Here is a 56886-nt window from a genome sequence, read left to right as displayed (position 1 = left end):
CGAACCGAAAACCGACCGGAAGAATGGCAAAACCCAGTGGTTCGGTACCGGCGACTCGCCGAATTCGGCCGCCGGTCAAGGTAACGGCGGCGCGGCAGTCCCGAGGTGCGCATTCTGGGCTGGCGGGTGCGGGCACAGGTGTGGGCGCGGGCTCGCCTAGCCGCCAAGATCGCCGCCGCCGGATGACAGACAGACCTGACCACCAAGATGACTGCCGCCGGATGACAGATAGGCCTCACACCGCACACCGCACCCGGGCATGTTCCCGACCAACCGACCACCGACCCGCCGCCACGCACTCACCGGCAGCGGCATCAACCAACCGGTGTCCTCGTTCCCTGCGTTTTGTATTTCTCCGGCCGGTTTTCGGTTCGTTCCCCTCGGTCGCGTCGGCAGGGCTTCGCCTACAGTGCCGGTGGCCGGGGGTCAAGTTCGCGCTGAACAAAACCGCAGCTCACACGCCCAACCGCAGCGCGCGGACTTTACCCCCGGACACCGGTGCTGTACCCCCCGGGCTGACGACGCGACCGAGGGGAACGGACCGTAGCCACCTCACAAACCGCCGCCGCTGAGACTAGATCAGCCACCCGAGGGAACCGCGCAAGTTTCCCTGAGGTTGCCGAGGCCCGCCGGAGGCCCGGCCCTTCACCACAGCCCTTGACCTTGACCTTGACCTTCAGCTCTTGATCTTCACCTGGTTGCCCCCGCCGCCGCTTCCGGAGGACGAGGCGCTGCTCTTGCCGCAGGCGGCCAGGGCCGGGGCGGCGAGCAGCAGACCGGCGCCGCCGAGCGAGGCCCGCAGCAGGGTGCGGCGGTCGGTGACGGGCCCTGGTCCGTCACCGGATATCGGGGTGATACGTGATTCACGGGACATGTCGTCCTCCTGAATACGGAATGGGGGATGGCGAGATCGCCTGCTCGCGCGCGAGCAGGTATCCGTGGTGCGTGTGCAGCTATCGGCGAGCCGGGGCGAACAGGGTCTGGATGCCGACCGCGGCGGCCCCGCGGGCCCATTCCTCGAACGGCAGTGGCCTGATGGTGAGCGGACAGCGGGCCGCCGCGCCGAAGGCGTGGGTGGCGTAGGCCTGACGGATCTCGGTCTCGAACAGGTCGTGGGAGTCCAGACCCTCGCCGGAGACGACGATCCGCTCCGGGCCGACCAGGTTGACGATGGCGGTGATGCCGAGCCCGATCGCGGTCCCGGCCTCGGAGAACAGGGCCCGCACCGGGGCCGATCCGGACCGCGCGAGCTCGGCGGCCTGGCTCAGGGTGAGGTCGTCGCGCCCGGTGACCTCCCGGGCCCGGCCGAGGATCGCCTCGGTGGCGGCGAACGCCTCCACGCAGCCCCGGGCCCCGCAGTGGCACACCGGTCCGGACGCGTCGACACACACGTGGCCGACCTCGCCGGCCACCCCGTACGCGCCGGAGAGCAACCGGCCGCCGGTGACGATGCCGCAGCCGATGCCGGCGCCGACGGTGACCAGCGTGAAGTCGTCGGTGCCGACGCCCTCGCCGAACCAGTGCTCGGCGACCGTGAGGGCTTTGACATCGTTCTCGACCACCACGGCCAGACCGGTCGCCGCCCCGACCGGACCGGCCAGGTCGACCCGCTCCCAGCCGAGCAGCGGGGACAACCGGACCAGGCCGCCGGCCCGGTCCACGTCGCCGGACACCGCCAGCCCCATCAGGCGGGTCTTGGCCCGCATGCCGGGATCGGCGTCCAACAGTTCGTCGACCAGGGCCGCGAGCGTGGTCACGACCGTGGCCGGATCGCAGTCCGGCAGCGACCGGTGCGCCGAGGCCCGGATCCGGGCTTTGAGATCGCAGACCACGCCGATCACCTCGTCGGCGGTCGCCTTCATCCCGACGACGAACTCCCGGTCCGGGGTGATCGCCAGCGGGCTCACCGGGCGGCCGGCGCCCGGCGCCGTCCGTTCGGAGTCCAGTTCGTGCAGGTAGCCGTCGTCCAGGAAAGGCCGGGCGGCCTTGGTGACGGCGGCCGAGGAGATGCCCAGCCGCCGGGCCAGATCGACCCGGCTGAGCGGGCCCTCGGTCAGGACCATGGCCAGCACGGCGGTCGCGGCCGGGGTGGCAGCCAGCGGCCTGGGTGATCTGGGGTTCAGCGGCATGGCGGAAACGTAGGCTTAATAATTTCTTTCGTCAAGTATTGATTTCGTTCCGGCCGCCGCCCTACGCTCGCGCCTTGCGGCTCCCCCCGCCTTTGATCGTCTTCGGTGAGGTTGACCTGTGCGTGCTCTCCCGCCATCCGTCGTCTACGACCCCGCACGCCGTCTCTGGCTGCTGACCACACCCGCCTCGCGCTACCTGCTCCGTGAGGATCCCGACGGCAGTCCCCGGCACGTCGCATGGGGCTCGCACGAAGCCACTGAAGCCGTCGCTGCCGCCGAGGCCGTCGCGGCGCCCACGATCGCCAGCAGCTTCGACGGCGACGGCGCGGCCGACGAGCTCGGCATCGAGACCGGCGCCCGGTTCGGCCCGGCGGGCCTGCAGATCAGATTCGCCGACGGCACCCGCGGCGCGCAGTGGGCCGGCGCCGGCCACGAGATCGACGGCGGGCACCTGGTGATCCGCTTGCGGGACCGCCGGTATCCGCTGCGTGCGGAACTGCACTATCGGGTGCGCCCTGACACCGACGTCATCGAACGCTGGACGGTACTCGCCAACGACGGCCAGGAACCGATCACCGTGGGCCGCGCGGACTCGGCCGCGTGGAGCGTCCCGCTGCTCACCGACTACCGGATGAGCCACCTGGTCGGCGGCTGGAACCACGAGTTCCAGCTGCGCCGCTCACAGGTCCCGGTCGCCGAGACCGGTTTCACCAGCCGCCGCGGACTGACCAGCCACCACGCGAACCCGTGGCTGGCCATCGACGACGGCACCGCCGAGGAGGACCGCGGCCCGGTCTGGAGCACGGCGCTGGCCTGGAGCGGAAGCTGGCGGATCACGCTGCACCGGGACCCGGCCGACCGCCTCACCTGGACCGGCGGCCTCGGGCACGAAGGGCTCAGCTGGACCCTGGGACCGGGTCAGACCTTCGACACGCCGGTCTTCGCCGGGCTGCACACCGGCGACGGGTTCGGTGGCGCGTCCCGGGCCTGGCACGACTACCTGCGCCGGCATGTCATACCGACGCCGCAGGAAGACCGGCCGGTCGTCTACAACTCCTGGGAGGCGACCGGCTTCACCGTGGACGAGGCCGGACAGCTGCGCCTGGCCGAGGCCGCGGCCCGGCTCGGCGTCGAACTGTTCGTGCTCGACGACGGCTGGTTCGGCGGGCGCCGCGACGACACCGCCGGGCTCGGCGACTGGCGCCCCTACCCGGGGGCGTTCCCGCGGGGACTCGGGCCGCTCGTGCAGAAGGTGCACCAGCTCGGCATGCGCTTCGGGCTCTGGGTCGAACCGGAGATGGTCAACGCCGACAGCGACCTGTACCGCGAACACCCCGACTGGGTGGTGCACACCCCGAACCGCGACCCCACCGAGCTACGGCACCAGCTGATGCTCGACTACGGCCGCGAGGACGTGGCGCGCTGGGCCCACCGGTGGCTGGACCAGCTGGTCCGCGAACACGGCATCGACTTCCTGAAATGGGACGCCAACCGGGCCGTCACCGACGCCGGCCGGCCCGGCCACCCCGACCCGGACCGGCTGTGGATCGACCACACCCGGGCGGTCTACCGAATCATGGACCAACTCCGCGCCGACCACCCGCGACTGCGGATCGAGGCCTGCGCCGGCGGCGGCGGCCGGGCCGACGCCGGCATCCTGGCCCGCACCGACCAGGTCTGGACCTCGGACAACACCGACCCGGTGGACCGGCTGGCGATCCAGCACGGCTTCGGCATGTTCTTCCCACCCGAGGTCATGGCCGCCTGGGTCACCGACAGCCCGAACATCGCGACCGGCCGCTCCACGCCGCTGCGGTTCCGCTTCCACGTCTCCATGGCCGGCGCGTTCGGCCTCGGCGGGAAGCTGACCGAGTGGACGCCGGAGGAGCTTGCCGAGGCTGCCGAACTCATCGCCGTCTACAAGCGGATTCGTCCCGTTGTGCAGCACGGTGTGCTGTATCGGCCCGCGACGGACGGCTGCACGGCGGCGGTGCACTACGCGTCGGCCGATGGCGATGAGCACGTCATCATCGCCTGGCGGGTGGAGACGGGATTCGGACAGCGGCGTCCGGTGGCCCGGTTGACGGCGCTCGACCCCGCCGCCGAGTACCACGACATCGACCGCGATGCGCGGCTCAGCGGGGCGGTGGCCCGAACCGGGCTCGCGCTGGACCTGCCGGCCGGGGATTACGCCAGCACACTGGTTCACCTGCGGCGGGTGTAGCGGACCGAGCGAGTACGACTCCGCATCACAGAGACCGAGGCTGGCCCCAGTTCGGGCCGACCCCGGCTCAGGCCGCCGCCATCACGCGGATGGGGCTCCCCGCCTGGAACGCGGCGATGTCCTCCACAGCGTCCCCGTAGAACGTCTCGTAGAGCTCGCGGGCCACGTACCCGATGTGGGGGGTGAGCAGAGCGTTCGGCAGGGCCCTGAGCGGGTGGTCGGCGGGGAGGGGTTCGGTGTCGTAGACGTCGAGCGCGGCTTTGCCGATGCGGTTCTCGCGCAGGGCTTCGATCAGGGCCGGCTCGTCGATGATGGGGCCGCGGGAGGTGTTGACCAGGATCGCGGTGTTCTTCATCGCGGCCAGTTCGGGGGCGCCGACCAGGCCTCGGCTGCGCCGGCTGAGGACGAGGTGGATGCTCAGGACGTCGCTGTCGGCGAACAGTTCTTCCTTCGTCACGGCCCGGACGCCTTGCTCGGCGGCCTTCTCGGCGGTCAGGTTCTGGCTCCAGGCGATGGTCGTCATGCCGAAGGCCTGGCCGATGCGGGCGACCGTGGAGCCGATGCGGCCCAGGCCCAGCAGGCCGAGGGTCTTGCCGTGCAGACCGGCGCCGAGGGTGAGCTGCCAGCCGCCGGCCCGGACCGAGGCCGCCTCCTCGGGCAGGTTCCGGGCCGCGGCCAGGATCAGGGCCCAGGTGAGCTCCACGGTCGGGGCCGCCGAGTAGCCCGTGCCGCAGACCGTGATGCCCAGGCGCTGGGCGGCGGCCAGGTCGATGGCGGCGTTGCGCGGACCGGTGCTGACCAGCAGACGCAGGTCGCCGAGCTGTTCCAGGACCTCCGCCGGGAAGCGGGTGCGCTCGCGCATGGCGACGATGACGTCGAAGCCCGCCAGCGCCCGGACCACGGCGCCGGAGTCGGCGCCGGAGTCGGAGTCGGAGCCGGAGCCGGCCAACGGTTCGGTGAACACCGTGGTCTCGGCGTCCAGCGACGCCCAGTCGGCCAGGCTCAGGGCCACGCCCTGGTAGTCGTCGAGGATCGCGATCTTCATGCGGGTAGCCACACCTTTACCTTCTCATGCGGACCCGGCGATGGCCGCGCCGCGAGCCCGGAGTCTCAGTGCTCGATGCCGCTGAAGAACGCCAAGACCTGCGGGGTGGCCAGTTCGGCCGACGTGTTGTGATCCACGTCGCCGACGTCCACCAGCTTGACCTGGACGCCGTGCGCGGCCAGCTGCGCCTGGCACTGCTGCGCGTTGGCGAAGGCGACGTCCTTGTCCCCGTCGGCGGCGTAGATCTGGGCCGGTACGTTCGGGTGCCAGTCGCACGAGACGTCGTTCTGCTTCATGGCGTTCAGCAAGGCGCCCGAGGGATGCTGAAGGCGCGCGATGTACTGCGGCGTCAGGAGCGCGGCGGGGCTGCCCGGCAGGGCCGAGAGGATGTCCTGCTCCCTGTGGCTGCCGTCGTAGAGGCCTTCGACGATCGAGGCGTAGGGCTGTTGGAAGACCTCGGCCGGGTTGTCGTAGAGGTGGTAGAGGCGGTTCATCGCGACGGTCCAGTACGAGATGTAGAGGACTTCGCTCTCCGGGTCGAGCGTGTTCTGCAGGAGCGCGGGGATCTCGGCGGTGCGCACGGCGTACGGTCCGCTCATCGGCGCGACCGCCCCGAGGCGCCAGTACCTGCCGGCCTGGCCCTGCTGGATCGCGTGCGCGAAGCCCATCGCCGCGGCGCCGCCCTGCGAGAAGCCGGTGACCAGGACCCGCGGGTTCAGCCGCACGTCATGCTGTCCGGCCAGGTCGCGGCTCGCGGTGAGCATGTCCTCCGAAGCGGTGACCTCCGAGGCCAGGTCCATATACGGGTGCTCCCCCGGGCCGGTGCCCAGCCCCAGGTAGTCCGGGGCGACGCCGGCGTAACCGGCCGAGGCGAACAGCTCGACGGCCTCGCGGTCGCCGTCGCCCGCGGTCACGGAGGCGACGGCGTCGCGGGTCGGGTTGGTGCCGTGGTCGTAGGAGATCACGTTCAGCCGGCTTCCGGCGCCGGCGGGCAGCACGACCAGCCCGCTGGCGGTCGTCGGCCGGCCGTGCGGATCGATCGTGCTGTAGGTGATCCGGTAGTCGGTGACGGCGTAGTGGACCCGCTTGGTGTCTCCGAAGAACGGGACGACCGCCGCCTGCACCTGGGCCGGGGACAGCGCCGCGACCTCCGTGACCGACAGCAGCCGGCCGCGTTCCTGGTGGTGCCGGCCCAGTTCCATGGCGCCGGGGCCGGATCCCGCGGACGCGGCACCGGAAGCGGCGCTGGCCACGCCGGCCGACGTGGCGGTCAGGAGCAACGCGCCGACCGCGCCGACGGCTACGGACTTCGAACGCATCATGACTCTTTTCATGCCTCAAAGTCTGCGGGGCAGGACACGCTCGCACGATGGCCCTACGTGGCGTCTGTGGGGTGTATGTAGTGCCACTGTCGGGGGTGTATGTAATGACACCCCATGGATACCTGGACGATCAGGAAGGCCACAACCGTGATCGAAGAGGCCGACGCCATCGCCGCCCGCTACGGCCTGGAGCCACTTCCGGCCGAGGGCGGGCGTTTCCGCCAGACCTGGGCCGGGCCGCAGGACGCGAGCGGGAGGCCGGGCGGGACGGCGATCCTGATGCTGCTGACGTCCGAGCCCGGCGACTTCTCGGCCATGCATCGGCTGCCGACCGACGAGGTCTGGCACTTCTATCGCGGCGACGTGCTGGACCTGCTGCTGTTGCATCCGGATGGCCGCGCCGAGGTGCGGCACCTGGGAGACGGGCAGCTGGTGCAGACCGTGGTGCCGGCCGGATGCTGGATGGGTGGGCGGGTCGCGCCCGGCGGGGTCTGGTCGCTGTTCGGGACGACTATGGCTCCCGGGTTCGTTCCAGCTGACTTCGAGGGCGGCGATGCTGATGAGTTGGCCCGGCGCTACCCGCGGGAGGCAGAGCTGATCAGGGCACTGTCCCGGGCTGATGCTCCGACCCGCATGCCCGAGGATCTGCCCGGCCCCGGAAACCGGCGTGGCGACACCGGCGACGGACCGACGGCGACCTCAGCTTCAGCCGCCGCGCCGTGACCGATGCCGTCTGTGTCTTCGATGCCTTCGACGCCTTATACGGCGAGGAAACGCCGGCCCCGGTCCCCGACAATGACACGTCCGAAGCGCATGTCCGGGAAGTGGGAGGCGACGAGCAAGTCGCCGGTCTCGGCGGCCTCGTCGGCGATGCGGTTGCGGACGGCGGAGGCCGCGGCGGGGTCGAAGTCCCAGATGACCTGCCAGTCGCGCTCGCTGAACTGGACGACCGAGTGGGCCACGTCGCCCAGCAACAGTGCGCGACGGCCGCCGGAGGACACGACGTACACCGTGGTGCCCGGCGTGTGACCGGGCAGGTGGAGCGCGTCGACGCCGGGGGCGAGGGTGAAGTCGCCGTCGAACAGCTCCAGTTGGTCGCCGAGCGGCGTCAGCTTCGCGACGGCGCCGGGGTCGGCGCGCTCGCCGGTGACGAAGTGCTGCCAGTCGGCGCGGTGGGCGCGGTAGGTGGCGCGCGGGAAGACCGGCTTGTCGTCGACGGTGGCCCAGCCGATGTGGTCGAAGTGCAGGTGCGTGAAGACCACGTCGGTCACGTCCGCGGGGGCGACGCCCTGCTCAGCGAGCGAGTCCAGCAGCTGGCCGCCGCGGTATCGGCCGTCGTCGAAGGGCCCGACTCCGGCGTCGACCAGGACGGTCCGCTCCCCGCTGCGCACCAGGAACCCGCCCAGCGGCAGACCGATGCTGCCGTCGGCCTCGTGGTGCTCCGCGTGGCAGGCCCACGGATCCCCGATGCCGGGACGGGTCAGGATCTCGGCGGCGATCTCCACGCCGACCCCGTCCCGGATCGCCGAGACCTCGATGTCGCCGACCTTCATGCGTAGCCTCCCAAAGCCGCTGCCAGTCCAGATCCTGATTCCGGTCCGGATCCCGGTCCACGCCGAACCCGATGGCGGCTTGTGGACCCGGCAGCAGGAACCGCGGGCATTGGCAGGGAATTCCGCTACGGGACGACTTTCATCCCGGCGCGAACAGGCTGCTACGCACCGTCCCCGTAGTACGCCTGGGCGACGGCGTAGGTGTCCTCATACAGGTGGTAGCGCGTGATCTGACCGTCCTGAACCGTGGTGTGCAGGGCGAACGCGGTGTCGATGTCCCGGCCCGTCTTCTTCACCTCGGAAAGCATGCGGCCGAACAGCACCACGTCATCGCCATCGGTGATGACCTGACGCAGATCGAACTCCTTGCCCTGGACGTGGGTCCCCAGCAGTTCGAAGAACGTCTGCATGCCGCGCGCCGAGTCGACCTCGGGCACCCACGGGATGCCGGGCGGGTGCGGGATGGAGAAGGAGACCGAGTCAGCGAACAGGGCCGCGGCCTCCTCGGCCTTTCCGGCCGCCAGGAGCGGGAACAGGCGTTGGACTGTCTGCGCGGGAGACTCAGGAGCCATGCGGCGATGCTACTGGCATCACCCGATTCCCGCCGCCGTGGCAACTGCGGCATCTGCGGCGGCTGCGGGATCTGCGAGGTCCAAAGGCGCGGGATCGTGCCCGGCCCAGATCTCGCGAGACCGGGCTTCCGGATACGGCGAGGTCACCGATGCGATGTCCACGACGCGAGTCAGCTGCCGCCCGGGCTCGGGCTCGTAGGCGGGCCACCCGGGGTCGCCGGAGGTGGTGAAGCGGGCCCAGCCCTGTTGGAGTTCGCGGGACACGGCGACGATCTCAGGCCCCGGTTGGTCGCCGAAGAGTTGGCGGCCGGAGGGGCTGTCCAACGTGCCGAACGCCAGGGGCACGTCAAGGCTGTGACAGGCGCCCAGGATCCCGCCGGCGGCCGGGGCCGTCAGTTGTAGCTCGAAGAGGAATGATGTGCCTCCGGCTGCTTGGTTCGCCTGGGCGAGTCGCAGTGAGGGCATCCGGAAGAGGGCGTCGGAGTACACGGCCTCAACCAGTTCTTCCGGAGTGGCATGGGGATAGGCGGCGCGGTAGGCGTCGGCTCCGTCCCCCTCCGGGGCGAACAGGTCCAGGGCCAGACGAGCGTCGTCCTCGGTGAAGGTGCCCAGCCGGCCCATCATGACGCTGAACAGCCGGAACTCGTCGCGGGTGTGGCCGACGATCAGCTCTATGCCTTCTGCGCGTCCACCGGCCAAAGCCCGCCAAGGCGTTTCGGTGAGCACCACGCCATCGAGGACCGGGCACACGGCGACCCCGATCTGCGACAGTCGGCCCCAGCTCCGGCGGCGGCCGGGAAGCTCGGCGCCGAGGGCGGTGAGCTCGTCGGCCAGACGCCGGGGGTCGATGCGGGACAGGGCTTCGGCGTCAGGCGCCGCCCCGACCCGGTCCGCGAGCGCCGCTGCGACGTCTTTCGCCAGCGCGGGAGTGGCCAGCAGTCCCGGCACCGAGTGTGCGATGGCCCGGTGGAACAGTCCGCGCGCCTGCCTCATCGCCAGCAGGGCGGCGATCGATCCCGCGCCGGCGGACTGGCCCGCCACCGTGACCCGGTCGGGGTCTCCGCCGAACGCGGCGATGTTGCGCCGCACCCATTCCAGGGCCGCGATCTGGTCGAGGAATCCGCGGTTGGCCGGGGCGCCGTCGAGCTGGACGAAGCCCTCGGCCGCCATCCGGTAGTTGATGCTGACTACGACCAGGCCCGCGCTGGTCAGGCCTGCGGGGTCGTACATCGGATCGCTGGAGGCGCCGGCGATGTAGGCGCCGCCGTGAATCCACACCAGGACGGGCAGACCGGCTGCGCCGATGGCCGGAGTGCTGACGTTCAGCGTGAGCCAGTCGTCGCCGGCCGAGCTCTCGGCCGTCGGCCCCGCTTGCGGAACCACGGGACCGAACTCGACTGCCTGCCTCGTTCCACTCCATCCGTCCATCGGTACGGGTGCCTGGAAACGCAGCGGCCCGACCGGTGGCTGGGCGTACGGGATGCCGCGGAACACCGTGTGATCGCCGTGCCGGCGTCCTTCGACGAGGCCTTCCGCTGTTCGTGCCCTGGGTTGTTCGGACATGCCCACACCTTCCTGCACGCTTTCGCCTCCAGTGCTTTGGCGAACCGGCTTCCAACTTTTATCGGTCAGATGTAATATGTCAAGTGTATGGAAAAGGAGGGCCGACGATGCCCAAGCAGGTGGACCACCGCGAGCGCCGCGAGACCATCGCCCGCGCGCTGTGGCGGGTCGTGGAACAGCGCGGCATCGCGCACGCCAGCGTCCGCGAGGTGGCGCAGGAGGCGGGCATCTCGCACGGCGCGGTGCAGCACTACTTCGCCACGCGGGAGGAGATGTTGGTCTTCGCCATGGACTTCGCCTCCGAGCAGACCGCGGGGCGGGTCGCTGACAGCCTGCGCGCGTTCGGCGACCGGCCCCACCCGCGCGACCTGCTGCGCGTGATGCTCACGGAGATGCTCCCGCTGCACCCCGACGCCCGCGCGACCAGCCGGATGAGCGCCGCCTACGTCCTGGAGGCGCTGCACGACGCGAACATCCACACCCGCGCCCGCGACGGGCTGACGCACGGCCGCGAGCTCGTGGAGCAGATCGTCCGGCAGGCGATCGCGGACGGCCGGATCGGCGCCGACCGCGACCCGGCCACGGAGACCAACCTGCTGTTGGCGCTCACCGGGTTGACGCCGCTCATCGAGCTGGGCGTGATCGAGCCCGAGGCCGCCCTGACCGCGGTCGACCAGCATCTTGAGCGGTTGTTCAGCGGCGAGGCCTGAGCGGTATTCGCCAGCCGCATTCCCAAGCCGCATTCCCTGCTCCGCGCGTCCTCGTCGTTCCAGGGCGGCGTTGCCGGCCGGATCGAGCAGACCTCGCAGACCTCGCAGCCTCCAAATGTCTGACATTCGGCTATCATAGAGATCATGGACGAGATCAAACCGCCCCAGCGCGTGGCCAGCCTGGCATCGCAGCTGGTGGACAGCCTGCGATCACTGATCGAGAGCGGCGAGTGGCCGGTCGGGACGCGCATCCCGCCCGAACAGGTCCTCGTCGAGCAGTTGGGCGTCGGCCGCTCCACCCTGCGCGAGGCGCTGGGGGCGCTGTCGCATCTGGGGCTGCTGGAAGCCCGGGTCGGCGACGGGACCTACGTGCGCGCATCGAGCGAGCTCCAGTCGGTGATGGTGCGACGGGCCAGCGCAAGCCGGCGGGACGAAGTACTCGAACTGCGGGCCGTCCTGGAGCAGTACGCCTCCGGCATCGCGGCGCTCCGGCGCAGCGAGGACGACGTCCGGCAGCTGCGGGAGCTCTCGGACTTCATGGCGAAGGTGAGCACCCCGGAGGACATGGCCGCGCTGGCCGGGGCGGACGGCACCTTCCACCGCACCGTGGTCCAGGCCAGCCGGAACAGCCTGCTCATCGAGGTCTACGACTACCTCGGCACGGCCCTGGCCTCAGCACTCGGCGGCCTTCCGTGGTCCGACACCGCCGCCGCGGAGCACGCCGAGCTACACGGCCGCCTCGTCGACGCCATCGAGGCCCGCGACGAGGACGGGGCGCGCCGCGTCGCCGCGACGATCGTCGGCCTCACGCGGAACCACGCCGTCGAGCCCGGACACGATGCCGAGCACGAACACGGCGTCGAGCCCGAACACGGCGCCGAGCACGCGAGCCGGAAAACCAAAGGCCAGTAAGGGGAGGCAGAACAATGGACACGGAACTCTCAACCACAGCCGGGATATCCCCGACCGCCGCCACCCACCCCGGTCCCGCCGGACACCATGACAGCCACGGCGCCGGCCACCACGCCCGCCACGCGGTGTCGCCGGCCCTGCTGATCGGCATCCTGCTCGTCGCGGCGAACCTGCGCACCCCGCTCACCGGCGTCGGTGCGCTGCTGCCGACGATCCAGCACGGCAGCGGCCTGACCGAGGGCTGGAGCGGCCTGCTCACCACGCTGCCGCTGCTGACGTTCGCGGTGACCTCTCCCCTGGTGGCCCGCGCCTCGCACCGCTTCGGCACGGCGCGGCTGCTGGTCGCGGCGCTCGCCGCACTGATCGCCGGCACGGTCGTGCGGTCATTGCCCTCGCTGGCCTGCCTGTTCATCGGCACCGTCATCCTGTCGGCGGCGATCGCGTTCGGGAACGTCGTCCTACCGGCACTGATCCGACGAAGCGTGCCACCACAACGGATCCACTCGATCAGCGCCCTGTATGTCACGGTCATGGGCCTGACCGCCGCGGTCTCCTCCGGCATCTCCCTGCCGCTGGCCCACGTCCTGCCGGGATCCTGGCGCACCTCGCTCGCCTGGGGTGTCGTGTTCACGATCGTGGCGCTCGCCGTGTGGCTGCCACGCGTCCGGAATGACAGGCACGAAGCAAGCGCCGGAGCCACCCGCAGCCCGATCCCATGGAAGTCCCGGGTGGCCTGGCAGGTCACGTTCTTCATGGGCCTGCAATCCCTGGGCTTCTACACGGCCGTCGCCTGGCTGCCGAGCATCCTGGCCCGCCACGGCCTGTCCGGCACGGCAGCGGGCTGGGTGCTGTTCTACTACCAGCTCATCGCCCTGATCGCCAGCAGCCTGCTGCCCTTCCTCACCCGCGGCCGCGCCGACCAGCGATGGATCGCGCTCGGCAGCTCCCTCATCGTCGCCAGCGGCTTCGCCCTCCTCGCCGCCACCCCGTCGGCCTACCTGGTGGCCTGCACACTGCTGGGCCTCGGCGGCGGCACCACCCTGGTGCTCGCCCTGACCTTCCAGAGCCAACGCGCCCGCAGCGCCGGAGACGCGGCGGCGCTGGCAGGCATGGCGCAGTCGATCGGCTACCTCATCGCCGCGACCGGACCCCTGCTGCTCGGCGTCCTCCACCACGGCGGCCAAGGCTGGACCCTGCCGCTGTCGCTGCTGGTGGTGCTGAGCGTCATCATGGCCGGCGCCGGGTATGGGGCGGGGCGCGATCGGCTGGCGCATCACTGAGAGCAGCACCACTGAGAGCATTCTCACGCCGCGGTATCGCGATTACCCGCCCTGCCTGGATGCATCAGGCGGCGCATACCAGCACACTGTTGGGTTGTGGCAAGGTCAAAGCGCTCGGGCTCGGGTTCCGGCTCGGGCTCGGGCTCGGGGGTCGAGAGAGTAAGCGGCCTCGGCGCGGCCTGGTACCGCTCGGTCAAGATGGCCTCGCGGTCCGGGATGCGGGTCGAGCGGGCCTTCAACGATCCCGCGGCAGCGGCGCGCTCCGGGCTCGGGGTGGCGATCGCATTGTTCGGGGCGCTGGCCTGGCTTGGTCCGACCCACGCGGTGCTCCCCGCGCTGGGGGCGCAGCTGACCGGTATGACCAGTGTGCTGCCCGGGTATCGCCGCGGACCCGGGCTGACCGTCGCGACCGCGCTCGGGCTGTTCGCCAGTGCGTTCGTGGGCAATGCGGTGGCGCCCTGGCCTGCGTTGTTCGTCCTGGTGCTCGCGGTGTGGGCGTTCGGGGCCGCGATGTTCTGGGCGTTGGGGAGCGCGCAGGGGATCGCCGCGGCGATGACCGTGCCGGTGATGCTCACTATCGTGCGCGCGCCCCGGGATGTCGCCGACGCCGTGCAGTTCGCGCTGCTCATCGGGGCCGGCGGGGCCGTGCAGGTCGCGCTGGTGCTGGTGTGGCCGGACCGCTCCTGGAACGCGCAGCGGTCCGCGCTGGCCGACGCGTGCGCCTCGGTGGCCGACTACGCGCGCCGGCTCAGCCGCAGCCGGGACGCGGTCTTCGACCCGAACGCGCTGGCGCAGGCGCGGGCGGCCGCCACGCTCACCCCGCGCCAGGCCCGGCGCCGGCCGTCCGAGCTGTCGGGCATCCGGGTGCTGATGGACGAGGTGCGGGCCGTCCTGCTCGCGCTCGCCGACGCCGGCAAGGCGATGCCCGACGCCGAACGCGCACAGGTCCGGGACCTGCTCGACGCCGCGGCCGGTGTCCTGGACACCGCCGCCCGCTCCATCCGCACCGGGGCCGTCGTGCCGCCGTCGACCGCGCTGCTCACGGCGATGGAGCAGGCGGCGCGCAACAGCTTGGTCGGGGAGCCGGCCGGGGACGCCGCCGAGAAGCTCATCGACCTGCTCGGCCAGGTCGACGCGGTCCTGCGGGAGACCGAGGAAAGCGATCCCAGCCCCAGCCCCAGCCCCAACGGTAACGCCGGCCCGAACCCCAATCGCCCCGGCATCCTCCACCGCCCAGACCTCCGCCAGCGCCTGGCCCAAGCCCGCCGCACCGTCCGCCACGAACTCCGCCGCGACTCCCCGATCCTCCGTCACGCCCTGCGCGTGGCCGTGGTGGTCGCGGTGACCGACGGAATCAGCAAGCTGTTGAACGTGCAGCACGGCTACTGGGCCGCGCTGACCGTCATGATGGTCATGCGGCCGGACTTCTCCCAGACCTTCAGCCGCGGCGTGGCCCGCTTCGCCGGCACCCTGGTCGGCGTCGCCCTGGCCTCGACCGTCGTGCTGCTCTCCCACCCCGACCCGTGGGTGGCCGCGGCGCTGGCCGCCGCCTGCACCGGCGCGCTCTACCTGGTGATGCAGTCCGGCTACCTGGTCGCCAGCACCCTGATCACCGCCTACATCGTCTTCCTGCTCTCCATGGACGGACTCGCCCTGGCCAGCACCGTGCGCGAGCGCGTCGCGCTGACGCTGCTCGGCGGACTGATCATCTTCAGCTCCTACGCGCTGTGGCCGTCCTGGCAGACCGTCACCCTCGCCGGCCGCCTGGCCGACCTGGTCGAGGCCACCGGCAGGTACGCCGCCGCCACGATCGAGGCGGTCGCCGAGCCGGGGCCGGCACGCCGCAGGCGGGCCCGCGAAGCGCTGCTGGACTCGCGCGAGGCGTACCTGGCGCTGGAGTCGGCGGCGCTGGCGGCCGCGCAGGAACCGGTCCGCGACCGCGGGCCCAGCCGCGAAGGCCTCACCCGCGCCCACCGGGCCCTGGCCCGCCTGTTCGAGGCGGCCGTCATCGTGCAGGCGCACCAACCGCCCGGCGACGAACCGCCCCGGCCCGCCGGCTCGGCGTTCGCCCACACACTGCGCGACGCGCTCCTGGCCACCGCCACGCAGGTCCGCCACGGCCAGACGGTCACCACGACGGACTTCGACGGCGCGGCGGCGACGTGGAAGGGCGCGAACGACGGCACCTCGGCGGCGATCCTGCGGGACGCTTCACGCCTCGCGGCCGAGGCCACCCGGCTGCAGGAGTTGTTGACGGCGCTCGACCCGGTGCCCCCGGCCGCCACTGCTCCCCCGGCTCAGAATCGAGCGACCCGGCACGAGCCTCCAATGCCATAGTTGGCGCCATGCTGACCCGGCTACGCCGTCGCTCGTCCGTCATCGCCATCGCGGTCACCGTGCTGGTGCTGGTCGCGGTCGGCGTCGCCAACGTCGTGATCAAGCACGTCGCCGAGGGGCGGATAGCGCGGCTGGCGGGCTGCCGGCTGAGCGCCGGCGGGCCGGTCGGCGACTCGCTGCCCGGGACGTTCGCCGGGCTCGGGGCGGTGTTCGGCGACGTGGGTGACGTGCACGTCTGGGCCGACGGCGTCCAGCGCGACGGCGTCTCGGCGCACGTCGACGCGGTGCTGCACGACGTCACCACGGGCGGCGCGACCAGCGGCGGCACGGCCGTCGCGTCCGCCCCCTACAGCGCCATGACGCAGCAGCTGGCGCAGATGTCCGGGCTGACCGATCCGTCGATGGCGGCCGACGGCGCCGGGCTGGTCATCACCGGCAGCACGTCCGGATTCCCGGTCACCGTCCACACTTCGATCAGCAGCAGCGCGGACGGGTTCACCATCACGCCGACCACGGTCGCGGTCTTCGGCAAGGAGATCTCGGTGGCGTCGCTGCGGTCATTGCCGTTGCTCAAGGACCTGGCTCGGCAGCTGGACCCGAAGGTGTTCGCGCTGCCCGACCTGCCCGACGGCGCGGCGCTCACGGCGGTGCGGCCCAGCCCTTCCGGGCTGAGTCTGGACTTCTCGATCCCGAAAAGGGGCGCGAGCAAGGCTGAGACCACGTGCCACGCGGCGGCCGGGTGAGCGGAGAGCGCTACCCGCTAGCCGATAGCCGCTACCCGGTAGCCGGTAGCCGGTAGCCGGTAACCGGTAACCGGTAACCATTGGCCTCTCGCGTCTAGCCACCGATCCTCGGCAGAGCGGGCAGCACCTTCCCGGCCCTGACCGGAAGCGCGGCGAGCGCCCGCTGCCGGTGGCCCGACCGCCAGACCAGCGCTTCCGGAGCCGCCGCCAAAGACAGCTCGGGCAGCCTGTTCAGCAGCGTCCACAGCGCAATGCGCACCTCAAGCCGGGCAAGGGGCGCGCCCAAGCAGTAGTGCACGCCGTGGCCGAACGTGACGTGCCCGGTGCCCGGAGCGGCGCCCGAGTCCGCGGCCACCGGCAAGTCCCGATTCGCCGAACTGACCGAGAGCAACACGGTGTCCCCGGCCGGGATCACGACACCTTCGTCGAGTGCCACGTCCTGCGTCGGGAAGCGGCGGATCGCCGTCGTCCCGGGCTGGTCCCGCCGCAGCACCTCCTCAACCAGCGCGGTCATGCCCGGCGTGTGCGGATCCGGCTCCGCGCGCACCGCGTCCGCGGCGGCCGGGTCCGCGAGCAGCCGGGCGGCCGCCGCGCTGATCACGTGCACCGAGTTCTCGTAGCCGGCGAACAGGATCAGGAATGCCAGCGAGAGCAGTTCCTCCTCGGACAGCCGGTCGGCCCCGTCCCGGGCCGCGATCATCGCCGAGAGCAAGTCGTCGGCGGGCGCGTCCCGCTTGGCCGCGAGCAGCCCGACGAGGAGCCCGATGATGCCGCGGAGCGTTCCGGCCATCGCCGTCGGCGGATACTCGCCCGGGGCGAGGAGTACCTGGGTGTACCCGCGCAGTGTCGCGCCCTGCTCTTCGGGCACGCCGAGCAGGTCGCAGATCACTGCGATAGGCAGCGGTGCGGCGTAGGCGGCGACGAGGTCCGCCGTGCCCGGGTCAGTGGTACCCAGCACGTCGGTCAACCCGTCCACCAGCGCATCCGCCCGCGCCTGGATCCGCTCGCGAAGCCCCTCCACCCGCCGCGTGGTGAACGCCGAGGACACCAGGCGCCGCAACCGCGCGTGGTCCTCGCCGTCCAGGTTCAGCAGGTTCGCCTCCAGCGCGGGCGGCAGGCCGAAGCCCTCGTACCCGGCCAGCGAGGCCTTCTTGTTCAGGGCCAGCCGCGGGTCGGCGAGCAGGTTCCGCACGTCGTCATAGCGGCTGACGACCCAGATCCGCTCCCCGCCCGCGAGCTGCGTGCAGTGCACACCACCGGGTTCGGCGTGCAGCCGGGCGGCCACCGCCTCGTGGTCGGCGCCCAGTACGGGGTTGAGCGCGCGGGCGATGTCCGCGTCCTTGACAGTCACCGGACCAGCCTAGTGGATCGTAGAACCCTGATTCCCGCTCCGTGTTGCACAGAGCCGCACGGACTGGCCAGGCTGAACCCATGGACGACGAACAATCATCACACGACGCCCTGGAACGGGTGCCCGCCGCGGACGTCAAGGTCTCGCACGCCGACCGGGACGAGGTCGTGGACATCATCCGCGACGCGGCGGCCGAGGGCCGGCTGACCCCCGAAGAACTCGACCACCGGGTGGAGGCGGCGCTGGCCGCGCGGACGCTGCGCGACCTGGCCGCGCTGACCAGGGATCTGCCGGAGCAGCCGCGGCGCGCGGAGCCGGCGGTCCCGGCCAAGGACGTGGTGAAGATCGAGAAGCGCATCGGCCGGGTCGAGTGGAACGGGACCTGGGTGGTCCCGCGCCGGATGGAGATCAAGCTGACGGTCGGCAACGCCAAGCTCGACTTCACCGACGCGATAATGGCCCACGACCGGCTGGTGATCGACGTCGACCTCGGCATCGGCGGCGATCTGCTGCTGATCACCCGGCCCGGCATCGTGGTGACGGCCGACGACGTGATCGTGCGGATGGGCGAGTTGAAGGTCCGCCCGCCGCAGCAGGACCCGAACCACCCGGTGGAGCTGCGGATCGAGGTCACGGGCCGGTTGCGCGGCGGCGACCTCGTCGTGCGCTATCCCCGCAGATTGCGCTGACGGCGCGCCGGATCTCCGGATCTCCGGATCTCCGGATCCGCCACACCGCCCGTTCAACAAGGGTCGTTGAACGGGCGGTCGTCCGACTTGACGCATGCCGATAAGGGAATATGATTGCGTCCATGGCACGAGCAGCGACGACGTCGGACGTCTTCAACGCGATCGCCGAGCCGCAGCGCCGGGACATTTTGGTCCTGCTGCGGACCGGCGAGCGGCCGGTCACCGAGTTGGCCAGGGAGCTGGGGATGACCCAGCCCGGCGCTTCCAAGCATCTGCGGGTACTCCGGGAGGTCGGGCTGGTGCGGGACCGCAAAGCGGGCAAACAACGCCTCTACGGTCTCGACGCCCGCGGGCTGCGGCCGGTCCACGAGTGGGCCGGCGGGTTCGAGCGGTTCTGGAACGAGAGCTTCGACCGGCTGGACGCATATGTACAGGAGCTCAAGCAAGCACGGCAGGAGGAGTAGCTGATGAGCGCGACGGGACGAGGAGCGCCGGCGCAGTTCGCCGCGACGGGACAGAAGACGTCCGCGCGGTCCGCGACGGCCGACCGTGAGATCGTGATCTCCCGGGTCATCAGCGCCCCGCGGGAGCTGGTCTTCGAGGCGTTCACCCAGGTGCGGCACCTGTCCCGATGGTGGGGACCGGACGGATTCACCACCACCACGCGGACCTTCGAGTTCCGCGTCGGCGGGGCGTGGGACTTCGTGATGCACGGCCCGGACGGGACGGACTACCAGGAGTGGATCGCCTGGACCGAGATCGCCGCACCGGAGCGGATCGCGCTGCGGCACGGCGAATCCCGGGACGACCCGAACGCCTTCGAGTCCGTCCTGACCTTCGCCTCCGACGGCACGGCCACCCGGATCGAGATGCACACGCTGTTCCCCACCAAGGAACTGCGCGACGAGGCCGTGGAGAAGTACCACGCCGTCGAAGGCGGCCGGCAGACCCTGAACAACCTGGCCGAATACATCGCCGAGATCGTTCGCAAGGAAGAGGAAGGTGGGAACTGATGGCCGGGAAGGTGTTCTTCAGCGTGTCGATGTCGCTGGACGGGTTCGTCGCGCCGGAGGAGCGCGAGGACGACCCGGATCAGCAGCGCTGGACGGCGCAGTGGATGGAACTCCAGCAGTGGCTCTTCCCGCTGCGCTTCTTCCGGGAGAACCTGAAGTTCGGCGAGGGCGGTGAAGAAGGGCGCGCCAACGACATCGCGCGGGAGACGTTCGAGCGGACCGGCGCGAGCGTGATGGGCAAGCGCATGTTCGACCTCGGCGAGAAGGCGTGGCCGCCGGAGGCACCGTTCCACACTCCGGTCTTCGTCGTGACGCACGAGAAGCGCGACCCCTGGGAACGGCCCGGCGGGACCGTCTTCCACTTCGTCAACGACGGCATCGAGTCCGCGCTCGACCAGGCCCGGGCCGCCGCCGGCGACCGGGACGTGCGCATCGCGGGCGGCGGCACGACGATCCTGGAGTACGTGAACGCCGGCCTGGTCGACGAGTTCACGGTCGCACTGGCCCCGGTGCTGTTCGGCACGGGGACCAGCCTGTTCGCGGGCGTGGACGCCGACCGCGTGGCGCTGGAGCAGGTCCGCTCGGAGCCGACGCAGCGGGTGACCCACGTGACCTACGCCGTCCGCACGCGATGACTGCCTTGGCGTGGGAGGGATGACTGCTTGGGCTAGAGCGGTGTGATGGCCGCCTGGGCCTAGAGCGGCGTGACGACCGCCTGGGCCTAGAGCGATGCGATGGCCGCTTGGGTCTGAGAACGAGCCAGCGGCTCATACAGCGCCGAGCGCGGGTCGTAGAGTCCGGCCCGGTGGTAGTACACGTTGGTGACCACCTGGAGCAGGACGAACAGCACGCCCCACTGGACGCCGTTGAGCGCGGGCACCTGGTTGACCGGCAGCGTGTAGGCCATGGCGAAGCGCACCACGGCGTCGGCGATGGTGGCCGTACCCCAGATCACCGCGGCCACCCGCCAGATCCTGCGGAATCCCGGCAGCCGTTCCCACAGCACGTCCCAGGACTCGCCGTGCGGACCGACCCGGCCTTCCAGGAGCACGCGGGCGAACATGAACACCACCGGCCGCTCGGCCCGTGCGGTGACCAGCAGCCAGGCTCCGGCGAACGCGGTCAGGTAGCCGTCCTTGGCCAGCAGGAACCTCGGCGAGCCGGAGATCAGCGAGGCCAGGGCCGACAGCACCGTGACGGACACCATGAACAGGCTGAGTCCGTCCAACTTCCGCGAGCGGACCACCTGGTAGACCGAAGTAAGGCCGGGCAGCACGGCGGAGAGCAGCAGCGCCAGGAAGGTGCTCAGGCCCAGGCCGTGCAGCAGGTAGTACATGCCGATCGGCGCGCCGACGTCCCACACGAGGGCGAGCGCGGCTCTCCCCCGGCTGGTGGGTGGCGCTTCGGGTGCGCTCATGTCTGTCCCCTTACAGCTTCGGTCCGTCGGCCCTTCAAGCCCTCGGCCCTTCAAGCCCTCGGTCCTTCAGTCCTTGCGAGTGGCCAGGTCGAAAAGGGTGCACAGCTCGGCGGCACACCCCTCCAGATCCAGTCCCGGGTACGTCTCCAGCAGCATCGGAACGCCGTCGACACTGCGTTGCACGCTGGCCGCGACCACCCGCGGATCGAAGTCGCGGAACTCGCCGGTCTCCTGGCCCCGGCGCAGAATCCGCTCGACCGGGTCGAGCACCACCAGCTCCGACGTCTCCGGGTCGTAATCCAGGGCCCCGGCCAGGAAGATCCCCAGCAGCGCCTTCATCTGGACCCGGTGCTCGGCGATGAACTCCAGGTAGCCCCGGATGTAGCCGAGCAGCAGCTCCCGGCCGCCGGTGAGCCCGGCCATCCGGACCGCCATGAACTGCCCGATCTCGGTGTAGACCGCGGTGACCACCGCCTCCATCAGCTCGCTCTTGCCGGCGAAGTGGTAGGAGATCAGCCGGGTGCTGGACAGATCGGCCCGCTCGGCGATGCGGGCGAACGAGGCCTGCGGGTAGCCGAGGTCGGCGATGGTCTCGATGGTCGCGGCCACGATCTGCGCCCGGCGGGCGGTGGCCGTGAACGATCGGTCTGTCTCGCCGTCGTTTACTCGCATGAGTAAAGATTACATCACGCAAGTAAAACCGGCACCACGGGGGGCGCCGTACTGGTCTGCACTGGTATGCACTTACCTGCACTGGTCTGCACCGCCCCGCACAGGCCCGCAGAAGTGCCGCCTGATCACAGCCGGTCGGGCCGTGTCGGGACCGGCCGGGACCGGTCCCGACACGACTATGTTCAGCTGTTGTGGGAGCTGTGTTCAGCTGTTGTCGGAACGAAAGGACAAGGCCATGGGGCTGTTCCGGAAGAAGAGGTCTGAGACCGCGGCAGCAGGGCGACCGGCGACAGGGCAACCGGCCGCCAGACAGACCGAAATCGGGGTCCTGTTCGACATCGACGCACTCGGCGGCGGGTTCTACGGCCCGAAGGCGTACCAGGTCCTCTTCCAGACCCTGGACCCACAGCGCCTGAAGCGCTGCTCCTTCCACGACGGCGACACCAACGCGACGATCTTCCAGGGCGCGCGCCTCTACTGCATCGCCATCCGCTCCCCCGCCCCGCAGACCGTCGACTACGTTCGCGAACTGATCAGCGCCCGCACCGACCCGGGCCTGCTGCCGCCCAGCGAGCGCTTCGTCGACGGCGACGTCACGGAGTGGGAGCCGCTCGTTCCGGCCGGTTTCGTCAACGATGCGGCGCAGCTGGTCGTCAAGGAGAACGACATGATCCACCCCTCGGTGGCGGAGGGGACCGCGTGGCGGGTCGTGATCGGTTAGGGGCGGTCCTCGCCGTATCTTGATTGCGTGACCGCCAGTCAGCCGTTCTCCGAGCCGATCGAGATGGCGCCGCATCTGTCCGGATGCCCGTATGAGGCGTACGCACGGCTACGGGAGACCGGTGGCGTCCACCAGGCGGTCAAGCCCAGCGGCGGGCGAGTCTGGGTGATCAGCCGCCACGCCGATGTCAAGGCATTGTTATCCGACCCGCGGATGTCCATCGAAGCGCGCAACTCCCATCACGGGTACCAGGGCTTCGGTCTGCCACCGGCTCTCGACGAGCACCTGATGAACGTGGATGACCGGGCGCACGCAAGGCTTCGTCGCCTGGTCTCCTCCGCGTTCACCCCGCGCCGCGTCGAAGCCCAGCGCGAGCGCGTCCAAGCAGCCGTCGACCGCCTCATCGGCACGATCGCCCCGAACGGCCACGCCGACCTGGTCACCGAACTCGCCGCCCCGACTCCCGTGGCCGTCATCTGCGACCTGCTCGGGATCCCGGAGTCAGACGGCGCCGCCTTCCAGGCCTACACCCGCTCGCTGATGACGCCGAACGATCCGAATCGGCCCGCCACCGGCGACCTCGTCGCCGGCCTGCACACCTGCCTGGTGGACCTGGTCGAGCGCAAGCGCGCCGAGCCGGCCGACGATCTGCTCACCGCGATGATCACCGCACGCGACGGGGACGACCGGCTGTCAGAGAACGAGCTGACGTCGCTGGCCTTCCTCATCCTGTGGGCCGGCTTCGAGACTACGGTGCACCTGATCGCCAACGGCATCGCCACGCTGCTCAGCGAACCGCGGCTCGCAGACCTCGTCCGCAAGGAGCCTGATCCACACACGCCGCGCATGGCCGCGCTCGTCGAGGAACTGCTTCGGCGGGACGGACCCATGCTCACCGCGATCCGACGCTTCCCCCTCGAAGACCTCCGCATCGGCGAACGAGTCGTGCCCGCGGGCGAGACCGTCCTGCTGGCGATCGGCTCAGCCAACCGCGACCCGCAGTACATCACCGACCCCGACGCCATCGAGCCCGACCGCGACCGCGCCGCCAGCGGCCACCTCGGCTTCGGCCACGGCCCGCACTACTGCCTCGGCGCCCCACTGGCACGCATGGAGGTGCGAACCGCCTTGTGGACCGCGGTGCACCGGCTGCCGAACCTCACGCTCGCCCTCCCCGAGCAGGACCTGCCCTGGAAACTCGACCACCGCCAGCACGCCCTGACCGCGTTGCCCGTCACGTTCATGGCACAGGTGGTCAACGCCAACCACAGCGCGTTCCCCGACTCCTAGACCGATACCGATACCGATACCGACGCCGACGCCGACGCCGACGCCGACGCCAGATAGCAGAATGCCGCGTCAGGCCCACCTGCACATCGACGACCCGCTAGTCCGGACCATGCCCTTTCTACGACTTCTACGGCCGGGGCAAGACGGCCAAGGCGGTCTCGGCGATGGCGCGCAGCGAATCGGGACTGGTGTCCGCCTTGCCCAGGGCTTCGATGCCACGCAACACGGCCAGCAGGAGTCCGGCGAGGCGGTCCGGGTCGGCGTCCCGGTCGATCTCGCCTGCCCGCTGCGCGCCGGCGACGCAGGAAGCCAGCAGCCCCTGGATGGCCGCGAAAGTCCGGCGGGCCGTGGCCGCGACGGCCGGATCCTGCCCCGAGAGTTCGGCGGTGCCCTTGGCGAGCAGGCAGCCGCGCAGGCACACGTCTGAGGCGGTGGCGTCCGCGACCGCCAGTATGTGTGCGCGCAATCGCTCATACGCCCCGGCATCCGGGCCGTCCAGGGCCCGGCGCACGCCTTCGACCAGTGCGGCGCAGTGGTCGTCGAAGGCGCGCAGGAACAGATGGCGCTTGTCGCCGAAGGCGCCGTAGAGGCTGCCCTTCCCCAGGCCGGTGGCCGCCGCGATGTCGTCAACCCTGGCCGCCGCGTAGCCGGTCGTCCAGAACTGGTCCCTGGCGACGCGCAAAACCTCGTCTTCGTCAAAGCTCCGGGGGCGCGCCATGGCCCAAGGCTACAGGTTCTTGACCACCTCGTCCAGAATGGGTTAGGTTCTGGACTAGACAGTCAAGAACAGCGAGAGGATCAGCGTCATGAGCCCCATGGACGGAAAGACAGCCCTGGTCACCGGAGCCTCCGCCGGCATCGGACGGGCGATCGCCAAGCGCTTCGCCGACGACGGCGCCCGCGTCTACATCACCGGCCGGCGCGCGGACGAACTCGAAGCCGCGGCAAAGGACATCGGCCCCAACGCGGTCCCCGTGCCCTCCGACGTCTCCCGCGCCGCCGACCTCGATCGCGTCATCGACGTCATCCGCGGCGACGGCCGGCGGCTCGACGTCGTGGTGGCCAACGCCGGGCTGGGCGACGGATCCAGCCTCACCGACGTCACCGAGGAGCAGTTCGACCACGTCTTCGGCGTGAACACCAAGGGCAGCCTGCTGACGGTGCAGAAGGCCCTGCCCCTGCTCGCGGAGACGGCCTCGGTGATCCTGCTGGGCTCCACCACCATCCACCAAGGCGTCGACCGCATGGGCGTCTACGCCGCGTCCAAGGCCGCCGTGCGCAGCCTCGGGCGGACCTGGGCCGCCGAACTGGCCCCGCGCGGCGTACGGGTCAACGTCATCACACCCGGCCCCATCGCCACCCCCGCGATCGAAGGCCTGGCCGACAAGTTCGGCATGGGCACCGAAGACCTGCACGGCGCGCTGGCCGCGCAGGTCCCACTGCGGCGCATGGGCCGCCCCGAAGAGGTCGCAGCGCTGGCCGCTTTCCTTGCCGGGCCGGAGAGCTCATTCATCACCGGCGCCGAGCACTTCGTCGACGGCGGGCAGGTCCAGGTCTGACCGGGTCCGCCGAACCCGGTGTCACATCGACCCCGGTGTCGTATCCGCACGATCACTTGTCGAGATCGAATGCGTACCCTGCGTTGCGCCCCTTAGCCTGTCCTCATACCTGGGAGCAAGGGCAGCAGCGGAGAAGGACGTGCAGTGATGGTGAAGCCCGCGGCACGTGACCGCCTGGCTGCGGTCCTCACCAGGGAGTTCGGCGAGCCGCCGTTCGCCGTCGTCGAGCAGGCCGATCCGGCGCTGCTCGACGTCGAGGTCGACGGTGCGGGGCGTTTGAAGTACCCGGTGACGGCGGCGCAGGCACGCAAGCTGTGCGCTTTGGGCACTCCGGCACGCTACGGGCGCGGCGAGCGGACGCTCACCGACGCGTCGGTCCGCGACACCTGGGAGGTGCCGCGGACCGCGGTCCACCTGTCATGGTCGCCGCTGTTCGACAAGGTGTTGGACCGGATGCGAAAAGGACTCGGGCTGCCAGGCTCGGCAAGGCTCCGGGCAGAGCTGCATTCGCTGCTGGTCTACGAGCCGGGCCAGTTCTTCCTGCCGCATCAAGACTCTGAGAAGCACGACGCGATGGTCGGCACGCTGGCCGTGACGCTGCCATCCCGGCACAGCGGCGGCGAGCTCGTCATCACGCAGGGCGGGCGGAGCGAGACCTGCTCCGGCTCGGCGTCCCGGCTGGCGCTCTGCGCGTTCTACGCGGACTGCCGCCACGAGGTGCGGCCGGTGAAATCCGGATACCGGATCGCCGTCACGTTCAACCTGCTGCTGGACGGCGGCGCGCCGCAGGCGTCGGGTGCCGACACGGTGAACGAGGCGGCACGGCTTCTGGGCACCCACTTCGCGACCCCGTCTTCGGCGTACTCGTGGGGGAAGGCGTCGCCACCCAAGCGGCTGGTGTATCTGCTGGACCACGAGTACACCGAGCGGGGACTGAGCTGGAACCGGCTCAAGGGCGCAGACGCCGACCGGGCGGCACTGCTGCGGACGGCGGCCGAACAGGCCGGCTGCCAGGTCATGCTGGCGGGCACCAAGATCAAGGAGACCTGGGACACCTATCCGGAGGACTCGGACTACGAGGATTGGGACGACGAGGGCTGGGAGGACGGCGAGGACGACGACCGCGACAGCGACGGCGACGGCGACGGCGACGGCGACGGCGACGGCGACGGCGACGGCGACGGCGACCACGAGCTCAACGATCTGATCGAGCGCACCACGACGCTGTCCTGTTGGGTCGACCCGGAGACCGGGAAGCGCGAGTCGATCAGCCTCGAAGTGGGCGAGGACGAGGTCTGTTCCAGGACCTCGACCGCCGACTTCGAGCCGTATGAGCAGCAGTACGAGGGCTACATGGGCAACTACGGCAACACCCTGGACCGCTGGTACCGGCGAGCGGCGGTAGTGGTGTTCCCCGACAGCCTGGCCTTCGCCAATCGGGCCGAGGCCGCCCCGGCCTGGGCGATGCGCCAGGTGGCCGAGCGGGCGCGGTCCGGGAACGTCGCCGGGGCCCGCGCTGACGCTGCTTCGCTCGAACCGTTCTGGACCGCGACGGTGAGCCCGGACCTTCGCGGCGGTGTCTTCGGCCCGGCGTTGAAAGCCGCGCACGCTGTGGACGATCCGACGGTCGCGGCCATGCTGCTGGCCCCATTCCGGTCGGAGGACCTGCTCGCCAAGCACGCGGCACCGTTGAGCCGCCTTGCGAAACGCTACGGCGGCGCCTGGCTGGGCCGGATCCTGGGCACTTGGTGCGCCGGCAGCCAAGGCGAGGTCTATGGCTACACATCCGAGAGCCGTGACTGGTATTCGGCGCTGCCGGTGCTGTGCACGAGCTTGACGGCTTCCGGCCGCGACGGCACCGCCGCGTCCCGTGCGCTGCTACAAGCGGCGTGGCAGCGGCTGGCGGCGACAGCAGCACCGCGGCTCGCGTCTCCTCCCAGCCGCCGCGCCGCCGGTCTGGAGGACCTCGGCGCGCCGCTGGCCGCGGTGATCGCCGCCGCGGCCAACATGGCGGCGACCACGACGGGCGACGTGATCGCGGCCCACCTGGCCGGGCTCGGCGACGAGGCGCTGCCCTGGCTGCTCTCGGGGCTCCGCTCATTCTCAACGGTGCACAGCGACTCAACGGTGCACGGCGAGGCGCCAGGCGACCGGCTGTCGGCGGACGTGGCGGCAGACTGCGGCCGCCGACTCACCAGGCGGCTGGCGCGGCCGGCGCGCGCCGCGAACGACTGGTCGATCACGCTGCCCGAGGGCTGCTCATGTCCGTTGTGCGAGGTCCTGGCGGATTTTCTCGCCGATCCGACCCTGCGGATCCGGGAGTGGCCGCTGGCCAAGGAGAACCGTCGGCACGTCCACTCCCGCATCGAGGCGGCCGAGCTTCCAGTCGACCACCAGACACGGAGGGAGGGTCGCCCTTACACCCTGATACTGGCGAAGAAGGACACGTTGTTCAGCGGAGAGCGGGCACAGCGCGCCGAGGATGAGGCGGACCTGCGATGGATCCTCGCCGTCTGGCCCTCCGCGGCCGTGGCCTCAACCTCAGCCACCTGACATAGCGGCGCTGGGCGGAACCCGCTACCGGTACGATCTCGGCCGTGGCTGTTGAGAGGATGAACCGGGAAGACTTCTACGCACGGCTGGCCGCTTTGGACCAGGACGGGTTGAAGAAAGCCCTGTGGAACCTGTACTGGCGCGGCGCCGCAACGCTTCGGGAACGGATCGAGGAAGAGATCAACCCGGCCCCGAAAACCTCGCGCGCCAAGGCCCGGGGCGAGGTACGCAGCCCGGTCGCGGTACTCGGCGCAGTCGAACGCTTCGTCAGGATGGTCGAAAGCGGGTCCTATATGGCGGGTATGGCGGGCGATCGGAGCGTGTCGCGCACGGAGCGTTCGAAGTGGCGGCTCACCTTCGGCGCTCTGGCCGCTGAGGCCCGGACCTGCCTGGCCGCACCCGATCCGAGACCGGCCGAGGAGGCTCTGGAGCTGCTCATCGGCCTGGCCCGCGCCATGAAGGACAGCGAGTACGTCCATTCCGACGACCCGGTGGCCGCGGCACGGTTCGTCGTCTCCGACGCGGCCGCCGAGTTGTGGGCGTCGATGTTGCGTCGCGGCGGCATCACCGAACTCATCACCCGAGCGATGCCCCAGCTGGTCCGCTGGGAAAGCCAGTACGGCTGGACCCGCCGTGGCTACGGCGCGACCGCCGAGCGTGAGCGACCACTGGCCCGGGTCGTCGCCGAGCTGCTCCCGGACCCCGACGCGTGGATCGCCTGCGCCGACGCCTACCTGGCCGAGTTGGACCGTTTCGCCGACCCCGCTCCCAGTCCGCGATGGGGCAGTCCCGGCTACCTCTCCGTCAGCCACGGCGGTTTCGACCACGCCGCGTTCGTCCGCGAACAACGCGGCAACGACCTCGCAGCCTGGCACGAGCTGCTTCTTGAACGGCTCCCCGACTACGACGCCGCCGATCGCTTGGCGCGCATCGCGGAGCACCCCGCACTGGCCTCGACCCGCTCGAAGATCGTCATCCTGAAGACCAGACTGGCGTTGGCCGACGGCAACGTCGAGCAGGCGCACACCCTGATCAGCGCAGGGCTTGAGAAACTACCCGGCCATCAAGGATTTTATAACCTGGCCGTCGAGATCGGGGCCGAGCTGCCAGAGGCGGCTCGCCGGGTATTCGCCGAGCGCGGATTCGCCGCCCCCTGACAGCGGCCATACAGTTCAGCCACGCCCACGCATCCGGAAAGTCAGCACCAGGGCTTTCGTCCCTGGTAGCAGGGCCAGGGCCTGGACTGGCCGGCCTCCCGCCCGGTCCGGCCCGGTCCGAGGCGGCTTCGGCGCCCGTTCGGCCCAGCGCACCGCGCGCCATCCTCGAACCCGAGCAGCGTCATGGCATGACTGTGATCATGAAGCTCTCCCGCAAGCTCGCCTCCGTCTCCCTGACCGCCATCACCTTGGCCGTCCCGACGGCCACCGCGGCCCACGCCGACCCGAGCGGCCTGGCGATCACCGCCCCGGTGCAACTCGTCCAGTGCCAGCAGGCCCAGCTCGCCATCAGCGGTGGGACGGGGCCCTATGACCTGCGGATCCTCGATCCGAAGTCGTCGTCGTCGAGAGTCTCCCGACGGTGCAGGGGGCGTCCTCCCTATGGGTGGTAGACCTCCCGGCCGGGATGGAGATCTCGATCTCCGTCACCGACTCCACCGGAGCCGTCGCCTCCACGCCGGCCATGCTGGTTCAGCCCGGCTCCGACACCAGCTGCCTGTCGGCGTCACATTGATCGACCTGGTAGAGGCCGGTGTGGCACAAGCACCGCACCGGCTTCTCACTCTGAACGGCCACCCAGAGGTAGACCGGCCCGGCTAATTGACTACCGGCACAAAATGTTCGACACTCTAACCATGAGTGAGTCGAACCAACTGTCCGGGCTGCCCGCGGAGCGGGTGGTCGACGCCGTGCAGGTGCTGGTGCGCCTGCGGCGGTCGTTGGAGCGGGTGGACACCGGTTTGAGCCTGCCTCAGTACCAGTTGCTGTCCATGGTGCGGGGCGGCGGTGAGCGGTCGGCTCGTTTAGCCGACAAGCTCGCGGTGCGTAAGCCGACGTTGACGGCTGCCGCGGATGCGTTGGTGGCCGCTGGGTTTTTGGAGCGGGAGGCCGATCCCGGGGATCGGCGGGTGGTGCGGGTGCGGATCACTGAGGCCGGGTTGGCCGCGGTGCGCAGTGCCGAGGAGCAGTTGGCTGCCGCGTTGGCGCCGCTGTTCGGTGACGCCGCCGGGGAGCTCGCCGGTGGCGGTGAGGCCTTGCTGGATTGCTTCGATGCTCTGGGCGGGGCGCTGGACCGGCGGTTGAGCGAGCATCGGGCGCGGCAGATGGCGGCCCGCGCTGAGTGACGAACGACGACAAGGGGTGGATGTGACGAACGCCGAGCGCGCGGGCGCGCCCGAGAGCAGGACCGGGATATCCGGTGACACTACGGACGATTCAAGCTTCACGAGCAACGACAAGAGCAACAAGAACAACGGCAAGAACAAGTACCAGGGCGAGAACCAGAGCAACCTGAACAACCGGGGCGACCAGGGCGACCTGGGCGGGGACAGCGGTACCGACGGCATCGAGCGGACCGGCAAGGGTGGCGACACCGCCGGCAGTACCTGGATCCGGCGGCTGGCCTCGGTCAGCTGGGTGTACCGCCGCAGCGTTCTGATCGCCTTCGGCGGCTCGCTGCTGGCGATGCTCGCCAACGCCGCCATGCCGCTGATCCAGCGGCACATCATCGACGACGTCATCATCACCCGCCGCTCGTCGCTGGCGCCGTGGGTGATCATGGCGCTGTGCCTGTCGCTGGCGAACTTCGTCGGGACCCGGCTGCGCCGTTATGTCGGCGGCAAGCTGTCCCTGGACGTGCAGTTCGATCTGCGGAACCGGATCTTCGGGGCGTTGTCGCGGCTGGACGGCGCGCGGCAGGACGAGTTGGCCACCGGCCAGCTGATTTCGCGGGCCACCTCCGATGTCACGATGGTGCAGGGCCTGCTGGGCATGCTGCCGATGCTGACCGGCAACGCCCTGCTGTTCGTGGTCGCGCTGGCGGTGATGGCGTTCCTGTCGCCGATGCTGACGCTGGTCGCGTTGGCGACCGGGCCGTTGCTGTGGCTGGTGGCGGTGGCCGCGCGCAAGCGGCTGTATCCGGCCACGTGGGAGGCCCAGCAGCAGGCCTCGGCGCTGGCCGGGGTAGTGGACGCCGCGGTCGGCGGGGTGCGCGTGGTGAAGGGGTTCGGGCAGGAGGAGCAGGAGCTCGCCAAGCTGGAGGCGGCCGGCGAGCGGCTGTTCGCCTCACGGCTGCGGGCGGTGCGGTTCTCGGCCCGGTACAACCCGGCGATCATGGCGATCCCGGCGCTGGGGCAGGTCGGAGTGCTGTTCCTCGGCGGCTGGCTGGCGCTGCGCGGGACGATCACGCTGGGCACGTTCCTGGCGTTCTCCACCTACCTGGCGCAGATGCTCGGGCCGGTGCGGATGCTGTCCTCGCTGGTCACCATCGGGCAGCAGGCGCGGGCCAGTGTGGAGCGCATCTTCGAGATCATCGACTCCCAGCCGAAGGTCACCGAGAAGCCGGACGCCGCGCTGCTGCCGAAGCAGGCCGCCGGCGTGGAGTTCGACGGCGCCGTGTTCGGCTACGTCGCCTCCCGTCCGGTGCTGCGCGGCCTGGACCTGGCGGTGCACCCCGGGGAGACGGTGGCGCTGGTCGGCACGTCCGGCTCCGGCAAGTCCACGGTGTCGATGCTGCTCCCCCGCTTCTACGACGTGCAGGGCGGTTCGGTGCGGGTCGGCGGCGCGGATGTGCGCGACGTGACCATGGACTCCCTGCGCGAGGCGATCGGCCTGGTGATGGAGGACAGCTTCCTGTTCTCCGACTCGGTCCGCGCCAACATCGCCTACGGGCGCCCGGACGCCACCGACGAGCAGGTCCGGCTGGCCGCGGGGATGGCCGAGGCCGACGAGTTCATCGAGCAGCTGCCGAAGGGCTACGACACCGTGGTCGGCGAGCAGGGCCTGACCCTGTCCGGCGGCCAGCGCCAGCGCATAGCCCTGGCCCGGGCGCTGATCACCGATCCCCGGGTGCTGATCCTGGACGACGCCACCTCCGCGGTGGACGCCCGGGTGGAGGCGGAGATCCACGACACGCTGCGCCGGGTGATGGCCGGGCGCACCACGCTGCTGATCGCGCACCGGCGCTCCACGCTGGCGCTGGCCGACCGGATCGCGGTGCTGGACCGCGGCCGGGTGGTGGACATCGGCACGCACGAGGAGCTGACCGAGCGCTGCCCGCTGTACCGGCTGCTGCTGTCCGGGCCGGGCGAAGACGCCGAGGGCATCGACGCCGGGGATCTGACGGCGGCGGCGAACGCCGGATCGGCGAAGGCCGGAGCGGCGAAGGCGCTTCCGGCTCAGGGCACGAACGGCCACGCTCTCGCCGCGAACACGGCAACTACTACCACCGCTTCCGGAGGCGGCGAAGCCCCCGAACCCGCCGAAGCCGCCGAAGCCCGGATCGACGGCATCACCCCGAGCCTGTGGCCGCAGACCGAGGACGACACCAACCCGCTGGCCAACGCCAACGGCACCGCCACCAGGGCGATGCCCGGCATGGGCGGCGGAGGCGGCGGCCGGGGCGGCGTGGGAGGTGGCGGCGGTGGCGGCGGTGGCTTCGGCGGCTTCCTGGCCTCGATGCCGCCGACCCCGGAGCTGCTGGCCAAGGTCGAGGCGCTGCCCCCGGCCACCGACGTCCCGAACGTGGACCAGGCCGAGGCCCGGGCCGCCGACCCGGTGTTCTCGCTGGCCAAGCTGCTGCGGCCGTTCCGCTTCGCGCTGCTGCTGGGCCTGCTGCTGGTCGCCGCGGACGCCGCGGCCAGCCTGGCGCTGCCGGCGCTGATCCGCGGCGGCGTGGACAAGGGCATCCTGGCGCACTCGCTGTCGGCGATCGTCGGGGTGTCGGTGGCCGCGCTGGTGGTCGTGGTGATCGACGCCGTGGTGAACGTCTGCCAGGCCCGGGTCACCGGCCGCACCGGCGAGCGCCTGCTCTACGCGCTGCGGGTGAAGGTGTTCGCGCAGTTGCAGCGGCTGGGGCTGGACTACTACGAACGCGAGCTGTCGGGCCGGATCATGACCCGCATGACCACCGACGTGGACGCGTTGTCCTCGTTCCTGCAGACCGGGTTGCAGCAGGCGGTCGTCAGTGTGCTGTCGTTCGTCGGGATCGTGGTGGCGCTGGTCATCATCGACTGGAAGATGGCGCTGATCGCGCTCAGTGTGCTGCCACCGCTGCTGGTCGCGACCGCGATATTCCGCGCGAAGTCCAGCAAGGCCTACACCGAGGCGCGGGAGAAGGTTTCCGCGGTCAACGCCGACCTGCAGGAGAACGTCGCGGGCATGCGCGTGACGCAGGCCTTCCGGCGGGAGGGGACGAACGCCGCGCGCTTCGCCGGGCTGTCCGACGAGTTCCGCGTGTCGCGGCTGCGCGCGCAGAAGTACATCGCCACGTACTTCCCGTTCGTGCAGGCGCTGGCCGACGTCGCCGGGCTGCTGGTGCTGGCCAACGGCGCGTCCCGGGTGCACTCCGGGGAGCTGACCGCCGGTGCGCTGATCGCGTACCTGCTCTACATCGACATGGTGTTCTCGCCGGTGCAGCAGCTCTCGCAGGTGTTCGACGGGTACCAGCAGGCCGCGGTCGGTCTGCGGCGGATCGGCGATCTGCTGCGGACCACGCCGTCCACGCCGGAGCCGGCCCGTCCGGTGCCGGTGCCGGCGGCGCTCGGCGAGATCGTGTTCGACGACGTCACGTTCGCCTACGGCAAGGAGACGCGCCCGGCGCTGGACAGGGTCAGCGTGCGGATCCCGGCCGGCCAGACGGTGGCGCTGGTCGGGCAGACCGGCGCGGGCAAGTCCACCTTCGTGAAGATGGTCGCCCGCTTCTACGACCCGACCGGCGGCGCGGTCACCGCCGGCGGCCGCGACCTGCGCGAGTTCGAGCTGGAGGACTGGCGGCACCGGCTGGGTGTGGTGCCGCAGGAGGCGTACTTGTTCGACGGGACGGTCGCCGAGGCCATCGCCTACGCCCGGCCGGACGCCCCGCGCCGGGACATCGAGGCGGCGGCCCGCGCGGTCGGCGCCGAGGAGATGATCGCGGCGCTGCCCGAGGGCTTCCACTCCCGGGTGGCCGAGCGCGGCCGGAACCTGTCGGCCGGGCAGCGGCAGCTGCTCGCGCTGGCCCGGGCCGAGCTGGCGGACCCGGACGTGCTGATCCTGGACGAGGCCACCTCCTCCCTGGACCTGGCCACCGAGGCCGCGGTCACCCACGCCGAGCTGGCCCGCTCCGCCGACCACGGCGCCGACGGCCGGACCCGCACCACGCTGGTGGTGGCGCACCGGCTGACCACGGCGGCGCGCGCCGACCGGATCCTGGTGCTGGACGGCGGCCGGGTGGTGGAGGACGGCACGCACGCGGCGCTGGTCGACGCGGGCGGGACGTACGCGGCGCTGTGGGAGGCGTTCATCGCCGGGCATGAGGACGGTGAGCGGGAGACCGAGACTGCGGGTGCTGTTATATAGGGGCCCGTGGTATGCGGCACGTGGTCCGTGGTACGTCAGGTTCGATACGCGCCCTGGTGGGACGGGATACCCGTTCTACCGGGGCGCGCCCAGGTCCGGCGCGGCCACGGCGGTCACGGCTGTCACAGCGGCCCGGGTGAGGGCCGCGACGGCCGGGGAGGTGCGGTGTGCAGGCCAGGCGAGCACGAGCGGGTGGGGTGGTGGGGCATCCGTGTTGCTGAGCAACGCGTCGCTGACCGACGTTTCGCTGGCCGACGTTTCGCTGGCCAACGTTTCGCTGTCCAGCCCGCGCAGGTCGGCGGGCGGCAGGTACAGCAGGGCCGCGTCGGCTTTCCCTTCGCGCAGCAGGCGGGCCTGGTCGGCGGCGAACACCACTTCGATCGGCGGCACGTCCGGTTCGCGGTCGTAGGCCGCGAGGATGGCGGGGAGCAGTCCGGCGTCGCCACCGGGTCTCATGGCCAGGACCAGGCGCCGATGCCCTGCGTCGGTCCGCTGCGTCCGCGCGGTCGCGGCGGACAGTGCCGCCAGCACCGCGCGGGCGTCACGGGCGAGTACCTGACCGGCTGCTGTGAGCGTGACCGTGCGGCTGGTCCGTACGAACAGGCTGGCGTCCAGGCGGCGCTCCAGGCGCTGGATCGTCTTCGACAGGGCCGGCTGCGCGATGCCCAGTCGGGCCGCGGCACGCCCGAAGTGCAACTCGTCGGCCACCGCCAGGAAGTACGCCAGTTCCCGGGTCTCCAGTCGATCCACTCCCCCAGGTTATCGATCGCGGCCTAGCAGTCGGCCCGGCGGAGATCCGCCGGGCCGGCCCGCATAGCACGTACCGCGTACGAACGCGATGAACGCACTACCGCACTACCGCACTACCGCGAGAACTCTCAGACGTTCTCGGGCAGCCGCCAGTCGATCGGCTCCTGCCCGAACCCGGCCAGCGCCTCGTTCACCGCGGAGAACGGCTTGGAGCCGAAGAACAGCTTCGCGGACAGCGGCGAGGGGTGCGCGCCCTGCACGATCGCGTGCCGGGTGGCGTCGATCAGCTTAGCCTTCTTCTTCGCGTGCGCGCCCCAGAGCACGAACACCACCGGCTTCTCGCGCGCCGAGACGTCCTTGATGACGGCGTCGGTGAACTTCTCCCAGCCGCGGTCCTTGTGCGAGGCCGGCTCGTGCGCGCGCACGGTGAGCACCGTGTTGAGCAGCAGCACGCCCTGGTCGGCCCAGGCCTTCAGGTAGCCGTGCTTGACCGGCGCGATGCCCAGGTCCGTGTCCATCTCCTTGTACATGTTCCGCAGCGAGGGCGGGATGCGCACGCCGGGGCGGACCGAGAAGCACATGCCGTGGGCCTGGCCGTCGTCGTGGTACGGATCCTGCCCGATGAGCACGACCTTGACGTCCTGGTACGGCGTCGCCTCCAACGCGGCGAACACCTCGTCCTCAGGCGGGAACACCTGGTGCTCGGCACGCTCGGTCTTAAGGAAGGCCTCCAGGTCGGCGAAGTACGGCTGCTCGGTCTCGGCGGCCAATACCGGCGCCCAGGAGGCGGGGATGAGTTCACGCATGAGACGAACCTATCCGCAGGCTGTGACAGGGCTGAGCGGCAGTGGAAAAACTTCCCAGAAAAACTTTGGCCGTCATGTATCAGGGGCCCACCACGCTGCTCTTGTAAGTGAGCGGGTCGGGGGGCCCGCGGGCGTGGACCAGTCGGTGTGTGTCTCTAGGGGGGACTCGCCGCCGGCCAGGCCGGGTGAGAAGGGTGGTGTGCCGTGACGCCGGGGGGTGGGTACGGCACACCACTCCAACCCCAGGGGGGACGCTGGGGAACACGGGGGAAAACCCGGGGGATGCAGGACCGGCGGTAGCGGATCTGTGGGGGAACGCTACCGCCAGGGGGGGTGCCGAAGGCGGAACTGGGACGGGGGTCCAGTTCCGCCTGCGGCCATTGGCATTGCAACATGGGTGCTGACTACGTTGTTTACAGGGAGGGAACGATGACGGACCACGCAGCACGGATTGCTCGGATTCTGGAGACGCACCAAGATGTCGTCCACGTCGGCGGCTCCACTGGGGCGTTGATCAAGAAGGATCAACTGCTGGTGCTCGACGCACACGCGGATGCAGTGCACGACGGCGCCCGGCGGTGGGTCGACCGCCGTGAGGACTCGGGCGTGCCCGGAGTCACGGTGCTGCGGCTGCGATCCGACGCGGGGGTGGACGCGGCGGAGCTGACGCACCAGCTGCGCGGGGGCGCGGGGGCTCATCGGCGGACCAGCGTGACCCCGAACCACGTACTGCAGGGGGCTCCCGGCGACATCACGGGCGGCCCGGAGGGCAAGCCGACTCCCGCCCCCGACTTGGCCGCCCCGGTCGGCACGGACGGAGAAGCCCGGCAGGTCACCGTCGGCGTCCTGGACACCGGCATCGACGAGCATCCCTGGTTCGACAAGCACCCCTGGTACCAGGACTGCACCGCCGACCAGCACGAGGCCCTGAACCCGGCCAAAGAGTCGGACATGGAGCCGGAGTCCGGGCACGGCACGTTCATCGCCGGCGTGCTCATGCAGCACGCGCCGAATGTCTACCTGCGCTTCGAGCGGGTCCTGGAGCCCGACGGCGTCGCCGACGAGCTGGCCCTGCTCCACGGCATAGCCAAGCTCCAAGCCCAGGCCGCCGCCAAGGGCGGCAACTTGGACGTGGTGAACCTGTCCCTGGGCTGCTTCACGTTCGACGACCGGCCCTCACCGGTGCTCGCCGACGCGGTGGCCCGGCTGGCCCGGCAGTCCGTGATCGTCGCCGCCGCCGGGAACGCCGCCTCGGACCGGCCGTTCTGGCCCGCGGCCCTGAAGGACGTCATCGCGGTGGCGGCACTGGCCGAACAGTCCGCCGGCACCGAGCCGGAGCGTGCGGCCTTCTCCAACTACGGCTGGTGGGTGGACGCCGCCGCGCCGGGTGAGAAGATCATCAGCAGCTTCCTGACGCACGGCGAGGAGAACAACCAGCAGTTCCACGGCTTCGCGAAGTGGAGCGGCACCAGCTTCGCCGCGCCGTACGTGGCCGGTAAGATCGCGGCCCTGATGGCCGCCAAGGGCATGACGGCGCGCGACGCCGTCAGTGAGCTGCTCAACGCGGCCGGCCCCCGCATCCCGGATCTGGGGGTGGTGGTGTCAGCGGACCGCTGACCGACCGCGCCGCGACGCCCACCGACGCCCCCCGAGCAGTGAGAAGGCACACATGGAGGACCGCACCCCCGCGCTGCTGCTGAAAGCAGCCGCCGCCGGCGACGCCGAGGCGTGGAACCGGATCGTCTCCGACTACAGCCGACTGGTGTGGTCGGTGGCCCGGGGGTTCCGGCTGTCGCTGGCCGACGCCGCCGACGTCACCCAGACCACCTGGCTGCGTCTGGTGGAGAATCTGGACCGGATCCAGAACCCGGAGCAGCTCGCGGGGTGGCTGGCCACGACGACCCGCCGGGAGTCGCTGCGGATGATCCGCAAGGCGCAGCGCGAGGTCCCGGACACCCCGGAGACGGCGGAGAAGGCCTCCTTCTTCGGCGACTCCGAGGACGACGGGGATCCGGAGACCGCCCTGGTCGCCGAGCAGGACCGCACCGACCTGTGGCGAGCCTTCGCGACGTTGTCCGAACGCTGCCGGAACCTGCTGCGGGTGGTCGCGGTGACTCCGCTGGAGAGCTACGCGGCCGTCGCCGAGGCCCTGGGCATGCGGGTCGGGTCGATCGGGCCGACCCGCTCGCGCTGCCTGGAACACCTCAAACGGGCCCTGAAAGCCCTGACCACGGTGCCGGGCACCACCGGACCATGACCGCCCAGAACCCCGGCTCCGGCCGGACCACAGCACCTGAGCATCCGATGAAGGACCTGAGCCAGGGGGAACGATGCCGAAGTTGACGAACGGGGCCTCAGCGGAGGACATCGGACTGCTGTCCGCCCTGAGCGAGATGTTCGACGAGATCGACCCGGTGCCGCCGGCGGTGTTGCGGGCCGGATTCGCGGCCTTCACCTGGCGGACGATCGACGCCGAACTGGCCGAACTGGCCGAGGATTCGATGCTGGCCGGCACCGGGTCGGTGCGCGGCACCGACACCAGACTGCTGACCTTCGAGGCGCCGAGTGTGTCGGTGGTGGTCGAGGTGACCGAGATCGGCGACCGCCGCAAGCTGGTCGGACAGCTGGTCCCGGCGTGTTCGGACACGCTGCGGATCGAGCACCCGGCCGGCTCCACCACGGTGGCCGTGGACGAGCAGGGCCTGTTCAGCGCGGACTCGCTGCCGGCCGGTCCGGCGCGGGTCGCGCTGAGCGTCCCCGGCGGCGGCGCGGTGGTCACCAGTTGGGTGACCGTCTAGCCGAGCAGACCGGAGTCCGGCCGCGAACGTCCCGCGGCTTCGGGCACACAAGCCGCGACGTCTGAAGGACAAGACCTCGCCGGCCGCGACGCAGCGATGCGACAACGCCGGCGACGGCCGCCGATCAGAGTTCGCGGCCCGGGTGGTCTTCGGATCCGCCCGTCGCAGACCCGGCCGCGACCGCGCTTCCCCCGCGGCCGCCGCCGACTCCTATCGCCGCCGTGCCGACCCGGTGCGGCGGCGATGAGTCCTGTGGTGGTTGTGAGGAATCGCCCCGGATTTGAGACAGTGTCCTACATGCCATCTTCCGCGGACCGGCTCACGCGCGCCCACAAGGCCCTCGACCGGGTCCTCGACCAACCCGCCGTGGGCCGGGCCGTCGCCGAGGAAGTACTGGCCGAGGGCGGCGGCGACGAAGCCGCCGCCATAGCCCTGCGCGCGCTCGGTCTGGCGTTCAAGGAGACCGGGGACCTCCCGCGCGCGGCCCGGACGCTCCGCCGGGCGGTCAGCGTGGGTGAACGGGTCGGCGCCCCGTATCGCGCGGCCCAGGCCCGGATGTCGTTGGTGGTGATCCTCGCCGACCGCGGCGACACCGCTGCCGCGCTCGCGGAGGCGGCGCTGGCGGCCGCGGTGCTGAGCGGCATAGATTCCGCGCGGCTGGACACCAATCTCGGCGCCGTCCTGGCCCGCCTCGGCCGCACCACCGAGGCGCTGGCGGCGTTCGCCCGGGCCCAGCCGGTCCTGCGCACCGCCGGCGACGACCGGTGGGAGGCGCTGCTGCTGAACACCCGCGCTGTGATGAACACCTGGGGCGGCCGCTACCGCGAGGCCGAAGCCGATCTGCAGCGCGGGCTGGTGGTCACCGAGCGCGGCGGCTACTCCATGCTCAACGCGATCATCCAGTACAACCTGGGCTACTTGTCGCGGCAGAACGGCAACATCCCCGCCGCCCTGGACCGGCTGGACACCGCGGCCGCGGTCTACCGGCAGCACGGCCGCCGCGGCACCCCGCTGCTCACCGACAAGGCCGAGATGCTGCTGGCCGTGGGCCTGGCCGCCGAGGCACAGGCCACCGTCGCCACCGCCATCGCCGAACAGCAGGCCGGCGGGTTCCGCTTCAACCTGGCCGAGTCCTACCTGTATCAGGCCTGGGCGACGCTGGCCGCCGGCGAGCCCGGGGCGGCGGCCGAGGCGGCCGGCACCGCCCGCGCGATGTTCTCCCGTCAGCGCCGCGGCACCTGGGCCGACTTGGCCCGGCACGCGGAGATAGCGGCGCGCTTCGCGACCGGGCAGCGCTCGCCGGCCCTGCTGCGCGCCACCGAACAGGTGGCCGACCGGCTGGCCGCCGCCCGGTGGCCGGTCGCCCCGCACGAAGCCCGGCTGCTGGCCGGCCGCATCGCCGCCGACCTGGGACGCCCCCAGCAGGCCCAGGCGTTGTTCGAGCAGGTGGCGCGGCAACGGACCCGGGGCGTGGCCGAGGTCAGGGTCCTGGCCTGGCACGCCCACGCGCTGCACACCCTGGGCACCGGACGTCCCTCGGCCGCCGAACGCGCCGTACGGGCGGGCCTGCGCGTGCACGCCGAGAACAACGCCGTGCTGGGCGCGACCGACCTACGCGCACACGCCGCCGCACGCGGGGAGGAGTTGGCCAAGCTCGGGCTGTGGCTGGCGCTGGAGCGCGGGGACGCGCGAGCGGTGTTGCGGTGGGCCGAGACGTGGCGGGCCGCCTCGCTGCGACGGCGTCCGGTGCGGCCGCCGGATGACGAGCAGATGGCCGCCGACCTGACCGAGTTGCGGCGGGTGGTCGCGGATCTGGCCGAGGTGGAGGCACCGGCCGAGCGGGGCTCTTCGCGCTCTGAGGTGTCGCGGCTCAATGCCGAGCGGTTGCGGCTCGAAGCGGCGATCCGCGATCGGTCGCGGTACGCGCGCGGCACGTATGCACCGGAGCCGCCGTTCTCCCCCGCCGCGCTGGCCGGGGCCCTGGGCGAGCGGGTACTGGTCGAGTTCGTCCGGTTGGATGACGATCTGCACGCGGTGACCGTGCGGGACGGAGTGGTGCGGCGGCACCGGCTGGGGTCGTACGCGGCGGTGCTGCGGCAGCTGGACGTGGTCCGGTTCACGATGAACCGGATGTCTCGGCGGTTCGGGTCGAAGGCGATGCAGGACGCCGCGGTGCAGGCCTATGACCACAGCCGACAGGAACTGGACGCACTGTTGTTCGGGCCGCTGCGGCGGGTTCTGGGCGGGACGCCGGGCAGCGCCGCCCGCCCGCTGGTCATCGTCCCGACCGGCTCCCTGCACGCGCTGCCCTGGACCGCGCTGCCGACCTGTGCGGGCCGCGCGGTGAGCGTGACGCCGTCGGCTCGGCTGTGGCTGGTGGCTGCCGGCGTGGCTCCGGTCGCCACCTCGGCGACGGGGGTCGGCACGGTCCTGATGGCCGGTCCCGGGCTGGCGCACGCGGAGCCGGAGATCGCCGCGTTGGCGGCGCGGTATCCGGATGCTGTCGTGCTGTCCGGGACGCAGGCTACGGCTGCTGATGCCGCGCGGGCCTTGGACGGGGCCGCGCTGGCGCATGTGGCCACGCATGGGCGGTTCCGGGCCGATCATCCGCTCTTCTCCAGCCTGGACGCGCATGACGGGCCGCTGTACGTCTACGACCTGGAGCGGCTCGGTTCGACGCCGCAGACGCTGGTGCTGTCGGCGTGTGAGTCGGCGCTGTCGGGGGTGCGGCCCGGGGACGAGCTGATGGGGCTGGCGTCGGCGGTGTTCGCGCTGGGGACCCGGACGCTGATCGCCAGTGTCACGCCGGTCGACGACTCCGACACCCGGACGCTGATGCTCGCGCTGCACGCCGCGCTGGCCGCCGGGCGGCCGCCGGCGGCGGCGCTCGCCGAGGCTTCGTCGGCGACCGGGATCGGCGGGTTCGTGTGCTTCGGGTTCGGCGGCTGAGGCGCCGGCCCGGCTGTTGTCCGGGCACCTTCAACCTCTGATCGAGTGAACGAAACTCTCGACCTCGGGTTGACCGTGATGCCGCGGAACACGGAAAAGTGAGCGGCGGGCGGGAAAACGACGGTGCGGGTGCCGCCGGCCATCGCCGGTGTGCACCCGCACCCGAGGAGTCGGGGAGGCCCTGGTCGGGCCAGTCCCTAGTCGAGCCAGTCCCTAGTCGATCCGGACGCTGCCGGCCGCGCAGCGGAAGTGGACGGCCACCACGCCGGGTTCCTCGGCGTCGATCCAGTCGACCTTCACTTCTTCCAGCGGGTCGTGGTCCGGGGAGCCGCCGATCCAGCCCAGGACCTGGGTGCGGTCGCCGCTGATCTCCAGGCGCTCGAAGGCCGGGCCGCCGTCGGCGCCCGCGCCGGGGCGCTGGTCGGCGGCGATCTCCCAGGCCAGGAAGTAGGGCAGCTGCGGGTCGGCCATCAGGTCCAGGACGCCCAGCTGCTTCCAGCGCAGGTCGAAGCCGTCGGGGCGGACCCGGTGGCCTTGGGCCGCGGGGCGGCCCAGGCGCTGCTCCCAGGGTGTGATGTCGTCGACGCCCACCACCCAGCCCAGCCAGCCGCCGCCCTCCTCGGCGCGGGCCTTGACCGCCTTGCCGAACGGCGCGGAGTCGGTGGCGGGGTGGTCCAGCGGGGCCACGACCTCCACATACGAGCCGCCGGCCAGGGGCAGCACGAAGTTGCGGGTGCCGAAGCGCGGGTGGACGCCGCCGTCGCGGAACGTCGAGCCGAGCAGCGTACCGAGCCGGTTCACGGTGGAACCGAGCTCGGAGTTGGACACAGCATAGGAAACGTGATCGAGACGCACGGTTCATACTCTGCCCTGCCGATGCCCCGATAACCCAATCGGGGCCGACCGGGTGCCCCTTACCGCGCATCCCGGTACCGTGCGCGCTCGCGGCGTCACCTGCGGCGACGAAAGATCATACTATTTCCGTTTCCAGACCGCCTCACGCTTCTGCGCGAACGCCCGCGGCCCCTCCTTGGCGTCCTCGGTGGCGAACACCGGCCAGCCGATCTCGAACTCCCGCGCCAGCCCCTCGGCCTCGCTCATCCCGGAGGTCTCCTTCACCGACCGCTTCACCGCCTCCACCGACAGCGGCGCGGCGGCGTTGATCAGCGCGGCGATCTCCAGCGCCTTCTCCAACGCCTTGCCGTCGTCCACGAGGTGCCCGACCAGCCCGATGTCGCGCGCCTCGGCCGCGCTGTAAGGGCGGCCGGTAAGCAGCATCTCCATGGCGTGGCTGTAGGGGATCTGGCGCGGCAGCCGCACCGTGGAACCGGCCACCGGGAACAGCCCGCGCCGCACCTCGAACAGCCCGAAGGTGGCCGAGGCCGCCGCGACCCGGATGTCGCAGGCCTGGATCAGCTCGGTCCCGCCGGCCACCGCGTAGCCCTCGACCGCCCCGATCAGCGGCTTGCGCGGGCTGTAGTGCCGCAGCAGGGCCTTCCAGTGCAGGTCGGGGTCGGCTTTGAGGCGGTCGGCGTAGGGCGAGTCCTGGGACATGTTCATGGCCTTGAGGTCCATGCCGGCGCAGAACGCGCCGCCGGCCCCGGTGAGCACGATGGAGCGCACGTCGTCGTCGGCGTCCGCCTCCACCCACGCGTCGGCCATCCCGACCAGCATCGGCAGCGACAGCGCGTTCTTGGCCTCGGGCCGGTTCATCGTGACGACCAGGGTGTGGCCGTCGCGCTCGACGGTGCAGTGTTCGGTGCCGCCCATGGGGGTCCCCTCGCTGAGTCCGGAAAACGAGAACACGTTCTACCACCGGGAGCGAGATGGCAAGGGGCGCGTGGGCAGGAGCGCGTACGGTGGAGCCATGAAAGGACACGAACTCCTCGCCGACGCCTTCGGGCGGGTTCACGAAGCAGTCCACGCCGCGGTCGACGGCCTGGATCTCGATCAGCTGCACCGCCGCCTGGACGATGACGCGAACCCGGTCGGCTGGCTGGTCTGGCACCTGACCCGGGTGCAGGACGACCACGTCGCCGAGGTCGCGGGGCTGGAACAGGTGTGGACGCGCCAGGGGTTCGAGGCGAAGTTCGGCTCGCCGTACCCGACGGCCGCCGTCGGCTACGGCCAGTCCTCCCACGAGGTGGGCAAGCTGAACGTGCCGTCGGTCGAGGTGCTCACCGATTACCACGACGCCGTGCACGCCCAGACCCTGGCCTATGTCGGCACCCTGGCGGACGGGGACTTCGACCGGGTCGTCGACGCCCGCTGGGACCCGCCCGTGACCCTGGGCGTGCGGCTGGTCAGCGTTGTGAATGACACGCTGCAGCACGCCGGGCAGGCCGCCTACGTTCGCGGCATCCTGCTGCGCGAGGCATAGGCGGGCGCTACCGCTCGGCCAGCTGCTCGGCATACAGCGACGCCGGCTGCACCGGCGTCCCGGCCGACACCATCACCGCCGGGAACCCGGGCACCAGCGGCGGGGCGGCCTTGCCGAGCGCGCCGAAGGACCAGTTGTAGGAGGTCGGCGGGCTCTGGAAGGAGTAGGTGCCGGTGTCGCTGTTCCACGCGACCTGCGTGGCCCCGGCCCAGCCCTGGCCGCTGCCCTCGTTGTCGCGGTCATACAGCGACAACTCGGTCGCTGACGTGCCACCGGCGCCCTCGCGCATCACCAGGTGGTCGTAGAGGGTACCGGAGGCCCAGCGCTGGTGCGGGCCGGCGTCGAAGCGCTTGCTGCCGACGTTGGTCGCGGTGCAGTCGCTGAACACGTTCGGCCCGGCGGTCTGCGCCTGCGTGGCCCAGGCGTGCAGGTTGCTGCCGGAGACCTGGCAGCGCAGCACCAGCGACTGCTGACCGGCCAGCGTGTAGGCGACCGGCTGGGCGTGGACGTCCTGCGGGATCGCCTTCTCCATTCCCAGCGCCGAGGTGTCCTCCAGGGTGATCCGCTTGGCGCTCTCCCCCACGCCGCCCATCCCGGAGCCGAAGTCGTCGGCGACGATGTCGCGCGCCCAGCCGCCGTCCACGGCGTCGAACGAGGCGAAGGAGGACGCGAAGTAGCCCGTGGTCGCGTAATCAGGGGCCTGGGTGAACGCGAGGCCGTCGGCCGACAGGTGCTCGACGCCGACGTCGCTGATCCGGCCGGGGAAGGTGTACGGCCACACCACTGCGTGCGTGTACTGCTTCTCCAGCGCGTTGGTCAGCGGGATGTCGATGGTGACGGTCTTGGTGGCCGGGTCGAGCGCGGTGATGGTGCGCTCGAACTGCAGGCCCGCGTTGGGCTTCCACTGCACGGTGCCGCCGCCGGAGCGCTGCGGGATCTTGTCCATGCCGATGGCGTGGATCCAGTTCTGCTCCTGCGGCCGCTGCACGACCACGGCCTGCCCGGCCTTCAGATCCGCGGTACTGGCGACGTGGAAGGTGGTGGCGCCGATCGGGACGTAGTCGTCGGTGACGGCGACCTTGGCCCCGGCGGCCTGGAGCTGCCCGGAGCCCGCGAGGGACACCACGGCGCGCGGGGTGCCGGTGGCGACCAGGTGGGTGCCGCCGGTGCCGGAGCCCGAGCCGCGCAGGACGACGCCTGAGGCGCTGATGGTCAGCGCGCCGCCGATCCGGAAGTCGCCGGGGCCCAGCAGGACCGCGCCGCGCAGGCCGTCCGCGTTCAGCGGCAGCGCGCTGACCTTGGCGATGGCGGCCTGGATGCGGGAGGTGTCGTCGCCGGAGGACGCGGCCTTGAGCGTGACGGCGACCGGGGCGGTCGGGATCGTGGTCTTGCCGTTGCCGTAGCCGGCGTAGGAGAAGTCCGGGACGCGGTTGCCCTGGGAGTCGGCGCCGTAGGCGAGGTGGCCGTTGGCGAAGGTGATCCAGGAGGTGGTGGAGCTTGCCGTATCAGAGCTTTCAGAAGCCGCCGCGGCCGGCTGGACGGTGTCCGACGAGGGCTTGCCGGTCGCCGCGTTCGGGCTTTGTTGGCAGGCGGTGGCGGTCAGCAACAGGGCGGGGAGGGCGGCGAGGGCACGGAGAGCTCGACGGTTCACCCCAGCAGGCTGACAGGGGGTGTGTAGGAATCGAGTAAAGAAGCTTAATCGGAGCTTCGGGTGCGGCGACGTGGGCGCTTGCCGATGGCGGGTCCGGGAGTAGGTTCCGCAGCGTGACAGAGCATGGATCCGCTCGCTCAGGCCCGACCAGACGACAAGCTCTTTCCGGCGCGGCGGTACTCGGGACCGCCGCCACGCTCGGCGGCACGTCGGCGGCCGGGGTCGCCGCCGCCGCGACGTCGGGGGACGCGACCCCGGCCGCCGGCGTCACCGACGTCACCGGCGTCACCGGCGTCACCAGTCAGAGACCGAGCCGGGACCTGCGCGAACTGCTGGCGCAGATCGACCCGGAGCGGCTGAAGGCCACCGTCCTGAAGCTGACCACGTTCGGCACCCGGCACACCCTGTCCAGCCAGACCGATCCGGCGCGCGGCATCGGCGCGGCCACCGACTGGGTGGCGGCGCAGCTGGAGGCGATCGCGGCGGCCTCCGGCGGGCGGATGACCGTGCAGCGGCAGACGTTCGTGCAGCCGGTGGCGTCGCGGATCCCGGTGCCCACGCCGATCACGAACATGATCGCGACGTTGAAGGGCACCGCGGCCACCGAGCGGGTGTACGTGGTCACCGGGCACCTGGACTCGCGCGTCACCGACGTCATGAACTTCACCAGCGACGCCCCCGGGGCCGACGACGACGGCTCGGGCGTGGCCGCGGTGCTGGAGATGGCGCGGCTGTTCGCCACCCGCGGCTTCCCCGGGACGTTGGTGTTCGCCACGGTCGCCGGCGAGGAGCAGGGGCTTTACGGCTCCGCCTACATGGCCGCGCAGATGAAGCAGGCCGGGGCGGACGTACAGGGGATGTTCAGCAACGACATCGTCGGAGCCAGCAGTGCCTGGGACGGGACGCCGCCGAGCCCGCACACGGTACGGCTGTTCGTCGAGGGCGTGCCGACGTCGGAGACCGCGGCGCAGGCGGCGATCCGGCAGGAGGTCGGCGGGGAGAACGACGGGCCGTCGCGGCAGCTGGCGCGGTTCGCGCGGGACGTGGCCGCGAACGACGCCACCGACATGGACATCCGGGTGATCTGGCGGCGGGACCGGTACCTGCGCGGGAGCGACCACATCTCGTTCCTGGAGCAGGCCTACCCGGCCGGGCGGTTCACCGAGCCGCGGGAGAACTTCGACCACGAACACCAGGACACGCGGGTCGTGGACGGGGTGCAGTTCGGCGACCTGGCAGAGTTCTGCGACTTCGACTACCTGGCCCGGGTCACCCGGGTCAACGCAGCCACGCTGTGGTCGCTGGCCGCCGGGCCCGGGACGCCGAAGGGCGTGACCATCCTGACCACGCCGCCGGCCGGGTTCAGCGGGATCAACACCACGACGCTGACCTGGACCCGCGGGGACGACGCCGGGTTGGCGGGGTACGAGGTGGTGCTTCGGGAGACGACGGCGGCGGCGTGGACGGAGGTGCTGCCGGTGGGGGACGTGACGACGGTGACGCTGCCGATCGCGAAGGACAATGTGCAGTTCGGGCTGCGGGCGGTCGGGGTGGATGGGATGCGGAGTCCGGTGGCTTTTCCGGTGGTGGGGTAGGCGCCCTGTGGCTGACCGGGGACGCTGTGGTTGACCGGGGATGCTGCGGCTGACCAGGAACGCTGCGGCTGACCGGCGGCCGTGTGGGTGGGTCGCGGGTAGCGTGGCGGGTGATGGCTTCGGTCTATGCGGAACACCGCCACGGCGCGCGCCCGGCCGCTATGTGGCGTGCACCTGGACGCAGGCCAATACCGGCCCGGGCGAGTACCGGCAGCTGGTGGTGCCGGACGGCTGCGTGGACCTGATCTGGCACGACGGGACGTTGGAGCTGGCCGGGCCGGACCGGGAAGCCTGGGTGGCGCGGGTGGCCCCGGGCGCGGCGTTCGCGGGCGTGCGGCTGCGGCCGGGGGCGGCGCGGCTGCTGCTCGGCCGGATGCCGGTCGGCAAGGTGCGCGATCGGCGGGTGGCGCCGGAGCTGGCGACGCGAGACGTGGCGCCGCTGCTGGAACGGCTGCACGCGGCCGGCTCCGCGGACGCGGCGGTGCGGGTGCTGGACGACTTCGTGGCCGCACTCACCCCGCACTACGAGCCGGACGCGGCGGTCGAGCGGGTGGTCGGGCTGCTGCGGTCCGGCGACGCGCCGCACGTCCCGGCGCTCGCTGACGCGGTAGGCCTGTCCGAGCGGCAGTTGCGGCGGCGGTTCACGGAAGCGGTCGGCTACGGCCCGAAGACGCTGCACAGCATCCTGCGCTTCCAGCATGCGCTGGACCTGGGCCGCGCTGCGCCGATCGGCCTGGCCGCCGTCGCTTACGAGGCCGGATACGCGGATCAGGCGCATTTCACGCGGGAGGTGCGGCGGCTGGCCGGGATGACGCCGACGGGGCTGCTGGGAGTCGGCGGGTAGGCGGCGCGCGCTGAGCTGCTCGCGACCAGCACGCCCAAGCCGAACACGATGGGTTGCTCGCAGTCGGCAGATAGGCGGCGCGCGCCGATCTGCTCAGGGGTCGGGCGCCGGTCGCGCCGGGTCACACCAGGTCGGGCGCCGGTCCAGCCGGGTCACGCCGGTCGCGCCGGGTCGTGCCGGGTCGCGCCGGTCACAGCCAGCCCAGTAGGCAGCAGCGCCGACCGAACACATTGGCGCCCGAGATGCGCTTGGCTTGTCGCCATGGCCATGACTCTCACCCTCAGCGTGGATCCGACCCCTGACGCGCCGGCCCTGCTTCTACGCCCCTGGCGCGAATCCGACCTCCCGACCGTCGTCGCCGCCTACCAGGATCCGGCGATGCGCCGCTGGCTTTCGGTGCTGGTCGACAGCGAGGCCGAGGCGCGGGTGTGGCTGGAGCGGCAGGCCCGGCGGTGGGCGGACGGCAGCCGGCTGGGCTTCGCGATCGAGGAGCGTGGGCGGGTGGTCGGCCATTTCGTGGTGAAGGGGGCCGACACGGCTGCCGGAAGCCAGACCAGTGTCGGGTACTGGACGCTCGCCGACGCGCGGGGCCGGGGCATCGCGTCGAGGTGCGTCCAGCGGGTCAGCGACTGGCTGTTCGGGCCTCAGGACCTGGTGCCGGCCGAGGTGGTGGAACTCGTTCACAGTGTCGGGAACGCTGCCTCATGTCGGGTCGCCGAGAAGTGCGGCTACGCCCTCATCGCGACGATTCCGGCCCAGCCGCCGCAGTTCCCGGACGAAGGTCACCGGCACGTGCGCAACCGCCCATAAGCCCGCAGCGTCCGCAGCGCCTTGAGCGTCACCAGAGGCCGCGCCTCCAACTCCGTGCTCGGCGACCACTTCGCCCAGTTCATCGGCCAGCCCCCGTCCGGGTCCTGCGATGCGGCCAGGTGGTCCAGGCTGCGGCGCATCTCCTCGTCGGTGAACCACGCCCGGGCCAGCGTGTCGGGCGCCGGGGCGTAGTCGTGCGGGTAGTGGTGCTCGCCGGGTGCGTAGCCGGGGGGAATGACCGCTTGTTCGGGATGGGCGGGGTCGAGCAGGACTGTGCGTTGCTCGCGGACCAGCTTGCCGATGCGGTCGGCCTGTGCGGCGGCCCAGGCGCGATCGGGTGCGGCGTCGAGGAACAGCAGTGCCGCCTCGACGCCGTAGGGATGGGTCTGTTCCAGCGCCTCGACTTCGCGGCGGGCGAAGGCCAGGGCGGCGGGGATCCAGGGGTGGGTCACTCCGCTGCGTAGCGCCGGGGCCAGGATCTGGCCGGTCGCGAGGAGGTCGGCGGCGGGGTGGTCGCTGACCGGGAGCCACGGGGGCCGCGGGTAGGCGGCCAGGGTCGGCAGGATCGCCGGGACGCCGCCTTCGGGGGTGGCGACCGTGGTCAGCCAGTCCAGGATCGGGGGCACGGTCGTGGCGTCGAGGCGGCCGGCGTCCTCCAGGACGGTCAGGGCGGTCGCGACGACCAGTGGCTGCGGGGCCGGGCCGCGGACATCGGGTTCGAGCCCGTACGCGTAGCCGCCGTCCGGGGTGCGATAGGCCGCCAGGGCGGCGGCCAGGCCGGAGCCGTCCGGCGCCGCACCATCGTGCGCAGTGCCGTCCTGCGCGGTGCCGAACAACACCTCGAAGCGCCGCTGTTCCAAGACGCGCCCGGAAGCCCACAGGAACGCCGCGGCTCGCTCCAATACAGATGCGTTCTCGGGTGCGTTCTCGGATGCCTTCTCAGATTCGTTCTGGTTCATGCCGCCGACGCTACCCACGGCCACCTGGGCGGTCTTGAACGTTCCGGCCACGCGTGCCGCATCCCACAGCCGATGCGCACGACAGGTGCGGGGTCCGGCTCTAAGGTCGGCTATAGCAACAGTGAATATTCAGTTCAGTTGGGAGAGCCCTAGTCGTGAGCGCACCGCACATCGGTTACGCGGCCATGTTGGAGCAGTTCGGGCCGATCGAGGTCACGGACTACTCGGCGCTGGCCGAACAGCACGGCTTCACCGGCACCATGGCCGCCGACCACTTCCAGCCCTGGGTGCCGCAGCAGGGCAACGCGCCGTTCGTGTGGAACGTGCTGACCGCCATGGGCGAGCGCACCACGACGGACCTCGGGCCCGGGGTGACCTGTCCGTCCTTCCGGATGCACCCGGCGATGGTGGCTCAGGCCTCGGCGACGCTGGAGGCCATGTACCCCGGGCGGCACTGGCTGGGCCTGGGGTCCGGGGAGGCCCTGAACGAGCACATCATCGGCGGGTACTGGCCCGAGGCGCCGACCCGGGTGGCGATGATGTTCGAGGCCGTCGAGGTGATCAACAAGCTGTTCACCGGCAAGGACGTGAAGCACTCCGGCAAGTACTTCACGCTGGAGACCACCCGGCTGTGGACGATGCCCGCCGCCCCGCCGCCGATCTACATCGCCGCCGCCGGCCCCTACACCTCGCGCAAGACCGGCGAGCTGTGCGACGGGATCATCACCCCGGGTGCGGCGCACTCCAAGGTCGCCGGGGTGTTCGAGAACTTCGCCGCCGGCGCGCGCAAGGCCGGCAAGGACCCGGACACCATGCCGAAGATCCTGCAGCTGCACCTGTCCTGGGCGCCGACCGACGAGGAGGCGCTGGCCAACGCGGTGACCGAGTGGCCCAACGGCGGCATGAAGTTCCCCAAGCAGGACATCCGCTCGCCGTTCGACTTCGAGCAGATGGCCAAGCTGGTGCGGCCGGAGGACTTCGACGGCCGGATGGTCATCTCCTCCGACCCCGACGTGCACCGCGCCTCCATCCAGGCCTTCCTGGACCTCGGGGTGGACCGGATCTACCTGCACAACGTGGGGCGGAACCAGGCCGAGTGGATCGAGGCGTTCGGGCGCGAGGTGCTGCCGAAGCTGACGCGGTAGTCGCGGGCGGTAGCGGCACGCGGTATTTCGCAAGCCGTAGCCGCAGGCGGTACTTCGCAAGCGGTAGCCGCGGGCGGTATTTCGCAGGGCACCGGTGTGATGGTCGGCCGACTGGCCCGGATGGCTGACATCCGGGCCCCCGGCGCGCCACACCCCGCAACCCCCGGCGTGGAGGTTCGTTCTCGATCACCGAGGGGGCGCGTGGACGCCCCCTTTCGTCGATCCTCAAGGAACACCCATGCACGGGTTCGTGAAGAAGGGTCTGCTGCTCTCGCTGGCCGCGGGCTCGATGATGGTCTCCGGCGCGGGCGTCGCCGCGGCGGCCGACTCGGCCGGCACCGAGGGCGTGGCCGCCGACAGCCCGGGGCTGGCGGCCGGCAACGTGGCGCAGGGCGCGGGCGACGTGCCGGTGCAGGTGTGCGGGGACGCCGGCGGTGCCGGGGCCGCGCTGCAGGACGTGCTCGACAACCGCTGCACCACCTGGGACAACCACGCCTCGATCCGCGGCGCGGCCGCGGACGACCCGGGCGCGGTCTCCGGCGACGTGGTCGGCGGCGCGCTGGACGCCCCGGTGCAGGGCTGCGGCCTGACCGGCGCGGTGGCCGGCGTCCGGACCGAGGCCGAGGGGAACTCCTGCGACGACGTGCACACCTCGGCGACGGCCGTGGGTGCCACCGCGGACGACCCGGGCGCGGTGTCCGGCGACGTGGTGCAGGCCTCGGTGAACGCGCCGATCCAGGCGTGCGGCGACGCGTTCGTGGTGGGTGCCTTCGGCACCGGCGCGGACGACAACCGCTGCGTCAACAGCTGACGAACGCTGACGAGCGCCGACGGACACTGACAAACGCTGACGAACGCTGCGAGATCCGAGCCCGGAAGGGTGCGGGCGCACATTGTGCACCGCTCCCCCGGGTCCGGCCACCGGGTTCGGCAAGCGGCGTCTGGACCCGGACTTTCCGGGGTCTTTTGATCGCTCTTTCGGGGGAAAGCGGGGTTGGCCCGGCGCGCACGCCCCGCGTCTGACAGCACACTGACTGTCAGATCCGCAGCCCCCGGTGGGTGCGGCGCAGATGGGGAGGTGGGGGCGCGTGACGACCCGGCACAGGAAACCCGGTCCGATACGCAAGGCCGCTGAGACGCTGCTGGGCGGTGCCGCGGGCATCGGGGCGGTGACCGCGGTGGCCACCGTGATGCACACCGGGGGGACGCCCGCCGCGGCCGGGACGACCCAGACCGCGCCGGCTTCGGCCGGGGCCGCCGCGGGCGCGGGCCCGGCGGTGGTGGTGACCGGCGACACGCCGGTGTCGGACGTCGCGGACCCGGCGTCCCCGGACGCGACGGGGTCGGTGACCCCCACGGACGTCGCGACGAACCCGCGCATACAGTACCAACCCACGCACGCCGCCCCGACGCGCGGCTTCGAGCCGGTCAGCACGCCGCTGCCGACGCAGGGCTCGACGACGCCCCCGCCGGTGCTGCGCTCCCGGCCGACCGATCCGCCGACGAGCGGCCTGCCCAGTGGCGCTCCTACCGGTGCTCCGACCAGCGTGCCGACCTCGACGCCGACCACCCCGGTCAGCACGCCGACCTCGCCGGCCCCGCCGACCACCACCCCGTCGCAGCCCGGCGAGGGCGGCGGCGGTGGTAGCGGTGGCAGCGGCGGCGGTGACGGCGGTCTCGGCGGCCTGCTGAGCGGGGTTCTCGGGACGCTTGGGACCGTGACCGGGACGGTGCTCGGCCTCGGACGACACTGAGCAGGAGCCTGAGCAGGAGCCTGAGCAGGAGCCTGAGCGGGCGGCTGGGGCGGGCTCGGACCGGGCCCGCCTCAGGCCCCGCTCAAACCCTGGCTCAAACCCGCCTCAGGCCCGGCTCAAGCCCCTGACCTCGCACCGTCGCCCTGGCGAACCCCACCAACCCCGGCAGCCTCAACTTTGTCAGTGGTTTGACATTCCGGCGAGCTGCGGAATCATTGTCCTGGCACCGTGTTCACATACTGCATCGCACACGGCGCACCGTCGAACACGCAGCCCCCGGGCGTGGCCAGGACCCCGTCGAACCCCAGGCCGAACACCGCTTGGGCACCGGCGGCCAGCGGTTGCCGCCAGGCCGCCGGCGTGACGCTGACCACGTCGCCGGCCATCGCGGTCTCGCCGGTGTCCGTGGGCTGGTGCAGGCGCGCGCCGGTGACGTGGAAGGTCAGGTGCCAGCCGGCCAACGGAGCCCGGCCGGTATCGGTGATCGTGACGTCGGCGCGATAGCCGTCGTCCCAATGACTGGTTACCTTGAACTGCACGAGTGCGGAGGCTGAGACGGGAGCGGAGGATGTCGCGGCGGGCACAGGGGTCGACGGAGTCGGCTGCACGGGCGGGGTGCGGCTGGTCCGCGGCCCCGGGCCGGCGGTCCCCGGCGCGCCCGGGATCAGAGCCCTGGGACCTGGTTGGCAGACCACGCCGCAGTCCGACGACGACGCGTCCCGGTCCCGGTCCGGGCCCAGCCGGCCCAGGACCAGCAGCCCCGCGCAGCCGGCCGCCACGGCCAGCGCCCCGATCACGGCCCACCGCACGGTGCGTCCGCGCCAGCGTTCCGCGAGTCCCGTCGTGTGCTCACCCACTGCGCCTCGACCCCTCCTCGTCCGTTCCCCGGCCCTCTGATCCGGTTTCGCCCGCTATCGCGATGTCTGCCCCCGTACATCCCTCCATCGGGTACAGTTCGGCCGGCATTGCCGTGTTCTTCGCGGCCGGGTGCCACGATCGGGGGCACAAGCTATCGCCGAAGCCGGTACGGGGCACAACGTCCGTGGCCGGGCCGCTGGTGGAGCGGCCACCCGACCGAGCGGGAACGCCGCGCCGGGTGGGGCGAACGACCGCACACGGTGAGGATGTGTCGGCATGATTGTGTCTGGGCCCCCGCCGGGGTCCGCACGGACCACCCACAGGACGGCGGGAATGGCGTCGGCGTTCGACCTCTCCGGTTTCTCGGTCACCGACATGGTCGTCGCCTCCGGCGAGCTCCGGGCCGCCACCGCCGGGGCCTCGACCATGGAGGAAGGCTCGGCGGCCATCGTGGAGTGGCTGCGGCACGCCTTCACCGATCCGGCGACCGGCCGGCCGGCGTTCGCGCTGGCCCGGATGTTCCACACCGTCACCTGGGACCGCCTCACCCCCGATCTGCACTCCTACGTCGCCACCCGGGACCCGGCCGCCGCCGCGAACGACGACGGGCTGCCGTATCTGACGCTGCTGGCCACCTCCGGCGACCACCCGCACTGGGGGGACCGCCGCAACAGCCGGGACCACCAGGCGATCCCGCTGTCGGCCTCGGACGTGGTGCGGCGCGCGCCGCTGGCGCTGGCGTTGCTGGACCGGCTGCTGGGCCTGCAGCCGGCGGCTGAGCCGGTGCCGGGGCGGGCGAACGGTAACAACGAGGCGGCCGGGCTGCACGCGCGGCTGCGGGACCGGTTCGACGTCTTCCACGTGCCGGAGGCGCTGGGCAGCCCTTATGTACCGACGCCGGAGTTCGTGCGCGACTACCAGATCCGCTCGGCGATCGCGCTGGGCGCGGTGCTGGACTCCGGCGGGCCGGACCACCCGGATCTGCCGGGGGTGCGGAACACGTCGCTGTACACGGCGTTGCTGTATTCGCGGGTCCGGATCCCGGCCGAGACCGCGACGCACTTCCGGACGCTGGCCGCGGCGATCCGGCTGGCGCTGACGCCGCTGCTGGCAGCACCCTTGTTCGCCCCCTCTGCCCCGGCGGTCGGGCACCAGGTGTTCGGGGCCCGTAACGGGAACGGCACCAGCAACGGGACCGGGAACGGCGTGCGGAGCACCGGTGCGGCGGGTGCGGCCGGGAACGGCGTGGCGGGCGGGAACGGCGCGAGCCCGGCCCCGACTGCGGCCGCGGGGTCCAACGGCACCGGTACCGGCGGTGGCGGTGGCAACAGCAACGGCGCAGGCAACGGACACCGGGCGCCGGTGCCGCTGGTGCCGCAGCAGGCCTCCGCGCCACCGCCGTCGTCCTCCTCGGTGCCCACCGTCCCCGGCGACGGCAACGCCGCCGCGCTGGCGGCCGAGGCCGAGCTGCGGGCCTCGCAGCGGAGGCTGACGCAGGAAACGCGGATCGTCGAGACGCTCTACATGATCGGGCAGTCGCTGCACCGGGAGCTGGACACCCGCAAGATCGCCAAGCTCGCCACCGACGCCGCCACCACCGCGATCGACGCCGAGTTCGGGTCCTGCTTCTACACCCTGACCTCCACCAACGGCCAGGCCCAGACCCGGTTCGCGCTGGCCGGGAGGATCCCGGTCGAGCGGTTCGAGAACCTGCCGATGCCCCGGCCGACCTCGCTGGTCGGGGCGGCGTTCCCGGGCACGGCGCCGATCCGCTCCGGCGACGTCACCGCCGACCCCCGCTACGGCCAGCGCGCACCGTTCCACGGCCTGCCGCCGGGCCACCCGCCGGTGAAGTCGTTCCTGGCGCTGCCGATCACCACGATCGGCGGCACGGTACTGGGCTCGATGTACTTCGGCCACTCCGAGCCGAACCGGTTCACCGAGCGCGACGAGCAGATCGTCAAGGGCATCGCCGGCCAGGCGGCCTCGGCGATGGACAACGCGCGGCTGTACCGGCTGGAGCGCGAGACCGCGGTGGAGCTGCAGAACTCGCTGCTGCCGGCCTATCCCCCGCAGCTGGCCGAGCTGGAGATCGCGTTCACGTATCTGCCCGGCGCCCAGGGCACCCAGGTCGGCGGCGACTGGTTCGACGTGATCCCGCTGTCCGGCGGCCGGGTGGCGCTGGTCATCGGGGACGTGATGGGCCGCGGCATCAAGGCCGCGGCGATCATGGGCCAGCTCCGCACCGCGGTCCGCGCCTACGCGGTGATGGACCTGCCACCGGGGCAGATCATGCACCTGCTGAACCGCCTGGTCTGCACCATGCCCGCCTCGGCGGCCAGCAGCTCGGCGGCGGTGAGCACACTGAGCGCGACCGGCACCCACCCGGCCGGCATCGGCGCCCTCGGCGCGGCCGGCGACGACGGCGTCGCCGAACAGATCGCGACCTGCGTCTACGCGGTCTACGACCCGGCCGAGGAGGTACTGACCTGGGCCAGCGCCGGCCACATGCCGCCGGCGCTGATCACCCCGGAGGGCACGGCGCACCTGCTGGAAGACGACCTCGGGATGCCGCTGGGCATCGAGGAGGCGGTGTTCGACGAGGTGATCCAGCCCCTGGCCGGCGGCAGCAGGCTGCTGCTGTACACCGACGGGCTGGTCGAGTGCCACAACGCGCCGCTGACCGAACGGCTGAACCGGCTGGCCACTGAGCTGGTGCGCTCTGACGACGTGCCGGGCGCGCTGGCGCTGTCGTCGTCTTTGGGTTCGGGCTCGGGTTCAGGCTTGGGTTCGGGCTCGGGCTCGTCCGCAGCTTCAGCAGCAGTCTCATCCGCCCCGCTCGGCGCGGAGACAGTCCAGCGCACCTGCGACCGCCTGCTACACGCGATGCTGTCCGGCGACGAGCACGACGACGTGGCACTGCTGATGGTCCGAACCCGCCCGACCCGCATCCGCAAGGCGGCCCTGGACCTGGACCCCGACCCGATGGCGGCGCGGGCCGCACGCCGGTTCGTGACGGCGACACTGGAGGACTGGGACCTGAACCACCTCACCGACGACGTGCTGTCGGTAGTAACGGAGCTGGTCACCAACGCGACCCAGCACGCCGCGACGACCAGCCAACTGGCGCTGCGCTCGCACCCCGGGCGACTGATGGTGGAGGTCGCCGACTGCGACGGGCGGATCCCGCGGCCGGCGGTCACTCAGGCTATGGACGAGCGGCACCGCGGGTTGTTGATAGTGGCTCAGCTTTCGCAGCGGTGGGGGGTGCGGCCTACGGAGCGGGGGAAGATTGTTTGGGCTGAGATGGGTGAGGGGGAGGTGGATTAGGGCTGGTTTCGGGCTGGGTTGTTTCAGGTGGGCTGTTTCGGGCTGGGG

At 71.4% G+C, this 56886-nt stretch carries 48 protein-coding genes and 2 pseudogenes; 32 read left to right on the top strand and 18 right to left on the bottom strand.

Annotated features, from left to right (window positions below):
- Window positions 1-676: 676 nt before the first annotated feature.
- Together KGQ19_RS02380 and KGQ19_RS02375 are read right to left on the bottom strand one after the other, a co-directional pair.
- A complete protein-coding gene (locus tag KGQ19_RS02380) occupies window positions 677-874 on the bottom strand; it encodes a hypothetical protein (RefSeq protein ID WP_212007369.1) in 198 nt (65 codons plus the stop codon).
- Between the two features lie 79 nt (window positions 875-953).
- The gene (locus KGQ19_RS02375; protein WP_230418080.1) at window positions 954-2129 is read right to left on the bottom strand and encodes an ROK family transcriptional regulator; all 1176 of its coding nucleotides are present in this window, start codon (window positions 2127-2129) and stop codon (window positions 954-956) included.
- Between the two features lie 118 nt (window positions 2130-2247).
- Here KGQ19_RS02375 and KGQ19_RS02370 point away from each other — a divergent pair, with 118 nt between their 5' ends.
- Window positions 2248-4353 (top strand): alpha-galactosidase, encoded by a 2106-nt coding sequence (locus tag KGQ19_RS02370; protein ID WP_212007368.1) that lies wholly within the window; start codon window positions 2248-2250, stop codon window positions 4351-4353.
- Between the two features lie 67 nt (window positions 4354-4420).
- On the opposite strand, the gene KGQ19_RS02365 is transcribed toward KGQ19_RS02370, so the two are convergent.
- Together KGQ19_RS02365 and KGQ19_RS02360 are read right to left on the bottom strand one after the other, a co-directional pair.
- Window positions 4421-5398, bottom strand: coding sequence for a D-2-hydroxyacid dehydrogenase family protein (locus tag KGQ19_RS02365; RefSeq protein WP_230418079.1), 978 nt, complete (start codon window positions 5396-5398; stop codon window positions 4421-4423).
- A 65-nt stretch (window positions 5399-5463) separates the two neighbouring features.
- Window positions 5464-6732, bottom strand: coding sequence for an alpha/beta hydrolase family protein (locus tag KGQ19_RS02360; protein WP_212007366.1), 1269 nt, complete (start codon window positions 6730-6732; stop codon window positions 5464-5466).
- A 102-nt stretch (window positions 6733-6834) separates the two neighbouring features.
- On the opposite strand from KGQ19_RS02360, the gene KGQ19_RS02355 reads away from it, so the two are divergent.
- A complete protein-coding gene (locus KGQ19_RS02355) occupies window positions 6835-7443 on the top strand; it encodes a cupin domain-containing protein (protein ID WP_212007365.1) in 609 nt (202 codons plus the stop codon).
- A gap of 35 nt (window positions 7444-7478) precedes the next feature.
- Here KGQ19_RS02355 and KGQ19_RS02350 read toward each other — a convergent pair whose 3' ends face one another.
- The 3 genes from KGQ19_RS02350 to KGQ19_RS02340 form a co-directional block, all read right to left on the bottom strand.
- Window positions 7479-8273, bottom strand: coding sequence for an MBL fold metallo-hydrolase (locus KGQ19_RS02350; RefSeq protein WP_212007364.1), 795 nt, complete (start codon window positions 8271-8273; stop codon window positions 7479-7481).
- Window positions 8274-8434: 161 nt separating this feature from the next.
- Window positions 8435-8845 carry a nuclear transport factor 2 family protein gene (locus tag KGQ19_RS02345; protein WP_212007363.1) on the bottom strand — a complete coding sequence of 137 codons (411 nt, stop codon included), beginning with the start codon at window positions 8843-8845 and terminating at the stop codon, window positions 8435-8437.
- An 18-nt stretch (window positions 8846-8863) separates the two neighbouring features.
- A complete protein-coding gene (locus KGQ19_RS02340; protein WP_212007362.1) occupies window positions 8864-10408 on the bottom strand; it encodes a carboxylesterase/lipase family protein in 1545 nt (514 codons plus the stop codon).
- Window positions 10409-10515: 107 nt separating this feature from the next.
- Between KGQ19_RS02340 and KGQ19_RS02335 the strand changes: the two genes are divergently transcribed.
- From KGQ19_RS02335 to KGQ19_RS02315, 5 genes are all read left to right on the top strand, one after another.
- A complete protein-coding gene (locus KGQ19_RS02335) occupies window positions 10516-11118 on the top strand; it encodes a TetR/AcrR family transcriptional regulator (RefSeq protein ID WP_212007361.1) in 603 nt (200 codons plus the stop codon).
- 144 nt (window positions 11119-11262) lie between these two features.
- A complete protein-coding gene (locus tag KGQ19_RS02330) occupies window positions 11263-12030 on the top strand; it encodes a FadR/GntR family transcriptional regulator (protein ID WP_212007360.1) in 768 nt (255 codons plus the stop codon).
- 14 nt (window positions 12031-12044) lie between these two features.
- Window positions 12045-13310, top strand: coding sequence for a CynX/NimT family MFS transporter (locus KGQ19_RS02325; protein ID WP_212007359.1), 1266 nt, complete (start codon window positions 12045-12047; stop codon window positions 13308-13310).
- A 96-nt stretch (window positions 13311-13406) separates the two neighbouring features.
- Window positions 13407-15647 (top strand): FUSC family protein, encoded by a 2241-nt coding sequence (locus KGQ19_RS02320; protein WP_212007358.1) that lies wholly within the window; start codon window positions 13407-13409, stop codon window positions 15645-15647.
- Between the two features lie 8 nt (window positions 15648-15655).
- Entirely contained in the window at window positions 15656-16390 is a 735-nt protein-coding gene (locus KGQ19_RS02315; protein WP_212007357.1) for an LmeA family phospholipid-binding protein, read from the top strand.
- A gap of 94 nt (window positions 16391-16484) precedes the next feature.
- Here KGQ19_RS02315 and KGQ19_RS51655 read toward each other — a convergent pair whose 3' ends face one another.
- On the bottom strand, window positions 16485-17741 hold the full coding sequence (locus tag KGQ19_RS51655; protein ID WP_212007356.1) for a cytochrome P450 family protein: 1257 nt from the start codon (window positions 17739-17741) through the stop codon (window positions 16485-16487).
- Between the two features lie 80 nt (window positions 17742-17821).
- On the opposite strand from KGQ19_RS51655, the gene KGQ19_RS02305 reads away from it, so the two are divergent.
- The 4 genes from KGQ19_RS02305 to KGQ19_RS02290 all read left to right on the top strand — a co-directional run bounded on the left by KGQ19_RS02305 (window position 17822) and on the right by KGQ19_RS02290 (window position 20078).
- Window positions 17822-18430, top strand: a complete 609-nt coding sequence (locus tag KGQ19_RS02305) for a DUF1707 SHOCT-like domain-containing protein (RefSeq protein WP_212007355.1) — start codon at window positions 17822-17824, stop codon at window positions 18428-18430.
- A 122-nt stretch (window positions 18431-18552) separates the two neighbouring features.
- On the top strand, window positions 18553-18894 hold the full coding sequence (locus tag KGQ19_RS02300; RefSeq protein ID WP_212007354.1) for an ArsR/SmtB family transcription factor: 342 nt from the start codon (window positions 18553-18555) through the stop codon (window positions 18892-18894).
- A 3-nt stretch (window positions 18895-18897) separates the two neighbouring features.
- On the top strand, window positions 18898-19443 hold the full coding sequence (locus tag KGQ19_RS02295; RefSeq protein ID WP_212007353.1) for an SRPBCC domain-containing protein: 546 nt from the start codon (window positions 18898-18900) through the stop codon (window positions 19441-19443).
- Entirely contained in the window at window positions 19443-20078 is a 636-nt protein-coding gene (locus KGQ19_RS02290; protein ID WP_212007352.1) for a dihydrofolate reductase family protein, read from the top strand. Before KGQ19_RS02295 ends, KGQ19_RS02290 begins: the two co-directional genes overlap by 1 nt.
- 86 nt (window positions 20079-20164) lie before the next feature.
- Here KGQ19_RS02290 and KGQ19_RS02285 read toward each other — a convergent pair whose 3' ends face one another.
- Window positions 20165-20860 (bottom strand): VC0807 family protein, encoded by a 696-nt coding sequence (locus KGQ19_RS02285; RefSeq protein ID WP_212007351.1) that lies wholly within the window; start codon window positions 20858-20860, stop codon window positions 20165-20167.
- Between the two features lie 66 nt (window positions 20861-20926).
- The gene (locus tag KGQ19_RS02280; RefSeq protein WP_212007350.1) at window positions 20927-21532 is read right to left on the bottom strand and encodes a TetR/AcrR family transcriptional regulator; all 606 of its coding nucleotides are present in this window, start codon (window positions 21530-21532) and stop codon (window positions 20927-20929) included.
- Between the two features lie 235 nt (window positions 21533-21767).
- Between KGQ19_RS02280 and KGQ19_RS02275 the strand changes: the two genes are divergently transcribed.
- Complete coding sequence (locus KGQ19_RS02275) at window positions 21768-22253, top strand: hypothetical protein (protein WP_212007349.1); 486 nt, start codon at window positions 21768-21770, stop codon at window positions 22251-22253.
- Between the two features lie 27 nt (window positions 22254-22280).
- Entirely contained in the window at window positions 22281-23543 is a 1263-nt protein-coding gene (locus KGQ19_RS51650; protein ID WP_212007348.1) for a cytochrome P450 family protein, read from the top strand.
- Window positions 23544-23670: 127 nt separating this feature from the next.
- Here the strand turns inward: KGQ19_RS51650 and KGQ19_RS02265 are convergent, their stop codons facing one another.
- Entirely contained in the window at window positions 23671-24261 is a 591-nt protein-coding gene (locus tag KGQ19_RS02265; protein ID WP_212007347.1) for a TetR/AcrR family transcriptional regulator, read from the bottom strand.
- A gap of 88 nt (window positions 24262-24349) precedes the next feature.
- On the opposite strand from KGQ19_RS02265, the gene KGQ19_RS02260 reads away from it, so the two are divergent.
- The 7 genes and pseudogenes from KGQ19_RS02260 to KGQ19_RS53360 form a co-directional block, all read left to right on the top strand.
- Window positions 24350-25102: an SDR family NAD(P)-dependent oxidoreductase gene (locus KGQ19_RS02260; RefSeq protein ID WP_212007346.1), complete on the top strand. Its 753-nt coding sequence runs from the start codon at window positions 24350-24352 to the stop codon at window positions 25100-25102.
- Window positions 25103-25249: 147 nt separating this feature from the next.
- A complete protein-coding gene (locus KGQ19_RS02255) occupies window positions 25250-27655 on the top strand; it encodes a 2OG-Fe(II) oxygenase family protein (RefSeq protein WP_212007345.1) in 2406 nt (801 codons plus the stop codon).
- Window positions 27656-27699: 44 nt separating this feature from the next.
- Window positions 27700-28812 carry a hypothetical protein gene (locus KGQ19_RS02250; RefSeq protein ID WP_212007344.1) on the top strand — a complete coding sequence of 371 codons (1113 nt, stop codon included), beginning with the start codon at window positions 27700-27702 and terminating at the stop codon, window positions 28810-28812.
- Window positions 28813-29000: 188 nt separating this feature from the next.
- Window positions 29001-29264, top strand: coding sequence for a hypothetical protein (locus KGQ19_RS02245; protein WP_212007343.1), 264 nt, complete (start codon window positions 29001-29003; stop codon window positions 29262-29264).
- Between the two features lie 243 nt (window positions 29265-29507).
- The gene (locus tag KGQ19_RS02240) at window positions 29508-29996 is read left to right on the top strand and encodes a MarR family winged helix-turn-helix transcriptional regulator (RefSeq protein ID WP_194893633.1); all 489 of its coding nucleotides are present in this window, start codon (window positions 29508-29510) and stop codon (window positions 29994-29996) included.
- Between the two features lie 340 nt (window positions 29997-30336).
- Window positions 30337-33909 (top strand): annotated as a pseudogene (locus KGQ19_RS02235) (ABC transporter ATP-binding protein); the annotation flags it as partial.
- 96 nt (window positions 33910-34005) lie between these two features.
- Window positions 34006-34209, top strand: a pseudogene (locus KGQ19_RS53360) (hypothetical protein); the annotation flags it as partial.
- A gap of 75 nt (window positions 34210-34284) precedes the next feature.
- On the opposite strand, the gene KGQ19_RS51645 reads toward KGQ19_RS53360, so the two are convergent.
- Window positions 34285-34959, bottom strand: coding sequence for a LysR family transcriptional regulator (locus KGQ19_RS51645; RefSeq protein ID WP_307856318.1), 675 nt, complete (start codon window positions 34957-34959; stop codon window positions 34285-34287).
- 128 nt (window positions 34960-35087) lie between these two features.
- A complete protein-coding gene (gene ung / locus KGQ19_RS02225; protein ID WP_212007342.1) occupies window positions 35088-35765 on the bottom strand; it encodes a uracil-DNA glycosylase in 678 nt (225 codons plus the stop codon).
- Between the two features lie 429 nt (window positions 35766-36194).
- Between ung and KGQ19_RS02220 the strand changes: the two genes are divergently transcribed.
- The 4 genes from KGQ19_RS02220 to KGQ19_RS02205 all read left to right on the top strand — a co-directional run bounded on the left by KGQ19_RS02220 (window position 36195) and on the right by KGQ19_RS02205 (window position 41512).
- Window positions 36195-37382 (top strand): S8 family peptidase, encoded by a 1188-nt coding sequence (locus KGQ19_RS02220; RefSeq protein WP_212007341.1) that lies wholly within the window; start codon window positions 36195-36197, stop codon window positions 37380-37382.
- A 52-nt stretch (window positions 37383-37434) separates the two neighbouring features.
- Window positions 37435-38022, top strand: a complete 588-nt coding sequence (locus KGQ19_RS02215) for an RNA polymerase sigma factor (protein ID WP_212007340.1) — start codon at window positions 37435-37437, stop codon at window positions 38020-38022.
- Between the two features lie 73 nt (window positions 38023-38095).
- Window positions 38096-38563 carry a hypothetical protein gene (locus tag KGQ19_RS02210; RefSeq protein WP_212007339.1) on the top strand — a complete coding sequence of 156 codons (468 nt, stop codon included), beginning with the start codon at window positions 38096-38098 and terminating at the stop codon, window positions 38561-38563.
- A 297-nt stretch (window positions 38564-38860) separates the two neighbouring features.
- Complete coding sequence (locus tag KGQ19_RS02205; protein WP_212007338.1) at window positions 38861-41512, top strand: CHAT domain-containing protein; 2652 nt, start codon at window positions 38861-38863, stop codon at window positions 41510-41512.
- 213 nt (window positions 41513-41725) lie between these two features.
- Here the strand turns inward: KGQ19_RS02205 and KGQ19_RS02200 are convergent, their stop codons facing one another.
- A complete protein-coding gene (locus KGQ19_RS02200; protein WP_212007337.1) occupies window positions 41726-42367 on the bottom strand; it encodes a VOC family protein in 642 nt (213 codons plus the stop codon).
- Window positions 42368-42487: 120 nt separating this feature from the next.
- On the bottom strand, window positions 42488-43282 hold the full coding sequence (locus tag KGQ19_RS02195; RefSeq protein WP_212007336.1) for a crotonase/enoyl-CoA hydratase family protein: 795 nt from the start codon (window positions 43280-43282) through the stop codon (window positions 42488-42490).
- A 97-nt stretch (window positions 43283-43379) separates the two neighbouring features.
- Between KGQ19_RS02195 and KGQ19_RS02190 the strand changes: the two genes are divergently transcribed.
- Window positions 43380-43892 (top strand): mycothiol transferase, encoded by a 513-nt coding sequence (locus KGQ19_RS02190; protein WP_212007335.1) that lies wholly within the window; start codon window positions 43380-43382, stop codon window positions 43890-43892.
- 7 nt (window positions 43893-43899) lie between these two features.
- On the opposite strand, the gene KGQ19_RS02185 is transcribed toward KGQ19_RS02190, so the two are convergent.
- Complete coding sequence (locus tag KGQ19_RS02185; protein WP_212007334.1) at window positions 43900-45543, bottom strand: hypothetical protein; 1644 nt, start codon at window positions 45541-45543, stop codon at window positions 43900-43902.
- Between the two features lie 113 nt (window positions 45544-45656).
- Between KGQ19_RS02185 and KGQ19_RS02180 the strand changes: the two genes are divergently transcribed.
- The 3 genes from KGQ19_RS02180 to KGQ19_RS02170 all read left to right on the top strand — a co-directional run bounded on the left by KGQ19_RS02180 (window position 45657) and on the right by KGQ19_RS02170 (window position 48792).
- Window positions 45657-47138 (top strand): M20/M25/M40 family metallo-hydrolase, encoded by a 1482-nt coding sequence (locus tag KGQ19_RS02180; protein ID WP_212007333.1) that lies wholly within the window; start codon window positions 45657-45659, stop codon window positions 47136-47138.
- A 163-nt stretch (window positions 47139-47301) separates the two neighbouring features.
- The gene (locus tag KGQ19_RS02175) at window positions 47302-47982 is read left to right on the top strand and encodes a helix-turn-helix domain-containing protein (protein WP_212007332.1); all 681 of its coding nucleotides are present in this window, start codon (window positions 47302-47304) and stop codon (window positions 47980-47982) included.
- Between the two features lie 261 nt (window positions 47983-48243).
- A complete protein-coding gene (locus tag KGQ19_RS02170) occupies window positions 48244-48792 on the top strand; it encodes a GNAT family N-acetyltransferase (protein WP_212007331.1) in 549 nt (182 codons plus the stop codon).
- Here KGQ19_RS02170 and KGQ19_RS02165 read toward each other — a convergent pair.
- Window positions 48765-49751: a hypothetical protein gene (locus tag KGQ19_RS02165; protein WP_212007330.1), complete on the bottom strand. Its 987-nt coding sequence runs from the start codon at window positions 49749-49751 to the stop codon at window positions 48765-48767. The genes KGQ19_RS02170 and KGQ19_RS02165 overlap by 28 nt on opposite strands.
- A 155-nt stretch (window positions 49752-49906) precedes the next feature.
- Here KGQ19_RS02165 and KGQ19_RS02160 point away from each other — a divergent pair, with 155 nt between their 5' ends.
- From KGQ19_RS02160 to KGQ19_RS02150, 3 genes are all read left to right on the top strand, one after another.
- Window positions 49907-50896 carry a TIGR03557 family F420-dependent LLM class oxidoreductase gene (locus KGQ19_RS02160; RefSeq protein WP_212007329.1) on the top strand — a complete coding sequence of 330 codons (990 nt, stop codon included), beginning with the start codon at window positions 49907-49909 and terminating at the stop codon, window positions 50894-50896.
- 238 nt (window positions 50897-51134) lie between these two features.
- Window positions 51135-51707 (top strand): chaplin, encoded by a 573-nt coding sequence (locus tag KGQ19_RS02155; RefSeq protein WP_212007328.1) that lies wholly within the window; start codon window positions 51135-51137, stop codon window positions 51705-51707.
- Window positions 51708-51984: 277 nt separating this feature from the next.
- Window positions 51985-52650 carry a hypothetical protein gene (locus KGQ19_RS02150; protein ID WP_212007327.1) on the top strand — a complete coding sequence of 222 codons (666 nt, stop codon included), beginning with the start codon at window positions 51985-51987 and terminating at the stop codon, window positions 52648-52650.
- A gap of 212 nt (window positions 52651-52862) precedes the next feature.
- Here KGQ19_RS02150 and KGQ19_RS02145 read toward each other — a convergent pair whose 3' ends face one another.
- The gene (locus KGQ19_RS02145; protein ID WP_212007326.1) at window positions 52863-53507 is read right to left on the bottom strand and encodes a cellulose binding domain-containing protein; all 645 of its coding nucleotides are present in this window, start codon (window positions 53505-53507) and stop codon (window positions 52863-52865) included.
- A 334-nt stretch (window positions 53508-53841) separates the two neighbouring features.
- On the opposite strand from KGQ19_RS02145, the gene KGQ19_RS02140 reads away from it, so the two are divergent.
- The gene (locus KGQ19_RS02140; protein ID WP_212007325.1) at window positions 53842-56838 is read left to right on the top strand and encodes an ATP-binding SpoIIE family protein phosphatase; all 2997 of its coding nucleotides are present in this window, start codon (window positions 53842-53844) and stop codon (window positions 56836-56838) included.
- Window positions 56839-56886 lie beyond the last annotated feature (48 nt).

The organism is Catenulispora pinistramenti (assembly GCF_018274385.1).
GTDB lineage: Bacteria > Actinomycetota > Actinomycetes > Streptomycetales > Catenulisporaceae > Catenulispora > Catenulispora pinistramenti.
This window is presented reverse-complemented; position numbering and strand designations above follow the sequence as displayed.

What these genes read in the sequence shown, in the direction of transcription:
- KGQ19_RS02380 (WP_212007369.1), bottom strand. Translation starts at nt 874, where the DNA reads ATGTCCCGTGAATCACGTATCACCCCGATATCCGGTGACGGACCAGGG.
- KGQ19_RS02375 (WP_230418080.1), bottom strand. Translation starts at nt 2,129, where the DNA reads ATGCCGCTGAACCCCAGATCACCCAGGCCGCTGGCTGCCACCCCGGCC.
- KGQ19_RS02365 (WP_230418079.1), bottom strand. Translation starts at nt 5,398, where the DNA reads ATGAAGATCGCGATCCTCGACGACTACCAGGGCGTGGCCCTGAGCCTG.
- KGQ19_RS02360 (WP_212007366.1), bottom strand. Translation starts at nt 6,732, where the DNA reads ATGAAAAGAGTCATGATGCGTTCGAAGTCCGTAGCCGTCGGCGCGGTC.
- KGQ19_RS02355 (WP_212007365.1), top strand. Translation starts at nt 6,835, where the DNA reads ATGGATACCTGGACGATCAGGAAGGCCACAACCGTGATCGAAGAGGCC.
- KGQ19_RS02350 (WP_212007364.1), bottom strand. Translation starts at nt 8,273, where the DNA reads ATGAAGGTCGGCGACATCGAGGTCTCGGCGATCCGGGACGGGGTCGGC.
- KGQ19_RS02345 (WP_212007363.1), bottom strand. Translation starts at nt 8,845, where the DNA reads ATGGCTCCTGAGTCTCCCGCGCAGACAGTCCAACGCCTGTTCCCGCTC.
- KGQ19_RS02340 (WP_212007362.1), bottom strand. Translation starts at nt 10,408, where the DNA reads ATGTCCGAACAACCCAGGGCACGAACAGCGGAAGGCCTCGTCGAAGGA.
- KGQ19_RS02335 (WP_212007361.1), top strand. Translation starts at nt 10,516, where the DNA reads ATGCCCAAGCAGGTGGACCACCGCGAGCGCCGCGAGACCATCGCCCGC.
- KGQ19_RS02330 (WP_212007360.1), top strand. Translation starts at nt 11,263, where the DNA reads ATGGACGAGATCAAACCGCCCCAGCGCGTGGCCAGCCTGGCATCGCAG.
- KGQ19_RS02325 (WP_212007359.1), top strand. Translation starts at nt 12,045, where the DNA reads ATGGACACGGAACTCTCAACCACAGCCGGGATATCCCCGACCGCCGCC.
- KGQ19_RS02315 (WP_212007357.1), top strand. Translation starts at nt 15,656, where the DNA reads ATGCTGACCCGGCTACGCCGTCGCTCGTCCGTCATCGCCATCGCGGTC.
- KGQ19_RS02305 (WP_212007355.1), top strand. Translation starts at nt 17,822, where the DNA reads ATGGACGACGAACAATCATCACACGACGCCCTGGAACGGGTGCCCGCC.
- KGQ19_RS02300 (WP_212007354.1), top strand. Translation starts at nt 18,553, where the DNA reads ATGGCACGAGCAGCGACGACGTCGGACGTCTTCAACGCGATCGCCGAG.
- KGQ19_RS02295 (WP_212007353.1), top strand. Translation starts at nt 18,898, where the DNA reads ATGAGCGCGACGGGACGAGGAGCGCCGGCGCAGTTCGCCGCGACGGGA.
- KGQ19_RS02290 (WP_212007352.1), top strand. Translation starts at nt 19,443, where the DNA reads ATGGCCGGGAAGGTGTTCTTCAGCGTGTCGATGTCGCTGGACGGGTTC.
- KGQ19_RS02285 (WP_212007351.1), bottom strand. Translation starts at nt 20,860, where the DNA reads ATGAGCGCACCCGAAGCGCCACCCACCAGCCGGGGGAGAGCCGCGCTC.
- KGQ19_RS02280 (WP_212007350.1), bottom strand. Translation starts at nt 21,532, where the DNA reads ATGCGAGTAAACGACGGCGAGACAGACCGATCGTTCACGGCCACCGCC.
- KGQ19_RS02275 (WP_212007349.1), top strand. Translation starts at nt 21,768, where the DNA reads ATGGGGCTGTTCCGGAAGAAGAGGTCTGAGACCGCGGCAGCAGGGCGA.
- KGQ19_RS02265 (WP_212007347.1), bottom strand. Translation starts at nt 24,261, where the DNA reads ATGGCGCGCCCCCGGAGCTTTGACGAAGACGAGGTTTTGCGCGTCGCC.
- KGQ19_RS02260 (WP_212007346.1), top strand. Translation starts at nt 24,350, where the DNA reads ATGAGCCCCATGGACGGAAAGACAGCCCTGGTCACCGGAGCCTCCGCC.
- KGQ19_RS02255 (WP_212007345.1), top strand. Translation starts at nt 25,250, where the DNA reads ATGGTGAAGCCCGCGGCACGTGACCGCCTGGCTGCGGTCCTCACCAGG.
- KGQ19_RS02245 (WP_212007343.1), top strand. Translation starts at nt 29,001, where the DNA reads ATGACTGTGATCATGAAGCTCTCCCGCAAGCTCGCCTCCGTCTCCCTG.
- KGQ19_RS02240 (WP_194893633.1), top strand. Translation starts at nt 29,508, where the DNA reads ATGAGTGAGTCGAACCAACTGTCCGGGCTGCCCGCGGAGCGGGTGGTC.
- ung (WP_212007342.1), bottom strand. Translation starts at nt 35,765, where the DNA reads ATGCGTGAACTCATCCCCGCCTCCTGGGCGCCGGTATTGGCCGCCGAG.
- KGQ19_RS02220 (WP_212007341.1), top strand. Translation starts at nt 36,195, where the DNA reads ATGACGGACCACGCAGCACGGATTGCTCGGATTCTGGAGACGCACCAA.
- KGQ19_RS02215 (WP_212007340.1), top strand. Translation starts at nt 37,435, where the DNA reads ATGGAGGACCGCACCCCCGCGCTGCTGCTGAAAGCAGCCGCCGCCGGC.
- KGQ19_RS02210 (WP_212007339.1), top strand. Translation starts at nt 38,096, where the DNA reads ATGCCGAAGTTGACGAACGGGGCCTCAGCGGAGGACATCGGACTGCTG.
- KGQ19_RS02205 (WP_212007338.1), top strand. Translation starts at nt 38,861, where the DNA reads ATGCCATCTTCCGCGGACCGGCTCACGCGCGCCCACAAGGCCCTCGAC.
- KGQ19_RS02195 (WP_212007336.1), bottom strand. Translation starts at nt 43,282, where the DNA reads ATGGGCGGCACCGAACACTGCACCGTCGAGCGCGACGGCCACACCCTG.
- KGQ19_RS02190 (WP_212007335.1), top strand. Translation starts at nt 43,380, where the DNA reads ATGAAAGGACACGAACTCCTCGCCGACGCCTTCGGGCGGGTTCACGAA.
- KGQ19_RS02170 (WP_212007331.1), top strand. Translation starts at nt 48,244, where the DNA reads ATGGCCATGACTCTCACCCTCAGCGTGGATCCGACCCCTGACGCGCCG.
- KGQ19_RS02165 (WP_212007330.1), bottom strand. Translation starts at nt 49,751, where the DNA reads ATGAACCAGAACGAATCTGAGAAGGCATCCGAGAACGCACCCGAGAAC.
- KGQ19_RS02155 (WP_212007328.1), top strand. Translation starts at nt 51,135, where the DNA reads ATGCACGGGTTCGTGAAGAAGGGTCTGCTGCTCTCGCTGGCCGCGGGC.
- KGQ19_RS02140 (WP_212007325.1), top strand. Translation starts at nt 53,842, where the DNA reads ATGGCGTCGGCGTTCGACCTCTCCGGTTTCTCGGTCACCGACATGGTC.